Consider the following 57,002-nt stretch of genomic DNA (forward strand, 5'->3'; position numbering starts at 1 on the left):
AACCTGGTGGAAAACGCGATCCGCCGACCCGCCATGAATCGCCGCAATGCGCTCTTTGCGGGGCACGATGAAGGGGGCCGCAACTGGGCCCGGTTTGCCAGCCTGATCGGCACTTGTAAAATGAACAGCGTTGAACCCTACGCCTATCTGTGCGACCTCTTCACCCGCCTCGCAAACGGCCACCTCGCCAAAGACATCGATGCCCTGATGCCATGGGCCTTTGCCGCCCGCATCAAGGCCTCACAATGAGCTCGTCAGGTACTCTTCGGTGAGCTCATTTGACGGCCCGCAGATCAACCTCAGATCGCTGCAACTGAAAAATCGATGGGGCGTGGACGCCGCATACAATTATCCCCATATATACATCTAAGCAAAGTGAATGGATCTCGCGGGAACTCGCATTGAATGCCGTAAAACTCCGAACTGTATGTCGGCAATATGCGCATGGCATGGCTGATGACATCAATGGCATCCGCTTCAGACTGTATATGGGCCTTGTCAATGATAATTGCGATATCAACGTCATCGTCGTGATCAATCAGCTTATTTTCCCGAACTAACCCCAGCAGAGTGCCAAAACAAAAAAAGATTCATCTCCAATGTCCCTTAATTCAGCGATAACATTGGAAGCAAAAGTGAGCAGTCCGCTGATATCCGCGTTACTCCAGAATCGGAACGAATGATGTATTCCATGGGATGTAATCTCCAGTTTTTGCTTAGAAAGAACCTCATTATTGAGCATATTCTTCACAATTGCCGCGGGCTCATCGCCGAAATGTATTTTGAATTTTCGCTATTCTCCCCAGAAGTGCCTGATCTTGCTCGTATGCCGCAATTATGAGGTCAACCGCCTTCGCTAACATCTCGGGTGCCACAGAACGAGGCGCGGTCTGCAAGCAGAAATTGCGAAACTCTTTTGTACGCTGTCTGTGCGAGGTAAGCAGTTCCCAATCACCGCTGTCTTGAAACTCAATGCGCATGTGACCTGCCACTGAGAATTTCCTCCAGAATGGATTAGAGTCCGGCCCATTAAAGGACGGACGCATGAAGAAGCAGCGATTTACGGAAGAGCAGATTATTGCGGTGTTGAAGGAGCCGGAAGCTGGCGCGAAGGCGTCGGACCTTTGCCGCAAGCACGGAATTTCAGAAGCGACGTTTTACAACTGGAAAGCCAAATATGGCGGCATGGAGGTCTCCGAGGCGAAGCGGCTGAAGGCGCTTGAGGACGAGAACGCCAAGCTGAAGAAGCTGCTCGCCGAACAGATGCTCGATGCGGCCGCGCTCCGCGAGCTTCTTGCAAAAAAATGGTAGGGCCTGCCGCTAAGCGTGAAGCCGTCATGCATCTGAAGGCCGTCATGGGCCTGTCGGAGCGGCGGGCCTGCCTGATCATATCCGCCGACCGCAAGACGATCCGTTATCGGTCCAGTCGACCGCCAGAGCTAGAACTGCGGGCGAAGCTGCGTGACCTCGCCAATGAGCGACGGCGTTTCGGCTATCGGCGACTGTTCGTCTTGCTCCGGCGGGATGGAGAACCGTCCGGGGTCAATCGCATCTACCGGCTCTATCGGGCGGAAGGACTTTCCGTTCGGAAGCGGAAAGCCAGACGGCGTGCCGTCGGCACGCGTGCGCCGATCCTGGTCGAAGCGAAGGCCAATGCCCGGTGGTCGCTGGATTTCGTCCACGACCAGTTCGCCTGCGGAAGGAGGTTTCGCGTGCTCAACATCGTCGATGATGTGACCCGTGAATGCCTGGCAGCAATCGGACACCTCAATCTCCGGGCGTCGGGTCGCCCGCGAACTGACGACGCTTATCGAACGGCGCGGCAAGCCCGGCATGATCGTCTCCGACCACGGCACGGAGTTCACGTCGAACGCGATCCTCGCCTGGTCAAAGGAGCACAAGGTCGAATGGCACTACATCGCGCCGGGAAAGCCGATGCAGAACGGCTACGTCGAATCCTTCAACGGACGAATGCGTGACGAACTGCTCAACGAAAGCCTGTTTTTCGGCCTCGATCATGCCCGAACCGCCATCGCTGAATGGGCAGAGGATTATAATCATTTCCGGCCGCACTCATCCCTCGGTTATCAGACCCCGGCAGGCTACGCCGGGATTATCGCCGCAACCGGCTCCAACGCTGCGCAAGATGAAAGCTTCGCGTTTCCGCCGGTTGCTACCACCGCGCCAATTGGCGTATTCAAAACCGCCGAGGCTCTAATCGCCGTTGGATGAAAGTTCAGTGGCAGGTCACTATGCAACGACCGACGATAGCATCCTCTCTGTGATGCTTTGCGAAACCACGTCCTTGCACCTCATATTCCAGGACGAACCCTCTTCTACCGATTTCGTCCAGCAACACGCCATGATCTATGTAGCGGCGATAGTGATCCCCGAAGTCCTTGGTTACGTCAGCATCAGCCAGAGTTCGATATTCGAACGCGACGGCAGCTCCAGGCCCGAGAGCCGTTTAAACCCCGGAGGACGCCTTGTACTTGGAACATTTGCCACTTCTCGGCAGCAGATCCAAAACACCGCGTGGCTTTCATCGGTTTTGCCGGGTTTTATGACTCCCGAAGCTCTATATGTTCCCAATGAGAGCCCGAGAGTTGTGAGGGAACCAATCTGGGTTCGATATGATCTCAATGACCATCGATATTGGACGGAAGGGTGGCAAGCGATAGTAACAATGCGCTCGGCCACCAAAGGCGATGGCAAATTGCAAGTGTCTGCGTTTCCAGAGTTCCCTTTCGACGACTTTATTCGGCAGTACGACAATCCTTGGCTGATGCGGGCAATGATTTCCGTTCAGAGTCGCATGATGAGCGCTCGTCGGCTTGGCGAACTTGCAGACGAAGTCATTGTGCAGTCTAACCGTAATTCAGATATCGCCGCAGCATTCTGTGTTAAGGCGTATCTAATCTTAGGCCAGCACGGCCCTTGGCTGACCGTGAATGCCCTTATAGACTCTTTTGCACCCCGCATGGTTGTGGATTCCCAATCCACAGACGTAGACATTCGTTGGGCTGTTTCTCTCCTTTATGTGAAAGCTCTTTTGGAACAAAAATATGGGCATCGGGACAAGGCTCGCCGCACGTTTGAAGAGTGTGCGAGAAGTCCCTTTTTGCGGTTCGCTCCGATGCTGGCAACGAAAACTATCTCAGCATGCCAGCAAATAGCTCTCACCGCTCTCGCAGATGAAGACAGAGACGGAGCCGTTGAATGGTTTACGCGTGGGGTAGAGCAGTCACTCGCCGCGATACATGACTTACTTCGATTTGTTCCTCCGTTTCCGTTGTACGTGCTGCCAGAAATTTCGCAGGTGATCGGCCTAGGCGCCCAATGCAACGGTGCTTTGATTGCATTGCGCCAGAAGGGCATATCGCCGATGATTTGGGACCTGATGAAATGCGATATATCAAGCCAGGTGCAAGGTGAACGGTTGACATCATGGGCGCTGCGGCAACAGCTGCAATTGGTGGTGAAATCTAAGACTCAAGTAGCTGACGCCTAAAGACGCGTTCGACGAGCAGTCCTACAAAAAAGGGTTCCAATGCCCCAAGCGAGTACATATTGTTGGTCGACAAGTTTATCGCTGTACGTCTCATAAAAAGCTGTCCGCATCCACTCCACACATACCAAAAGAGGATTGTACGCGAGCGCGTTTGCAAGCGGGTCTGGTAGGTTCGATGCAACGAAAATGGTACCGGAAGATACGTAGAGTAAGATAATAATCAATGCATATGCGGTTACAATAATCGGCATGAACATAGATGCTACGCCTACCACCGTGCCGCAGCCGACCGCCAGGAGAATTGTTGCAAGGTAGCAGCATACTGCCCGCTCAAGATCGAAAGGAAACGGCTTCTCGCCCAAGGCCCATAAGATTCCGACTATTAAAAAAAGCATGATGCACGCTGCAACTATCTCGAGAAACGCGCGTCCTATCATGACGTCAAAAACTTGGACCTCGGGAAATGCCAGCATCGACCTGTTCATGATCAACGAGTATCCCATGAAGCGCGAAACATACATAAACGTCAGTGTCGGCACGAGCCCGGTCGCATAGAATACCGCGGTGCTTTCTCCGTAAGGCGGCAATCCATGCGACATTGTATGGATGAGAATCAGCACGCCCATATGCACGAGCGGCCAAAGCGGAACGACAGCGAATCCCAATCCATGATTAAAGAATCGCGTTCGCATATCCCTCAAGATGACGGCATTCATGACGTTCTTCTTCCGCGCTATGGCTTGGATAGTCGTATGCATCTTTTTTTCGGTAGTTACTGCCATGACGGGTTGCTTCCCCAATTAGATTCAAAAGCTTTTACGAGGAATCGTATTTTGCGCAATGCTGCAAAAAGAGCGGAAGTGTTGTTCCGGGCACATATTGACAAACGGTTTACTATCCATCCTGAGATTCTCTTAGTATTAGGGTAAACTATTTGGTAGAAAGAAACGTTCTAATAATACATTCTTGAGTAGAGCCAAGATTGTTAATAGATTTGTCAGCATCTTTTGCTTAAATCCGAATACAGCGCATTTGCGCCGAGCATGATGCTCCTGGTCTGTGATGTCCCTATCCCCGACAACTGCACGGCGAGCCCATGTCGTTTCTTCAGAACACCAAGATCCGCACCAAGATTCTCTCCGTCATCGTCCCAATCTGCGTTGTTGGGATTGCCGGCATCATCGCGATGTCGCAGAGTTACAAAACTGCAAACGATGCCTATTCCAGCCTTCTTGCACACGACGACACCGCTACAATCGAGATGGCGCGAGCAAGCCAGCGAGTAGCCGCGATCAGCTATAACGCATACCAGGTCCTTGCTTATAACGCCAAGGATGCGGAGATGCCGGGCTTTGTCAAAAACTACGGCGACAACAAGAAAGCCTTGTTCGACTGGTTTGACTCCATAAAGGATCTGGTCCCGGAACAGGCGGCATCGGTTGATGTCCTGGCGGATAAAGCCAGAGCGATTACCGCGATCACCGACAAAGCCGTCGAAGCCGGGTCGAAGGACGACGAAAGCGCCAAAGAATTGCTGAAAGAAGCAGATCCATTGATTGCGGACGAGATCTTGAGCGTCCGCCACTGGATCGAGAACTCCAACAAGAGCGTCAAGGCACGAACCGATTCTTTAACGAGCCAGACAAATCAGACGATCCTCTACACATTGACGACCCTGGGTATCGTCTTCGTCGCTGCAATCTTCGCCGGCCTCTTTATCGCGGCTAGGGGCATTACCACGCCGATCGAGAAACTGCGGGCGCGTATGGTGTCTCTTGCGGGTGGAGAAACCGAAACACCGGTGCTGGGACTAGGGCGCAAGGACGAGGTCGGCCAAATGGCCGCGGCCGTTGCCGTCTTCCGCGACAATGCAATCGAGCGTATCCGCCTAGAGCAGGACGCGGACGCCAATCGGAGCCTTTCTGATCGGGAGCGTATGGAGCGCGATGCGCAGAAGGCGAGGGAAGCGGCCGAAATAGAATTTGCGGTCAAGGCGCTCGCGGATGGTCTTGGCGCACTGTCGAATGGCAATCTCCGTTACCGCATCGAGAAGCCGTTCGTCGGCCATCTCGATCAGTTGCGCTGCGATTTCAACGGTTCGATGACGAAAATGGAGCAGGCGCTCCAAGCGGTGGGCGAGAATGCCCGCGGCATCGATGCCGGTGCCGGCGAGATCCGAACGGCCGCGGACGATCTGTCAAAGCGCACAGAGCAGCAGGCAGCCTCAGTCGAGGAAACTGCCGCAGCGCTCGAACAGATCACGACGACCGTCAGGGATTCCACCCGACGGGCTGAGGAAGCTGGTCATCTGGTGGCGCAGGCCCGCATCGGTGCTGAAAAGTCCGGTGTCGTCATGCGCGAGGCAGTCGCCGCCATGGAAGGCATCGAGAAGTCTTCCAGCGAGATCAGCAACATCATCGGCGTTATCGACGAGATCGCGTTCCAGACGAACCTTTTGGCTCTCAATGCCGGTGTCGAGGCGGCGCGTGCCGGCGAGGCGGGCAAGGGCTTTGCAGTCGTTGCCCAGGAAGTCCGGGAATTGGCTCAGCGCTCAGCGCAGGCGGCCAAGGAGATCAAGGCGCTGATCTCGACTTCAAGCAGCCAGGTGCGCAACGGCGTCGAACTCGTGGCGCGCACTGGTCAGTCCCTGAGCCAGATCGTCCAGGAAGTTGAGGAGATCGACACCAATGTGAAGGCGATCGTCGAAGCGGCACGAGAGCAGTCGACGGGGCTTGCCGAGATCAACACGGCAGTGAACGCAATCGACCAGGGGACGCAGCAGAATGCAGCGATGGTCGAGCAGTCGACGGCAGCAAGCCATAGTCTTGCCAAGGAAGTGGCATCGCTGAACAGCCTGCTCAGCCAATTCAATGTCGAGGAAAGCAATAAGCAGCCGCGCGTCGCGGTGGCAAGCGAACGTCATCAGCCGACGGCGTCACCCGCCCGCTCGCTGAGGGCAAAGATCGCGGGCGCCTTTGATGGAGGCGCCGCGACTGCGGCATCAAGGGGTAGCTGGGAAGAGTTTTGAAGACCATGAAGGCCGAGTAAGGGGCAGGGGATCAGCCCGAAGACCTTCAATTTTTGCTCTCAGGAAGCGCCCCCTTGGTCGTGTTGCCTTTCGGCAGGGAACGCCGGTTGTCCACAATGCGGAAAAGCAGGTTCCGTTTTCTGCCGCGCTGGTCAAGATCAATATCGCTGACAAGCTTTGCGCCGCCCTGGCGCCGCTCCAGTGTGATCTTGCGGCTATGGAAGACTTCAAGCTCGGCCCGATGCGCTACGCTTATGATGGTGACTTTCGGCAATTCCTGGATCACCATCTCCATCATCTTGTCCTGGCTTTTCTCATCGAGTGCCGACGTTGCTTCATCCAGCACGATGATATCGGGATTGTGCAGCAGGAGGCGCGCAAACGCGAGCCGCTGCTTTTCGCCGCCCGACAACGTCTGGTCCCACGGCGCGTCCTCCTCGATCTTCTCGTTCAGATAATCGAGCCCCACCTTGTCGAGGGCCGCCTTGATCTCATCCAATTTCCAGCTATCCGCAGCGCTCGGATAGGCGACTGCACGGCGAAGCGTCCCGGAAGGAATGTAAGGTCGCTGAGGTAACATGAACAGTCGTCTGTCGGCGTGGAAATTGACGCTGCCGCCACCCCACGGCCACAAACCTGCGATGGCCCTCACCAGTGTGCTCTTGCCTGAACCGGATTCTCCAGCCACCAGCACCCGCTCGCCCGGTTCGATCACGACCTGCGTTTCCTTGACCACGGCAGTGCCGTCATCCAGCGACACGGAGAGATCGTTTAGGCTCACCATCGCATCGCCTTCAGTTTCGCCGTGCTTGATGCGTCCCAAGGCGTTGCTCTGTTCCGCGCGCTCCAGCCCGTCAAGCGACACCATCAGCGAAGCAATGCGTCGAGCACAGGCGTTCCAATCGGCAAGACGTGGATAGTTGTCGACCAGCCATCCGAACGCGCTCTGAACGATAGCGAAAGCGGAGGCCGCCTGCATGACCTGTCCGAGCGTCATGCTGCCTTCGAGAAATTTTGGAGCGCAAAGCAAAATCGGCACGACCGGCGCAAATAGGCTCGACCCCTGCGATACCAGCGTGGTGCGCATGTGCTGGTGTGCAAGGAGCGCCCACTGCCTGAGCACATTGCTGAAGGTCTTGTCGAGGTCGTTACGCTCCTCCTCTTCGCCGCCGAGCAATGCGATACTCTCGCCGTTTTCCCTAACGTGCGTCAGCGTATAGCGAAATTCGGCTTCCACCTGATTTTTCACCTCGGAGACTTGGACGAAATGTCTGCCGATGATCGCCATCGAGCTCGACGTGATCGCAGCATAGAGGACTGCAGTGATGACGAGGAAGCCGGGAACGGTGACGGTCCAACCTGCGACCGTTAGAGTGAGTGCCCCACCGATCGTCCAGAGGACGACGATGAAAGTCGAAGCCGACAGAAATGCGGAAATGACACCAGCGATGAAATCGACCGGCGATTCGGTGGCAATCCGTAAATCCTCCGAGATGCGCGCTTCGGGGTTCTTGTGGTCGCCGCCGATGAGGTTCAACTGATAATAACGGCCATTTGCGAGCCAGCGCGCGATAACCGAAGTCGTCAGCCAGGAACGCCAGCGTCGCTGGATCATCATGCGAATGTAGACTTGGATGGTAACAAGGGTGACACTTCCGAGCACGAGCGGCAGGAATACGGCGCTCAGAAAATAGACGGTGCTGGCATTGCGTTGCTCTATGGCGTCAAAAATTGCGCGATTCCAGATATTGATCCCATACTGGAACCCGACATTGGTGCCGATCAGTATCAACAGCCCGATTGAGCAGGGCCAGGCGAACCCGTCGCCGCCGCGGCCCCAGTAACCGCGCGCGCTGATCCAAAAACGCCTTAGCAAATACCTCTTGCGCGCCTGCTCGGCCTCCTCAGGCGTCATCTTTGGATCGGGTTCGACGACATTTGGCGGCGACGCGACCTCGACAGTCGATGCCTTCTCTTGGCGCGACTTCTCGGCACCGTCCCGTTCGGTGCCATCGACCGATTTGCGATTCAATTTTGTGTCGGTCATAAGCACGACAACGGCTTAAAAATCGAAAGGTTTCATGATGCCGGTGTCGGACATGGTATTGGAGGGCCTGTCGAGAAAATGCCGCGGTCGCGGCCGGAACTCACAAGCGCTCTAAAAGCTGAATTGTCACGTGGTGAGAACTGCCTGCATGAGAACGGTGCAGGGCAATTCAGAACTTGAGTGCGGTAACCGCTAGGCAGCTCTTGGCAACAGAGATTTCAAGTTCGTGTCGGCTGCCAGAGCCTCAATTGGTGGCGCGATCCGTTTGGCGATCAGCATCTCGCTCAACTTGATGTCCCTGGCGATCCGGTTGCCGGGACCTACGCCGCTTGCTGCTACCAGCCTTTGAGAGAGATCGAGATGAAAGAGAATGAACGCGCCGTCGCTCAAGTCTCTGCGGATCACTGTGCGTCCTTCATCGACGAGACCGGTGATCTGCAGGGTATGATCAAACTGATCGGACCAGAAATAGGGAACGGCTTCGTAGCTACGAGCAGCGCCCGCTAAATTCGCCGCAGCAAGCATGCCCTGATCCTGCGCGTTGCGCCACGCTTCCAGACGAAGCCGGCGTCCGCCGTATAGTGGATGCGGAAAAGAGCAGCAGTCGCCGGCAGCGTAGATATCCGCTACTGAAGTCTCAAGGTGCTCATTGACCGCAATACCGTTGTCGATGGCAATACCAGCTTGCATGGCGAGTTCAGTGCGTGGCTGTGCACCAATGCCGACGACAAGCACGTCCGCTGTGATCTCGGTTCCGTCCGAGAGCGAAATACTGACACGCTGTTCGTTGGCATCGATGTCGCCCACCGCCACGCCGCATTTCACGACAACGTCGTTTCGCTGGTGCAGGGAGGTGATGACCGCGGCGATCGGTTCGGGCACGCCGCGCTTGAGTATGCGCTCCTGGCTTTCGATCACCGTCACCCTTGCACCGCGGCTGCGAGCCGATGCGGCGACCTCAAGGCCGATAAAACCGCCGCCAAGCACCGCCGCATGCATATCGGCGCTGATCCAGGGGCGAAGCGCAAGCGCATCGTTGATCGTCCTGAGATAGAGGATCCGCCGGCTCGCCGGAACATTCGGCAGCCGCCTCGGTTCAGCGCCGGTCGTCAAGAGCAATTTGTGGTAGGGCAACGTTCGGCCGTCCGACAATATCACCTGCTTGCGATCGGCATCGATGGCGTTTACCGGCGTGCCGCCGATATGCCGGATTGCCCGTTCGCTAAGCACCATCTCGCTGAGAACGGCGGGTGCCTGCGGCGGCGTGGCGGCGAGCAGCACCTGTTTGGAAAGAGGCGGCCGCTCATACGGGAGGTGAACCTCGTCGCCGATAAGGGTAATGGGATGCTGGTAGCCGTTTTCTCTCAAGCTTAGGGCCGCGCGTGCGCCGCATTCGCCTGCACCGACAATGACGATGCCCGCCTCGTCGCTCATGCTCCGATTCCGATCATGATGCGGTCGCCTTCCAGCTTGACCGGATAGGTTCGCAGGTTGATGCAGACAGGCGCACCGCGGGCCTCGCCTGTCTTATAGCTGAAGCGTCCGTTGTGCTTTGGACATTCGATGATGTCATCCATGACAAGGCCGTCGGCGAGGTGAATCTTCTCATGGGTACACAGCCCGTCCGTCGCGAAATATTCGTCGTCGGGGCTTCGGTAAATCGCAAACGTTTTCCCGGCGTGATCGAACCGGATCACGTCCTCCTGCTCGATATCGTCGGCTGCACACGCCTCGATCCATGTCGTCATTTCTTGCCTCCTCGCAATTGGTCGCCGGCAGTTTGCCACCGGCGCAAAGATGTGGGGGGAGGAGCGTCGCGCCAGCCCATGGGACATTTGGCGTTGATTGCACTCAGCTTTTCCTCCCTCAGCACCATCAACCATGCGCGAAATAGCGCTTCACATTCCACGTCGATTATGATCATTTTTGATCAAGGGAGGACCGGAATGAAAAAAACTCGCCTGGTCGACATTGCGGCCGCCGCAGGGGTCGGCATTGCGACGGTCGAGCGCGTTCTCAATGAGCGAGGAGGCGTCAAACCGCACACGGCGGAGAAGGTGGTGCTCGCCGCCAAGCGACTGGGATACAAGGGGGTGATTCCCAATCTCTATCGTGGAACGATACGCATCGAGGTTATCCTGGTAAGACCGGAGTCGCCGTTCTTCAGCAGACTCAATCGCGCATTTGAGCGAATTGCCGCCTCGCTGGACAGTTCCATCACCGTTCACCGAACCTTCGTCGAGGAGAACGATCCGGAGAAGTTTGCCGCGCATATATCCAACAGCGCTATTCGTCGTCACGCGCTGATTGTTGTGGCCCTTGACCATCCGAAAATCAGGGAGAGCCTGGATCAGGCCCGAAGTGCCGGTATCGAGGTCGTCCAGATCGTGTCCTATGCGGAGGGCAGGGACGATGTGTTCGTGGGCATCGACAACTATGCCGCCGGCCGAACCGCAGGCTTCTATATGTCGCGAATGCTTCGACCTTTGGCCGGAAGTATCGTCGCCGTCTGTCATAGCTGGGCCTATCAAATTCACAAGGAGCGCATTCGCGGCTTTTCCGATTATCTTGCCGCCTGCGGCAACCCCGCACATCGGTTTTCGGAGGTCGTCTTCGGCTTTGATGACGATGTGAGGTCCGCGGAAACGCTGACCCAGGCGCTACGCCGCGGAACGGATGTCGTCGGCGTCTATAATGCGGGCGGTGCCAATCTCGGGGTGGGATCGGTTCTTCAGCGTTATCGGCAGCAGGAGAAGAGAGATTTCGTCTGGATCGCGCATGAACTCAACGACGAAACGCGCCGCTTCATCGTTTCGGGTCTGATGACGCTTGTCCTCGATCAAGCGCCGGAAACTCAGGCGAGACGTGCGCTGGACACGGTCCTTTCGAGGATGGGTGTTATCGACGTGCCCGTCAGCCGCGATCCGGTTCCGTTCCTGACCTATACGGCCGAAAACATCGGGCATTTTTCGCCGCCAGGCTGAAGGATCAAGGCGGAGCCTGCGAAGGAGGGCTCGCAGGCTCCGGCATTTCCCACCTTCAGCAGGCCGCTGAGGCGGGGGGAGATAGTTGCACGACCGAGGTGATCCCGGATGCGCTCCGGCCTCGGGTCAGCCAGCGGTTCCGGAGCTGCGCGCCTGCTTTTCGGCGTATTTCTTTGCCCGCTCCATAAAACGCCTGTTCATGCGATCCTCGGCCTCTTTCGAGCCGTCATGGAAAGTGCCGAACCACTTGTCGAGCGGAATGACGCCATCGGCATAATTGCACTCGAAAAACTTGTGATGCAGGTAGTGATCATAGGCGTGGGTGTCGATCGCGGTATCATCTGCGATCACGATCTTGTCGAAGCCCGCATGGCCTGGAGCAGGGGCAAGGGCGGCATGGGTCAGATGGAAGAGAGCATGGATCGGACTGGAGGGGACGATCCAGTGAATGAGTACGCCGGAGAAATACAGCAGATGTTCGACCGGGTGCATTGCCAAGCCAGACCACGGGCCGGGGTTCACGTTGTTATGATGCAGCTTGTGAACCGCATGATAGAGCGGCGGCCAGTGGATCAGCCGATGGACCAGATAGAAATGCAGGTCGCGGAATGCCGGGACCAATAGCATGATCGCAGCGCAATAGACCGGATGTTCGGCAAAATCGACATAGGGAATGATGCCGTTCGCAAAGGCCCACAGGGTCAGCACTTCGAAGGCCGTCCAAAGCGGCACCGCGCTTGCGAATGTCCAGATCACATTGTCGATGGTCTGATTGCCGAAGAGGAATGCGGGATTGCCCTTTGACGGCCATTTGCCGTTATATTTGAAGCTCGTACCCTGCTTCTTCTGCATATAAAGCCGCAGATGAAACGCACCGAAAAACAGGAAGACAAGGGCGGCATTGCGCGCGAGGAGATAGGCGATCCAGCCAGGCTCGAAGGTCTTCATCGTCACCATCGAGGGTGTCGCATAGAACCACAGCAGCGTTGCGACGACTGCGTAGACGGCATTCCACGGCATGAGATAGCCCGGATATCCAAAGAACCATTTCAGGAAGGCGACCGGCTGTGCCGGCCAGATGAAGACCGGGGGATATTTGAGGAGCTTGTTGGGCTTCCAGTCTCCTCGCTTGTCGCGCGTGCCGTAGAGCGTGTCGTCCATGTGTGGTGTCCCAGTTAACGGAATTTATGCGATCAGTCTCACCGAGGCCGGCTTGAAACGACAGCACTGTTTTGATGAAAATTGCTCATCGCCAACCGCAAGGCATTCGCGCACGGAATGGCATGGGTGAAAAGGGAGGCCGCCGGCCTCCCAATGCGTCAAATCACGGCCGCCTTTGTTGCTGCTGACCCGGAGATCGCAGGGTTCGGCTCAGTTGAGGTGCTCGAACTGGCCCATGTTCTCGTTGGTCACCAGCTTGAACGGAATCCAAACTTCCCTGTCGATCTGGTCACCCTTGATCGCCTTCAGCGCGGTGTCGACAGCACCTCGACCCTGTGCCTTGGCATCCTGAAACACGGTTACCTTGAGGTCGCCAGCCTTCATCGCTTGAAGCGCGTCGGGCGTGGCGTCGATCCCGGCGACGAGCGTCTTGTCGGTCGAGCTGCCGGCGCTCTTGAGCGCGGCGATTGCGCCAAGCGCCATCTCGTCATTGTTGGCGATCACCGCATCGAATTTCAGGCCGCTGGTCAGCCAGTTCGAAACAAGGTCCGCGCCATCGACGCGGCTCCAGTTGCCCACCTGCTCGCGAAGGACCTTGATGCCGCTGCACTCGCCGGCGTTCAAGACGTCATGCACGTCCGCAGTTCTCTGCCGGGCCGCCTGACTTGTGAGATCGCCGACCATGATGACGACGTCGCCCTTGCCGCCTAGCATGCGACAGACCTCCTTGGTCTGCAGCGTTCCGGATTCCGTTTCGTTCGATCCTACGAAGGCCTGCTTTTTGCCGAGGCTCGATAGGTCGGTCGGCTGAATGTTGACATAGATCAGCGGAATGCCGGCCTCTTCGGCAATTTTACTCATTGCGGGCGTGCCGTCTGAATCCACCGGGTCGACGATGATCGCCGATACGCCGCCGGCTGCGAAGTTTCGCACCTGATCCAACTGCTTATTGACGTCGTTGGCGGCATCTTCCACCTGCAGATCGATGCCTTTGGTCTTGGCGTAATCCTGCATGCCGTTGGCGATCAGGGTTTGGAAATTGGTCGTCAGGAAGCCCATCGAAACGCCGATCCGATCGGCGGCATAGGCTTGCGATGACAGCACGAGGACGAGCGCAGTTGCGCTTAGAAATTTCAGCATGTTCTCCTCCCAGGAAACAACGACCCGTTCGGTCGCCCAAGAAGAGTTAGCGATAGCCTCAGTATGCGTCCGAGAGTATTTTGATGAAAAACCCTCAAGGGCGGCGGCGCGCCGCGCGCAAAGACATCCGCTTTGCAATGAAGTACCGCTATGATCAAAACCCATCACCGAGCCGTCTGGCAAAGACATGGAAGCCGTGATCTCAGTAGTCCACTGATGGGGAGGCACTATGCAGAGCATGCTCATATTCCAGTCGCTCTGGGCCATGGAGCGACGCAGTGCGAAATATCCGGAACTCACTCTTGAGGAGAACTTGGAAAAAATCGCCGCGGCTGGCTTCGATGGCATCAGTGCCCATTGGACCGACCGCGAGGCTGTCCGCCGTATTGGGGAGCTCTTGAAGCATCATGGTTTGCAGGCGGAAGGACAATGCTTTCCCAAGACCGTCGACGACCTGAAACCCGTGCTTGAGATCGCCGCCGAATACAATGTGCATCACATCTGCCTGCAGCCCGATGTGCGATTGCGACGTCTGGAGGATTGCCTTCCCCTGCTTGAGGGCTGGCAGCGGCTGGGCGAGGAGGCGGGCATCGATGTCTTCATAGAGACGCACCGCGACCGCATGACGACCGATCTTTTCTTCACCCTCGATCTGCTCGATCGTCTTCCGGACTTGCGGCTGCTGGCCGATCTCTCCCATTTCCTCGTCGGGCGCGAATTCGCCTGGCCGGTATCGGACGAAAATCACGCCCTCATCCATCGGATACTCGATAGTTCCTGGGCTTTTCACGGTCGGGTCGCCTCGCGCGAGCAGGTCCAGATCGAGATCTCCTTCCCGCATCACCGACCCTGGGTCGATCTCTTCCTCGGCTGGTGGGAATATGGATTCAGAAGCTGGCGAAAGCGCGCCGGCGGCGACGATGTTCTCGCCCTTACCTGCGAGCTGGGGCCAAAGCCCTATGCAATCACCGGGCGGGATGGCGAAGACTCCACGGATCGGTGGGAAGAAGCCCTGCTTCTCATGCAAGAGGCACGCGCCCTTTGGGCCAGAACGATCGGCTGACAATTCGTGAAATGCGGGAGACATTGTTGGAAAATTTTCATAAAGTCACGCGCTTGGGTAGATTGTGTGAACTCAACCTATGGATGTGGCAACTCGGACGCTCCATAAAAAGCGCAGGCCGTACAGTGGCTGCGACTAATCCTTTCGCTCGAATTACGCGCAATTTTCATTCTACTTAAGACGAAATTGTCGTGCGGAAGGTAAAACATTAGCGTGCTGCGCTAGGTCCGCGCCTCCACGTTCAATCCGTTGGCGATGCGCCGTGACCGATCACGCTTCTTTGAGGGGATGGAAGCGTGACTGCGGCTGCTGTCCAAGGACGTCAGCTCAAAATCGGGGGACGAAATGTTTGCGGATTTAGAGATTTTTCAGCAGGTGTTCGACGTGTGCGTCGTGGGTGCGGGGCCCGTCGGCATTGCCGCTGCGCTGGAATTGAGCAGGCGCGGCATGCGAACGCTGCTTCTCGAGGCCGGGCCGAAACAATCGAAACGGCCGCAAAGAAACGATACCGGGTTCGATATAGGAGACGATACCCATCATGCTGCGGACCAAGTCACTTCGGCGACCGGACTTGGAGGCACGTCCGAGCGGTGGGGCGGGCAATGCGTTGAACTGGATGACATAGATTTCGAAACGAGAGACTATGTTGCACACTCCGGTTGGCCCATTTCTCACGAAAAGATTTCGCCTTTCTATGAGCGCGCGCGGGCTTTTTTGAGCAGCAATGTCGGCGAGCGATCGGGGCCGGAACCGGAACCCGATAATGATTTTCCGATATCGCGCGAAAGCTGGACACGAATACGCAACACGGCAAGAGCCAACAGGGCCGAGCTCGCCTCTTCGAAGAACCTCTTCGTTGCCCTGGATACGAGGGTCAAATCCTTGGCTTTCGACCCGGTGGAAGGACGTCTTCATTCCATGTCGATTGCCTGCCGCGGTGGTTCGTACAGGGTGCGCGCCGACCACTATGTGCTGGCCTGTGGCGGCAGGGGCAATACCCGGCTGCTGCTGAATCTCCAGGTTGCGTTTCCGCAATTGTTCGGCGGCAGCAATGGGCCGCTCGGGCGCTTTTACATGGGGCACATCGCTGGTCAGATCGCCCAGATCGAATTCGCTACAGAAGAACATGCCGAGCGGTATCTTTTCAAGCGCACATCCAACGGAACCTTCGTGTGCAATCGGTTTCAGCCCGGCGCCAAGTTGCAACGGACATTCGAACTGCCGAATATCGCGTTTTGGCCGACGAACCGCAGGGCCGCTTTCGGCGAGACCGACCCGGCGCTCTCGCTGCTATATCTCTGGAACAGCCGGAAGGCCGTCGTCCATAAGGCCGCATTGAGCGAAGCCGATCGATCCCGCTATTCCAGCGTGCTGAATAATGTACTGCGCAATCCGGTTGGCGCGACCTATGCCGCGCTTGGCTTGTTTCGGCAAAAATATGGTTTGGCCGAACCATATCTTGTGCTGCGCAGACCCGATATGAGGTATGGCCTTCGTTATCACGGCGAGCAAATTCCAATCAGTTCAAACCGCGTCTTCCTCAAAGGCGAGCAAGACGCAGACGGCCAGTTCAAGCTCGAGGTCTCATTCCAGTATTTGCCTCAGGATATTCGCGGGACGCTCCAAGCGCATCTCGCGCTTGATCGCTGGCTGAAGGAGCGGAAAATCGGCAAGCTGATATTCGATGTAGCTTCCGAAAATCTCGAAGGACATATCGTCGCGCAAGCCAAGGACGGCTACCATCAGATCGGGTTGACTAAGATGGGCGTGGATCGCAACCACGCCGTCGTTGATCACAATTGCCGCGTCATTGACATTGCTAACCTCTATATTGCCGGCAGCTGTGTTTTCCCCACATCCGGGCAAGCTAATCCCACGCTTCCCGCGGTCGCCTTCGCCGTCAGGCTCGCAGAACATCTTGTCACCGAGATCCGCCGTCAGAGCACGCCGGCCACTTTGTCGATGAGCAGCCGCCTGGAGCCGAAAATTGTAGTTCCTCTGAGCGTCCCCCGAAGTATGTGCTGAGGAGAAGCGCCGAGGTGATGCAAAGCTGAAATTTCGACCTTGCCTGGTCGGAAGTCTTCTCGAGTTTCTCGATCAAAGCGCTCCGCATCTGTTCAGGGAAACCGCGTAAACGCTCGTGGTTGCCGTGATGAAGAGCTTGTGTCTGCCGCGTCCGCCGAAGCAAAGATTGGAAACCGTCTCTGGAACCAATAGCTTACCCATCAAATGTCCGTCGGGAGCGATGCAATGGACGCCGTCGCCCGCCGAGGACCAAAGGTTGCCGTCGCTGTCCAGCCGCATTCCGTCGGCGCAACCCGGCGAGATCTGATGAAAGACATCGCCGCCGGTCAGATGCCAGTTTTCCGCAACGTCGAAGACGCGGATATGGCGTGGATCATCACTGTGCATGCGGCCGGTGTCTGCAACATAAAACTTCTTTTCATCCGGGCTGAACGCCAGTCCGTTCGGACAATTAAAATCGGTAAGCACGGCTGAAATCGATCCTGAAGGATCGACGCGATAGACGTTACAAGGCAGTTCCTGCTCGCTTTTGTATCCTTCGTAGTCCGTGGCGATGCCGTAATGCGGGTCCGTGAACCAGATGGCGCCATCGGAAGCCACGATGACATCGTTCGGCGAATTCAGCCGCTTGCCTTGATAGCGGTCTGCAATGACGGTGATCGAACCGTCAAATTCCGTGCGGGTCACGCTCCGGCTGCCGTGTTCGCAGCTTACCAGACGACCCTGCCGATCACGGGTATGCCCATTCGCAAAGTTCGACGGTTCGCGAAAGACGCTGGTGCCGACACCTGGGATCCAGCGCATGATGCGATTGTTAGGGATGTCAGAAAAGAGAAGGCAATTGAGGTCGCCGAACCAGACAGGCCCCTCGACCCAATCAAATCCGCTGGCAATTGGTTTGACGGGAGCATTGCCGAGGACGAACTTACCGAAAGCCGGATCCATGATCTCGAAGAACGACATATTTTACCCTTCATCTTGCCCTTGTACGACGTCGCCCCTGAAGTCGTGCCTCAGGAGAAGACGATCTGCGCCTTCATGGCTCGGCTGCGATCAGAGGCGATGTCGAAAGCGCCGATCGCGTCGACAAGCGGCACGGAATGGGTGATTAGCGGCTTGACGTCGATCAGGCGCTTGCGCATCAGCTCCACGCCGACGGCAAATTCCTCATGGAAGCGGAATGAGCCGCGCAGATCCAGTTCCTTGGCGGTAATAGTCTGCATCGGCAATGTCATGTCGCCGCCGAGACCCAGTTGCACGATGATCCCGCGCGGTCTCAGCGCCGCAATGCCACTGGCAAGAGCAACGGCCGCCCCCGAGCATTCATAGAGGATGTCGAAAGTTCCCTTGTCTGCCGAATAGGCGGCAAGCGCTTCTGGTTCTTCCTTGGTGTTGATGACCCTGTCCGCGCCCGCTTGCTTGGCAACCGAGAGCGTGAAATCCGATAGATCGGTCGCGACGATTTCCGCAGCACCGGAACGTCGGGCGGCCAGGATAGACAAGACACCGATCGGTCCGCAGCCGGTGACGAGAACCCGTTTGCCCAGCATCTCGCCGGCGCGCTTCGTCGCGTGCAGGGTGACGGCCAGCGGTTCGGCCATAGCCGCTTCACCGGTCGTCAGCCCGTCGGCGGGGACGCATTGAATGGCATCGGCAACCAGCGTTTCGCGGAATGCGCCTTGAATATGCGGAAAAGGCATGGCGCTGCCATAGAAGCGCATGTTCAGGCACTGATTGTGCAGGCCTTGTTGGCAATAGCGGCAGGTCCGGCAGGGGCGCGACGGCGAGACGGCGACGAGCTGGCCGACTTCGAGCCCCTGAACGCCGGCGCCGAGGGTCGTAACCGTTGCACTGACCTCGTGTCCCAGGATCATCGGCTGCTTCAGGCGAACGGCGCCGAAGCCGCCGTGGTTGTAATAGTGCAGGTCGCTGCCGCAGATACCGCCCGTGGCGAGCCGCAGCTTGACCTCGCCCGCACCCGGCTCTTCGTCCGGATACTCCTCGATCCGCAGATCCTTGGCGGCGTGAGCGACGATGGCCTTCATGTCTTTCTCCTCAAAGAACGGGGGTGGGCAGCGGCTGGCCGGCAAAATGGGCGGTCAGATTATCGCGGACGAGCTGGCCCATGGCCTTGCGCGTCTCGATCGTGCCGGAAGCATGGTGGGGCTGCAGAAGCACATTGTCCAGCACCAGAAAACGCGGATTGAGCTTCGGTTCGCCTTCGAAGACATCGAGTGCCGCCGATCCAAGCTTGCGCGCTTCGAGCGCGTCCAGCAAGGCTTCCTCATCGATGTTCGATGCGCGCGATATGTTGATCAGCATGCCTTCCGGTCCGAGCGCCTCGATAACATCGCGTCCAACGATATGGCGCGTCACGGCCGAGGCCGCCAGCGTTACGAACAGAAAATCGGATTGCTCTGCAAGTCTGACCGGATCGCTCACGAACTCCATGTCGCTTGCATAAGGTTTTGCCTCGACATCGGAGTAGGCGATCTTCATGTCAAAGCCTTTCAGTCGTTTGGCGACTTCGAAGCCGATCCGGCCAAGGCCGAGAACGCCGGCCCGCCGTCCCCACACGCGCCGCTTCAACGGATAAAGGCCCTTGCTGCCCCAGCTTCCGTCTCGCACCCATGTCTCGGCGCCGAGCATGCCGCGCGATTGGCAGAGCATCATGGCAACTCCCAGATCGGCCACATCGTTGGTCAATACGTCGGGCGTATTGGTCACGCGAATGCCTCGTTCCCGGCAGGTGTTAAGATCGACCGCGTCGAAGCCGACGCCGTAGACTGAGATCAGTTCCAGGTTTGGGCAGGCTTGGATCATGGCGCTGTTAGCGCCGAGTTCGCCGCGCGTGGCGATTGCTCTTATGGATGGCCCGACCTCCGTTAGAAGCGCAGCTTTGTCCGCGGCTTCGAAATAGCGATGGACGCGAAATGCCGCATCGAGGGGCTCCTGATCCCATTGCGGATAGGGACCCACCTGCAGGATAGCCGGCTTTTCCATCTTTTCGTTTCCTCCCTTATACTGGCCTTGACATCGAATGTTATCGATAACATAAACAGGGATATCGGCATTTGTCGAGATGCAAAAGGAGGAAATCGTGTCTCTTGGCCTCTTCGATCTAAAAGGACGGCGCGCGCTTGTGACGGGTTCGTCGCAAGGCATCGGCTTGGCTCTTGCCCAAGGACTGGCGGCCGCGGGCGCCGAGTTGGTGCTCAATGGCCGCGATGTGGAAAAGCTAACGAAAGCTGCGGCTCAGTTTGACGGCATAGCTCGGATATTGCCGTTCGACGCGACGGACCATGAGGCTGCTCGTCACGCGATCGATGATTTCGAAGCCAAAACCGGTGCCATCGACATATTGGTCAACAATGCGGGCATGCAGTTCCGCACGCCCTTGGAAGATTTTCCTGCCGACGCATTCGAACGACTTCTTCGAACCAACATATCGAGCGTTTTCAACGTCGGTCAGGCCGTTGCTCGTCACATGATCAAGCGTGGCGCCGGCAAGATCATCAACATTGCCAGCGTCCAGACGGCACTGGCACGACCCTCGATCGCACCCTATACGGCAACCAAAGGCGCAGTCGGCAATCTCACCAAGGGTATGGCGACGGATTGGGCGAAATACGGACTGCAATGCAATGCCATTGCGCCAGGCTATTTCGACACGCCATTGAATGCGGCGCTGGTCGCCGATGCCGATTTCTCCGCATGGCTTGAGAAGCGCACGCCGGCCGGGCGCTGGGGTCGCGTCGAAGAGCTGGTCGGCGCCTGCATCTTTCTCGCCTCCGATGCATCCTCTTTTGTCAACGGACATGTGCTTTATGTTGATGGCGGCATCACAGCTTCACTCTAAAGCGATGCGGCCGCGCCGGTTCGTCATCATGGGCGTTTCCGGCTGCGGCAAATCATCAGTCGGCGCGGCGCTCGCCTATCATCTGTCGGGCATCTATATCGATGGCGACGACCTTCATCCGGCGGCGAACGTTGCCAAGATGAGTGCGGGCGTGCCGCTCACCGACGCGGACCGATGGCCCTGGCTGAACAGCGTCGGGGAATGCCTCGCGCAGGCAGAGGAACCGGTGCTGATCGGGTGTTCGGCGCTGAAGCAGATTTATCGTGACACGATCCGTGCCGCCGTCGATGGGCCGGTGCGCTTCATTCATCTTGCCGGCAAAAGAGAAGTGATTGCGGCTCGCCTGCAACTGCGGCAGGGACATTTCATGCCGGCCGCCTTGCTCGAGAGCCAGTTCGCTGCGCTTGAGCCGCCTGGGCCGGGTGAGCAGGCAGTCACCGTCGATATCGATCAACCGTTTGATACGGTCATAGCGGCTATTATCGCCGCGCTGGAGGAGGAAGAGCTATGAGCAGCAAAGTTGCGCTGATCGGCGCAGGCGCGATGGGCGGAGCCATCGGTGCGCGCCTTGTGGAGACGGGGAACCATCTGACGGTCTTCGATCTTGACACCGAAAAGGTGGCCGCGCTGACGGCAAAGGGCGCCTATGCTGCCGCAAGTGCCGCCCTTGCCGCCTCCGTGTCGGACTATGTCATTCTCAGCCTGAACTCGCCGCGCATCGTGCGTGCCGCGGTATTCGGCCCCGGCGGCGTCGCCGAAAGCGCCAGGCCCGGAACGCTGATCATCGACATGTCCTCCATTGATCCCGAGGCAACAAAGGAGCTGGCCGCGGATGCTCAGGAAAAAGGCCTGCGCTGGGTGGATAGCCCGCTGTCCGGTGGTGCGCCGAAGGCTCTGATCGGCCAATTGACGCTGATGGCCGGCGGCCTCGAAGAAGACGTCAAGGATGCGCATCAGGTGCTTCGTCACGTCGCCTCGAACTATACCCATATGGGCCCGCCCGGTGCGGGCCAGACCACGAAACTGATCAACCAGGTGCTCTGCGCGCTGAACTTTCTCGCCGTTGCGGAAGCGACCCAACTGGCGCTCGACGCCGGCGTCGATGCCGCCAAGATCCCGCAGGCATTGAAAGGGGGACGCGCCGATAGCGCCATTCTCCAGGAATACATGCCGCGTTACGTCGCCAAGGACTACCGCCGGACAGGCCGCATCGACAACATGGTCAAGGATCTGAACGGTGCGCAGGATCTCGCCCGACGCACCAACACTGCCATGCCGCTGACGGCTGTCTGCGCTGAAATACACCGCATGCTGACGGCAGCCGGCCTCGGCGGCGAGGACCAGGCGGCATTGATGGAATTTTTCAAGGGGCCGAACAAGGAGATCGCCGAATGATTACCCGATATGCACTATTCGAAGGCAAGGTTAAGGACGGCGAGGCCGACGCATTTCGCGACGCAGTCATCGAGACCATCCTGCCGAAATGGAAGCAATTTCCAGGTGCTCTGGATGTGCGCGTGTCTTTCGCGCAAGCCAGAGACGAAGGTGCACCGGAATATCCGATGATTCTTGCCGTCAATTATCCGGATATGGCTGCAGTCGAAGCCGCGCTTGCGAGCCCGGTTCGTGCCGAAGCCCGCGCGGCGACGGAGGCGGTGCTATCCCGGTTCTTTGAAGGGCGCATTCATCACCACGTCACGGTTGCCCACGAATTCGTGCTCTGACCTCATTTTGCCTTGACGATACTGGGTGCGGAGCCGGAAAGCTCCGCATTTTCATTTCAGGATGGCCAAGGGTGCCTCTTGCCATTTTGAGTGAAGGCATATTACTCTATGGTAACGATAACATAGGCCATAGATGAGCAACACTCGCAAACCGCCGACCATGGCAGACGTAGCCCGCGTCACGGGAGTTTCCCCGATGACGGTGTCGCGTGCCTTTAAGGCCGACAGCCTGATCAGCAAGGAGAGGAGAGAGGCCATCCTCCGGGCTGCCGAAGATCTCGGCTACGTTTTCGACAGTACGGCCTCAAACCTGCGCTCGCAGAAGTCCGGTTTCGTCGCGGTGACTATCCCTTCCATCAACAACGCCAATTTCGCCGATACCGTCGGTGGGCTTTCGGATACGCTGGCCACGCGCGACATGCAGATCCTGTTGGGCTACACCAATTACAACACGCAGGAGGAGGAGCGGCTTATCGAGCAGCTCTTGCGCCGCAAGCCGCAGGCGATCGTCGTGACCGGCGGCAAGCATACGGAACGCGGCCGTCGTTTGTTGGAGACGGTCAATATCCCGGTGATCGAGACCTGGGACATTCCCGCCGAGCCGATCGACCATTACGTCGGATTTTCCAACGCCAATGCGGTTCGCGACATGGTGGATCACTTCGTCCGCGCCGGCTACCGCCGCATCGCCTTCATCGGTGGCGATGTCGGGCGGGATACGCGCGGTAGCGAACGGCGGATTGGCTTTGCTGCGGCAATGCAAGTACACGGGCTGGATGCATCGCGCCTGATCGCCGCCGGACTGCCGCCCATCTCCATGCGGGAAGGGGCGAATGCGATGGCAAAGCTGATCGAGATCTATCCGGACACCGAAGCTATCGTCTGCGTGTCGGACCTTGCGGCCTACGGCGCTCTGACCGAGTGTCGTCGCTTGGGCGTACCCGTGCCGGAGCGTTTTGCGATCGGCGGCTTCGGCAATTACGAAATCGGCGAAGTCTGCGTGCCCACATTGACCACGATCAATGCCTTCGCGCGCGAAATCGGCGAAAAGACCGCGGCATTGATCCTCGATATCCTTGATGGAAAGCAGGGCATTGATGTCAGGATCTCGCCCGAACTCATTGTGCGCGACAGCAGCCGATAGAGATTGGCTGATCCCGTTCGGTCTGTGTTCACAGTCCATTTTACATGCTCGCAACCCTCGGCATGGCCAGTGTCGTTTGGACGACAGAGCCTTTATTCGTTCGCTCAATTTCCATACCTTCGAGGTCGAGATCGGCGACGAGTGTCCAGAGATGATAGAGGGAGCTGCCTGGTATCGAGGTCGCGATAAAATTGCCAGCGCCGTCGAAACAGTCTCTCCACATACCGTATGGAGGATGGCTTAGATATTCTGTCATAATCTGTGCCGCCAGTTCGCGCGCATTCGTCAAATTGATCGGATCATTTTGCGCGACGTATTCAGCGATATAAGCTTTGAGCAACTCAGTCTGCGGCCACAGGCGCCGCGAATTTTTAGAAATGCGCCCGTCATCGAAAACCTCGTCGAGAATAAACGGGACGGTCGATCCATTGCGACAACGCTGAGATGCCGCGAGGAGATCTGAGCAAAGCTGCGCATAGTTTCCCTTCGCTAGCTTTTCATATTTCCGAATTAGCCAAACCCACTCTGCCATGTGGCCGGGCTCAATTCGATCTGAGCCATATTCGTTTGAGATTTCCCATGCGGGGCCAAAAAACTCTCGGAGCAGCCCACATTTCGGATCGTAAAAATGTGTTTGAAATAGTGCGAAAATGTCGTGGGCGCGCGTGACATAACCGTGGGATCCGTCGGTCTCCCACAACGCAAGACATGCTTCGAAAAAGTGCATATGGGGATTCTGCCGGCGCGGCAAATCACCGCTTGCGGTCTCTGCCCAACCACCGAAATCTGCTGCGAGCGTTGTGTCGATCGCGGCCAGTGTCTCATCCGCAATCGATTTATAGAGGTTGTTTCCGGTCGCCTTGAACAGCCACGCAAGTGCGAGAAGAACGCAAGACTGATCATAAAGATCTATCTCCGGATCCACCACGCGAGAGGCTTTCCGATCGTATGAGCGGGCAAATCCTGGCCGTTCGCCAGGAATCCAACAGATACTTCTTAAGCTATCGAATGCAATTTGCGCTTTATCCAATGCCTCTCTGGGCGCAGCATTTTGACAGTAAGCATGTGCGAACACATAAATCTGACGCGCAGCGGTCCGAGTTCGCACCACCGTGCTGCCCGTCTGAGATCCATCGAGGACCAACGCTTCTACAAACTGGGCCGCGTCGCCATCGAAAGCTAATTTGAGCCAAACCGGGAGTATGGTGTCGATCAGATGTGTTTTAAGAGCACGCAACGGCATATTAAATTCTTTAAAATCAATCGGGCTGATCGTGTCTTTGCGTTGCTGACTTGTCGTGTGAGCCAGAGGGTGAGCACCGTTTGGCTTTAAGATTCATCAGATAAGGCGCCATTAAAATCAGCAAAGAACGGGACGACAAGTGCCTGTATCCGTTCAAATTGTCACAATCAATGCGTGAAGATTCAATTCACGGCGCCAGTAAAAGAGCATACCGCCGCTGTGCGCTTGTTTCGAACGTGTTGGAGTTGCCGCATAACGACTGCACAGGATCAGGTTTCTGACTGGGCACCGGCGTGAGCGCCCTTCTCGCAAAACGCAACCGACCAGCGCCACGACCGCCAACAAAAGTACTCGGCTCGCGAAACCAAACAACCATCATGGCTCATGACCTGATTGCGCGCCCCTCAGTTGCCGCGACAGGTGGCATGGAAAGCGCAGCGAATGCGCCCTATCTCCTTGATAGGGCTCGTGGTGGTTACAAGAGGCCACGACCGCCGCAATCGAGCAGCGCGAGCAAAAAGGGAAGGAACCGATGATCTTTTCCGAACTCCAACAGCAAATCCGCGATCTTGCCCGCGACTTTGCCCGCGAACGCTTGGCGCCAGGCGCAGCCAAGCGGGACCGAGAGCATCTCTTTCCGCGCGAAGAACTGAAGGAGATGGGCGAACTCGGTCTGCTCGGCATGCTGGTGCCGGAAGCCTATGGTGGGTCGGATGCTGGTGTTGTCGCCTATGCCATGGCACTTGAGGAAATTGCCGCAGGTGACGGATCGTGCTCAACGATCATGAGCGTGCATAGCTCGGTCGGCTGCGTGCCGATCCTGAAATTCGGCACTGAGGAGCAACGACAGCGCTTCCTGCAGAAACTTGCGAGCGGCGAATGGATTGGCGGCTTTGCGCTCACCGAGCCGCAGGCTGGCTCTGATGCCTCGAACCTGAAAACCCGTGCGCGGCGTGAGGGCGACCACTATGTGCTTGATGGCGCCAAGCAATTCATCACCTCGGGCAAGAACGGCCATGTTATCATCGTCTTTGCTGTGACCGATCCTGACGCCGGCAAGAAGGGCATCACTGCCTTCATCGTGCCGACGGATATGGCAGGCTATGAGGTAATCCGCGTTGAGAAAAAGCTCGGGCTGCATTCTTCGGATACCTGCCAGGTCGCCTTCAACGGCATGCGCATTCCGATCGAATTGAGGCTCGGTGCGGAGGGCGAGGGCTACCGTATCGCACTCGCCAATCTCGAGGGCGGCCGGATCGGCATCGCAGCGCAGGCCGTTGGCATGGCGCGGGCTGCCTTCGAGGCGGCGCGCGACTACGCTCGCGAGCGCACGGCCTTCGGAAAGCCGATCATCGAGCATCAGGCCGTTGCATTCCGCCTTGCCGACATGGCGGCGCAGATTGAGGCGGCCCGCCAGCTCGTGTTTCACGCCGCCACCTTGAGGGATGCCGGGTTGCCCTGCCTGTCGGAAGCCTCGATGGCGAAGCTCTTTGCCTCGGAAATGGCGGAGCGCGTCTGCTCCGACGCGATCCAGATACATGGCGGTTATGGCTACATGGCCGATTACCCGGTCGAGCGCATCTATCGCGATGTGCGTATCTGTCAAATCTATGAGGGAACGAGCGACGTGCAGCGCATGGTGATCGCCCGTAATTTGTGAGAACCACATGCGATCCTGCTCCTGGAGGAGAGGAGTAAGGCCGATAGAGGAGGAAAAAATAGACATGCTGGATTCTTCTCATTTAGCCCTACACGTCCCTGAACCCGCCGTCCGCCCAGGCGATGAGCCTGATTTTTCCAACGTCAACATCGCTAAAGCCGGTTCCGTGCCGCGGCCGGAGGTGGATGTCGCATCTGAGGAGATCCGCGATCTTGCCTATTCCATCATCCGCGTGCTGAACCGCGAGGGCGAGGCGGTCGGTCCCTGGGCTGGTACGCTCTCAGATGCGGAGTTGCTGACCGGCCTTCGCAACATGATGAAGCTGCGCGCATTCGACGCCCGCATGCTGATGGCTCAGCGGCAAGGCAAGACGTCCTTCTATATGCAGCATCTCGGCGAAGAAGCTGTCAGTTGTGCCTTTCGCAAGGCGCTCAGGAAGGGAGACATGAATTTCCCGACCTATCGTCAAGCGGGCCTTCTGATTGCGGACGATTATCCGGTGGTCGAGATGATGAATCAGATCTATTCGAACGAGAGTGATCCCCTGCATGGGCGGCAGCTACCGATCATGTATTCCTCCAAGGAGCACGGATTCTTCACCATTTCCGGCAACCTCGCAACTCAGTACGTGCAGGCAGTGGGCTGGGCCATGGCCTCGGCAATCAAGAATGACAGCCGCATTGCAGCGGGCTGGATCGGCGATGGCTCGACGGCGGAATCGGATTTCCATTCAGCGCTCGTCTTCGCCTCGACCTATAAGGCGCCTGTCATCCTCAACATCGTCAACAATCAGTGGGCGATCTCCACCTTCCAGGGAATTGCGCGCGGCGGCTCCGGCACATTCGCCGCCCGGGGCCTTGGCTTCGGCATTCCGGCGCTGCGAGTCGATGGAAACGACTATCTCGCCGTCCATGCTGTTGCCTGCTGGGCGGCCGAGCGCGCGCGGCGCAATCTCGGGCCGACACTGATCGAATACGTGACCTATCGCGCCGGGGCGCATTCGACCTCGGACGATCCGAATGCCTATCGTCCCAAGACGGAATCGGAGGCCTGGCCACTTGGTGATCCCGTGCTGAGACTGAAGAAACATCTGATCGTCAGGGGCACATGGTCTGAGGAGAGGCATGTTCAGGCGGAAGCTGAAATCATGGACGAAGTGATCGAGGCGCAGCGCCAGGCAGAGCAGCACGGCACGCTGCGTGCCGGCGGCAAACCTTCAGTGCGTGACATATTCGAGGGCGTCTATGCCGAGATGCCGCCGCACATCCGCCGCCAGCGGCAGAAGGCGGGGTATTGAGAATGGCCAGGATGACGATGATCGAGGCCGTGCGCAGCGCCATGGATGTCTCGATGGCGCAGGACGACAATGTCGTCGTTTTCGGCGAGGATGTGGGCTATTTCGGCGGTGTTTTCCGATGCACGCAGGGACTTCAGGCAAAATACGGCAAAACGCGCTGTTTCGACACGCCGATAAGCGAATCGGGAATCGTCGGCACGGCGATCGGCATGGCCGCCTATGGGCTGAAGCCCTGTGTCGAGATCCAGTTCGCCGATTACATGTATCCCGCCTATGACCAGTTGACACAGGAGGCGGCGCGCATCCGCTACCGTTCCAACGGTGATTTTACCTGTCCGATTGTCGTGCGCATGCCGACAGGTGGCGGTATCTTCGGCGGTCAGACGCACAGCCAGAGCCCGGAGGCGCTTTTCACCCATGTCTGCGGGCTGAAGGTGATCGTGCCATCCAACCCCTATGACGCAAAAGGCCTGCTGATTGCTGCGATCGAAGATCCAGATCCCGTGATGTTCCTGGAGCCGAAGCGGCTCTATAACGGTCCCTTCGACGGCCATCATGAGCGGCCGGTGACGCCCTGGTCTAAACATGATCTCGGAGAGGTGCCCGAAGGCCATTACACGATCCCGATCGGCAAGGCCGAGATCCGGCGCGAAGGCTCGGCAGTCACCGTCATCGCCTATGGCACGATGGTGCATGTGGCGCTCGCCGCGGCCGAAGATGCCGGCATCGATGCCGAAGTGATCGATCTCAGGAGCTTGCTGCCCCTTGATCTGGATACGATCATCAATTCGGTCCGGAAGACCGGACGCTGTGTCGTCGTGCATGAGGCAACGCTGACGTCAGGCTTCGGGGCTGAGGTCGTCGCGCTGGTGCAGGAATATTGCTTTTATCATCTGGAGGCGCCGGTCGTGCGCGTTGCCGGCTGGGATACGCCTTATCCGCATGCGCAGGAGTGGGATTACTTCCCGGGTCCTGGCCGCCTCGGGCAGGCGCTTACCGAAGTCATGGGGGCCTGAGATATGAGCGAATTTGTCATCGAGATGCCTGATGTGGGGGAGGGAGTGGCAGAGGCCGAGCTCGTGGAGTGGTACGTGAAAGTAGGAGATCCCGTTCGCGAGGACATGGTGATCGCCGCGGTCATGACAGACAAAGCCACCGTAGAAATCCCGTCTCCCGTCAACGGTATTGTCACTTGGCTTGCCGGCGAGGTCGGAAAGCGTATCGCGGTGAAGGCCCCGTTGGTACGGATCGAGACGAGTGGAGATCGCGGCGAAGATCGGTTCGGCGAGATCTCTGATGCGCCTGCCGAAGTGACGAAGGCGGAGATTTCCACGCTGACTCCAACAGCGTCGGTTTCTGTGACGCCGCAGTCCGAAAAGCCGCTTGCCGCTCCCCCGGTGCGGCTCTTCGCCAAGGAAAGCGGTGTCGATCTCGCACAAGTTCAAGGGACGGGACCAGGCGGCCGTATCCTGCGCGAGGATATCGAGCAATTTTTGAACCTCGGAGCCTCTCCCACGATATCAAGGGGCGGCTTTGCCAAGAAGGCCGCGAACGAACAGGTCAAATTGTCCGGTCTGCGTCGTCGGATCGCCGAGAAGATGGCGCTTTCCGCCTCGCGCATTCCTCACATCACCTATGTGGAGGAGGTGGACATGACCTCGCTCGAGGAGTTGCGCGCCATCATGAACGCTGACCGCAAGGCGGACCATCCGAAACTGACGGTTCTGCCTTTCCTGGTGCAGGCGGTTGTGAAGGCCATTTCCGACCAGCCCAATGTCAATGCCACCTTTGATGACGATGCAGGCATCATCACACGCTATGGCGCGGTCCATATGGGTATCGCAACACAGACGCCGGGCGGTTTGACCGTGCCTGTCGTGCGGCATGCCGAAGCGCGTGACATTTGGGATTGCGCGGCTGAGATGAACCGGCTGGCGGAGGCGGCGCGATCCGGCACTGCAACACGTGAAGAGCTCTCCGGCTCGACCATCACCATCAGTTCGCTTGGGGCGCTCGGCGGCATCGTCTCCACGCCCATTATCAATCATCCGGAGGTGGCGATTATCGGTGTCAACAAGATCGCCACGCGGCCGGCATGGGACGGCGCGCAGTTCGTACCGCGCAAGATGATGAACCTCTCGTCCAGCTTCGATCATCGCATCGTTGACGGGTGGGATGCGGCGACCTTCGTGCAACGCGTCCGCACACTACTTGAAACACCGGCACTCATTTTCATCGAAGGCTGAGATCGTCAAAGGATTGGAAACTCTGGTCCTATCAGAGCCGTTGTTTCGCTGCCGACGCCGTAGTTTGTCGACGGGCTGAGCGCGGCCCGAAGGCCGCGCCATTCTCGGGTTCAAGAAGAGATTATTTGCCCCAAATCTTCTTGTACTGGTCTTTGTAGCCGTTATCCGGATCAAACGTGTTCTTCGGGCCGCCATCGGACTGAATGTTGTCTGCCGTTACCACATGCAGCGGCGAGAGGTACCCGGACCATTTTTCGCCGGAAAAGGCGCGATTGAGTTCATCGACAAGTTGCCAACCCTGGAGGTTGAGCGGTTCTGCCACCGTGACCTTCTGGAATTGACCGGCGCGGATGCGCTCATAGGCCGATTGCGATCCGTCGCCGGCGGCGACATTGATCGGCGCATCGGTGCCGCTCTTGCCGGCGGAGGCGAGCGACGGGCCCATGAAGTCGAAATAGAGGTCGTTGATCGCGAGCGAATGGGTCCAGCTATCACCATATTTTTGCAGGAGCGAGGTGGTGAGCTGCGGCATACGCTGGGATGTCTCGGCGATCGGGGTATCGACATATTCGAGCACCTTGCCGCCAAGTCGTTCGATCTCCTGCTTCATCTTGTCCGCCTTGGCGATGGCGATCGCATAGGTAGAGTCCGTGAAGATGATGACGCCCGGCTTGCCCTTGGCATCGACAAAGGCCCAGTCGGCCGCCGCTTTCGAGACTTCCATCGCATCGGTGCTGACATTGGCGAAGAGGCCATTCTTGTCATCGGGACCGATGACCGGACCGGCATGCCAGGCGACCAACGGGATCTTGGCGGCCTTTGCCTGTTCCAAGGCAGGGGCCTGTTCGACGGCATCGAAGCCATCGATGATGATGCCGGCGGGCTGCAGCGCTATCGCCTGACCGAAGGCCGCCGTGCGTCCGCCGATGGAGCCTGCGCCATCGAGAACCTTAACCTGCCAGCCGATGGCCTTTGCCGCTTCTTCGACGCCGTTGCTGACGCCGAGAATGCCGCCATTCTTGAGGTCACCAGCCAATACGACGATGGTCTTGCCGGCCTGTGCCTTCGGGCCCGTGGTCGGGCCGTCCCATTTGGTGACCGGCGTTGCATATTTCTCGACGACGGCTTTCGCATCCGCCATCGGATCGGCATAGGCCTGGCCTGCACACAAGATCAATAGGCCAGTGGTTGCCTGCAGGAAAAATCTGCGTTTCATTTCGTCTCCTCCCTTTGAAAGTTAAGTCAAGATTATTTTCAGTTGTCGGTCGCCTTGGCCGATAACTGCGGTTTTTGTGCCGGAGCCATTCGTCCGGCATGGCTGCGGCGACGCTGCGCATAGCCGGCGATCCCGATGGCGACGAGCAGGGTCACACCGTTGAAAAGCGGCTCCACATAAAATGAGCCCCCGAACTGCTGGATACCGGCAATGCCGACGGCCAGAATGATGACGCCGATCATGGTGCCCCAGACATTGACGCGGCCGGGTTTGATGGTCGTGGACCCGAGGAAAGCGCCGACGAGTGCCGGCAAAAGATATTCCAATCCGACGCTGGCTTGGCCGATGCGCAGCTTGGAAGCGAGCAATACGCCGGCGATGGCAGCGAGCGTGCCCGACGTCACGAAGGCGCCGATCACGAAGCGGCGGACGGGGATACCGTTCAAGGCGGCCGCCTTCGGATTGGCGCCGATGGCATAGATGTACCGGCCGATCGGCAGATATTCGAGCACGATCCACATGACAAAGGCGAGGCCGAGCACATAGATTCCGGTGATCGGTAGCCCGAAGACCATCGTGCCGTTCAGTGCATAAAAGCCCTGCGGGAGCATGCCGACCACCTGTCGTCCGCCGGTGTGCCACAAAGCAATGGCGTAGAGCACCGTTCCTGTGCCGAGCGTCGCGATGAAGCTGTCGATCTTGGCGATTTCCACCAGCAGCCCATTGAGGAAGCCGGTCAAAGCGCCGAGCAGGATGACGATCAGGACAGCGACAGGCCAGGGCAGGCCGAACATTGTCTGCAAGCTGATTGCCAGAACGTGCCAGAGCACGATGCCGTAACCGATCGTCAGGTCGATGCGTCCTGCCGCCATCGGGATCATCGCAGCCAGCGACAGAATGGCGATGATCGTCTTGTCCGAGATGATCGAACGCAGGTTGAGCAGCGTCGGAAAGGTCTGCGGCAGCAGAATGGAAAACAGCAGGATCAGAAAGGCAGTGAGGATCACGAGGCCATAGACCGGCAGGAGGCGCTGGATTTTCTGGCCAAAGCTCATTCCCGCCAGCTCGGCGCTGGTGGGTTCGAGCGCATTGGATTCGATCGATTGCATGAGGTTCCTCCCTGATTCAGGCCGCTTCGGATGCGGATGCTGCGGCGATGACCGCCGGCGTTGTTAAGTCGGCGCCACTCAGTTCCCGCACGATTTGGCCGCGTGAGAACACCAGGGCGCGATGGCAAATATGAGCGATTTCTTCGAAGTCCGTGGAGACCACGAGCACAGCCAGCCCGTCTTCCACGGCTTCTGCGATCAGCTTGTAGATGTCCGCCTTGGCGCCGACATCCACGCCGGCTGTCGGGTCTTCGGCGATCAACAGCTTCCGGCCGGTCGCAAGCCACCGGCCGACGACCACTTTCTGTTGATTGCCGCCGGACAAGGCTTCGATCGCCAGGTTCTGATCGTTGGGCCTAAGGCCGACGCGGCTGCCGAGCGTGTAGGCCATTTCGGCCTCGCGCTGCGGCGGCAGGAAGGACATCATGCCTCTCCCGGATGCACCGGGATTGAGGAAGGTATTTTCCCTCAGGCTGAGGGACATGGCGACGGACTCTTCGGTTCGGTCCCTGGCGATCAGCCCGATACCCGAGGCCATGGCTGCGACCGGGCTGGAAAGATCGGGGCTCGCACCGTTCAGGAGGACCGTTCCGCTGGAGGGTTCACAGCCGAAGAGGGCGCGCCCGATCAATTCCTGACCGGCGCCTCTCAGTCCGACAAGACCAAGGAGCTCTCCTTGGCGAATATCGAAGGACACGGGGCCGGCGCCGCGGCAGCTAAGACCTTTTACAGAGACAATGGCAGGGCCGGCGGTCTGGTCGGCCTTGACGAAGAGCTGGTCTGCCTTGCGCCCGACAATCATTCGGATCAGCTCATCCGGCGACGTGTTGGAAACCGGCTTTTGCCCGACCAGTTGGCCGTCACGAAGCACGGCGACACGGTCGGCGATCCTGAAGATTTCATCCAGCCTGTGCGAGACATAGATCATCGCAACGCCGCGCTCCTTGAGCGGGCGGATGGCGGCAAACAGCTTCTCGACTTCATCGGCCGGCAAGCTCGCCGTCGGTTCGTCGAGAACGAGAACATCAGCCTCGACGGCCAAGGCGCGAGCAATCGCCACCAGGGACTTTTCGGTTCTGGTCAGCTCCTGGATGCGCGTCGACGGATCGAAATCGCATCCCACAAGCTTCAAGGCTTCCGCCGTGCGGCGATCAGTTGCGCGCCAGTCGATCAGCTTGCCCCGCAATGAATAGCCCTGCGCAAGACCGACATTTTCACCGACAGTCATCCATTCGATCAATCCGAGATCCTGATGGATGAAGGCGATCGGCTGGCGCTGATTTGGCCGCGGCGGACGATGATGGTATGGCTTGCCGCGGAACAGGATCTGTCCGCCATCCGGCTCGTAGATGCCCGCCAGCGTCTTGATGAGGGTCGACTTTCCCGCGCCGTTCTCACCGAGAAGTGCCAGAATTTCCCCTGGCTTCAGATCCAGCGAAACATTCGACAATGCGCGCGTCCCACCAAACTCTTTGGTGATGTCGCAAAATTCGAGCAGCTTTCCGTGATCCATCCTGCTCCTCCCAAAGTTCAGGTGAGAAGAGGCTATGTTATCGATAACATTCCGTCAAGAGGCTCGTCATAGCAAGTGCGGATTCTTGTGGGAGGATAGCCGCGGAACCGCATGCAGGCGATGCCGAACCGGCGCTCTTGCGGTCGGAAAAGGGAACTCTCATCCCTCCTGTTGGTATTCCATCTCAAAGGACGCCGTGCGACAGCCGATTGGCATAAAATCGATCCCGCCGGTTGGCCGCGCCAAGTTTGCTTCCCTGCATTTCCGCAACGAAAACATCCGCGTTTTCTGACAAATTTGCGGACGGAGGCGTGGCTTTGCTGCGGCCGACAAAGTCACCTTCAGGATAGTCAAGACATGCTCAGCGTAGCGGAACATACATGAGCGCTGCATTATTTAATACTTAAAATACATTCGCGAAGCCGCATTTTGACCGCTTCTATTAAATTTTTTCTATCTTTCATTATTCCAATATCCATGCCACGAAAGGGAGGTCACTTTGGTAGCAGATTTTTCAGCGCTGCAGGTGAGGCGCGAAGAGCCTGTGGATTCAATGATATATGCACGGGAACTGATTTTCTTGTGAAGCATGAAGGCGCGAGTGCCGGTGGGCGCATTGCTGATTGCAGGTAGTATATTGAACAGTGTCTCTGCCAAGGGTGCAGTCGCGCTTCGGTTTGTTCAGTATCAGCAGCCAGGGGAATAATAAGAACCGATCCATGGCGTGCTTCTCGGCGTGACGCTGAAAGCGCTCCCGAGGATCGGCTTTTGGGGGAGATTATGAGGTACGTCAGTCATTCCGTCTTCAAGATTGTGGACGCCGATGCCGACGAAATGACGGAGCACTACGCAAGGACATTGTCGCCTGCGAAGGTGGAGCCGCTTCAGAAAGGCTCGTTGATCTCCGTGGAAGACCGGCATTATGCCGTGGGGCGCTGCAGCGTCTGGAACGGCAGGTGCAATTCCGGAATGAAGGTCACGCTCTCCAGTGGCCCGGACGCATATGCCCTTTACCTTCCGTCATCGGGGATTATGGCGATCGACACGGGCCGCAAGCAGCTCGTGTCCGAGCCTTCGATAGGCCTTGTGGGCGACATGTCCCGCTTCGATAGGCTGGTTCTTCATGAAGACCGCAGTCACATCGGCATCGCATTTGAAAAGTCCGCCATGATCCGTGAATTGAGCGAATTGCTTGATGCGCCGGCCGCTGGCGACATCGATTTCGCCGACACCGTCGATCTGGCAACGGCGAACGGTTCCCGAATAACGGCACTCGCAAATCTCATTTGGAACTGTCTGGACGTCAGCGACGAACATCAGCCCTCCTCGACCTTCGTCGAGCACCTGTTGCAGGCGATGATGATCGCGCTGCTGGAGACCGTCCCGAATAACTATTCCACGCGGCTGGCAAAACCGACCTCTCCTGCAATACCGAAGCGCTTGAAGAGAGCTATCGAATATATGCATGCCAATATTTCGCTTCCGATAAGTATCGCCGACATAGCCGAGGCTGCCGGCACAAGTGTGCGGGCGCTGCAGACCGCTTTTCAGCAGTTCAAGGGCACCACACCTTTAAATTATTTACGGACAATTCGCCTGGAAGGCGTGCGCAAGACACTCTTGGATCCAGCCAACTCTGTCTCTGTTGCCGAAGTCGCGCGGAGCTGGGGATTCTCCCATATGGGACGTTTTGCAGCGCTCTATCAGCAATCCTACGGTGAGATGCCATCCAATGCAGCGAAACTGCGTCGGGGTGGCAAGTAAGTGCCATCGGCGATATTGCCGCCCCTGTTGTTTCGCCGGCCTCGTATGTTCGCATAACGCAAATATTATCCCGAATACGCAGGAAAACGGGATGCAAGATCATGGCATGGCGTAATCCCATTGAAGTTTGGTATCCGCCAAGGCAGTCATAGTCGTGGGACTTGCGATCATGACGACAGTAGGTCCCAGAGCAGCCCCCCGCCCATCGACTCCCCAGGTTCGATGGGCGGTCTTTTCGACCACCAACACTTTCGATTGAGCAAGCCTTCGCCGAAATGGAGTCAACATTTTCAACGTTGTAGGCAGTAAGTGGGAACTCAACAGCGCGGCGCAGCGATCAGTCTTTTTTCCATCAACATTGCTGTGTCGTTAAACGCGAGGCACTGTCTGCCAGAAAGGGAGAGCCGTGTATATGGGGCCGAATAAAAAGGATCCGAGCCCGATAGATATCGAGGTTGGCAGACGCATCCGAATGCGACGCCGCATATTGGGCATGAGTCAGACGACGCTCGCAGAAGGGCTGAATGTAACATTTCAGCAAGTCCAGAAATATGAAAAAGGTAAAAACCGGGTCGGCGCCAGCCGGCTGCAAAGCGTCGCAGACTGCCTCGACGTGCCGGTTTCGTTTTTCTTTGAGGGAGTCTCCGAGCCGCGCGAAAGCAATGGGGAGGAAATTTTCGGCGCCGGGAATGACCTGGCCGGTTTCCTCGCCACGGGGGAAGGCATCGAGCTGAACCGCGCATTTGCCAAGATCAAGGACCCGCGGACCAGGCTTAAGATCATAGGCTTGGTCAAGTCGCTGGTAGGTTCTTATAGCTGACGGCGGATAGCCAATCAGCCCTTGATGGCGTTTAGCATTTCCTCGCCGGTAATGATCCTTTCGACTTGGGCGATCGTCGTCTTTTTCGGATCTATGTCGTCTGCGACGACCCTTCCGCCGCGCATCACGATAATGCGGTCGACCACCTGAAACACATGGTGGATATTATGGGCGATGAAAATGCAGGAATGACCGGTATCGCGCGCTTCGCGAACGAAACGCAGAACCCCCTGCGTTTCGGCAACGCCGAGGTTGTTGGTAGGTTCGTCCAGGATAATCAGATCGCTATCAAACTGCATGGCGCGGGCGATTGCGACGGCTTGGCGCTCGCCTCCCGATAGCGCGGCGATCGCAGTCTCCGGCGGAATATCCTTGGTGATGCCGACCCGCTTCAACAGGTCTCGCGCAGACGCATTCATTGCGGATTGATCCAACCGGCCAAAAAAGCGGCTTCCCTTGATGGGCTCCCGCCCCAAAAAGAGATTTCGGGCGATCGACAACTGCGGGACAAGTGCGGAATCTTGAAAAATCGTTTCAATTCCATTCGCAATCGCCTCGGCGGTGTTTTTAAGCTCGACTTTTTTTCCTTTGATTATGATCTCCCCGCTCGTCAGCGGTACGGCGCCGGATAACACTTTGATCAAGGTCGATTTTCCAGCGCCGTTGTCGCCGAGCAGACCCACTACCTCTTGTGTTTTGACAGTTAGGCTGACGTCGCGAAGGGCATGGATGCGGCCGTAGAACTTGTTGATTTTCTCCATACGAACGAGTTCGTCTTCGGCCATCGCCTACACTCCCGTGCTATGGCGGCGTTCAAGCCATGAGTGAAGCGCCATCATCCCCAGGATGATTGCTCCAATGAAAATGTTGTAGGCAAGCCCGGGTACCCCCACCATCACGATACCGTTTCGCATGATGCGCAGAATGAAGATGCCAAGCACAGTTCCGATGATCGTCCCACGTCCGCCCGTCAGCACCGTTCCGCCAATGACGACCATCGCGATCACCTCAAGCTCGTAACCCGTTCCGCTATTCGGATTTGCCGCTGAGGTACGGATCGAGCTGATCACCCCGGCAAGCGAGGCCATGGCCGAAGACACCATGAACAAGTAAACCTTAGTTCGGCTGACATTGACGCCGCGAGCACGCGCCGCGTTAGGGTTGCCGCCGGAAGCCTGTATCCAATTGCCGAATTTCGTTTGAGTGAGAACAACGTGGGCGGCGAATGCCGCAAGTGCGAACCACAGCACCGACATGTACATTCGGAAACTGCCGATAAAGAAGCTGCCGGCCAAGACATTGGCAAACCAGTTGTTGCCGGCTGTCCAGGTGTGCTGCGGAAAGCCATCGGTGACGTAAAGGGCTGTGCCCCGCACCACCAGCAGCATTCCGAGCGTAACCAGAAAGGACGGGATGTTCAGCTTCGTGACGAACCACCCGTTAACGAAGCCAATGAACAGGCTGAGTGTCAGTGTGACGAGGAAGGCGGCACCGAGCGGCATCAGATTGCCGTTGAACACCGTCCACATCAAAACAGCGGAAAAGCCGAACACCGATCCCACGGACAAATCGAATTCGCCGGCAGTCATCAGCAGGGTCATCGCCAACGCGATCAGACCGAGTTCGACAGTAAACGAGAGGGTGTTGCTGATGTTTGGAAGTGAGAGAAAGTCCGAATTGAATGACCAAAAGATCACAAGCTCAAGGACCAGCAGCACGAGCGGACCGAATTCGGGTTTCGAAACGAAGCGTTGAACAAGGGAATGTTGCATTGATGCTCACCGATTGGGGTGGCCACCCGGTTTGAACCGGGTGGCGCAGCTAGTCACGACTTTCGACGACGTTATTTGCTCGAGAGAATTTTGTCGTAGATTTCGGCCTTGTCCTTTTCATAGAGAGCGCCGGTGATGATGTTAAAGCCAGGCGGGATTTTGCTGGCCGCCATGGCTGCCATCGATAGGGCCATATAGCTGGTTGCCTGGGGATCCTGCCATTGAGCGGCATTCACGTAGCCTGTCAGGACTTCCTGCGTCGTATCGGGCGAGTTGCCCCAGCCGACGACGGGAATTTCGCCCGGCTTTACGCCTACCTGATCAAACACCCGCTTGATGCTTCCGGTTACGAGGTCGCCAAGCCCGATGATTGCCTTGATCTTCGTGCGATTGGCGGTGAGGTAATCCGACATGCGGGTAATGATTTCAGCCTGGTCCAACGTGGAGTCCGTGATTTCCCAGGTGATGTTCAGCGGCTTGAAGACGCTGGATATTCCTTCTTCCTCCTGCACGCCGTAGGTCGCGCCGGGAACCTCGACGGGCATCCACACGAAGTCACCGGATTTCACGAGCTTCTTGTCAACCAGATACTGTGCCCAGTTGTGGCCGAAGGTCTTGTTGTCGCCGCCGACATAGGCGTTGAAGCCTGCCTGCGGATCGGGCGTGTTGAAGTTGATGATCGGGATCTTGGCAGCGTTGGCTTCCTTGACGACTTGAACCAGGCTGCCCGGGTCCGGGCTGGTGGTCACGATGCCGGCAGCCCCCGCCGAAATCGCAGCCCTCACGGCCTCCTGTTGCGCGGGAACATCACCGTTGTGGAACGATGTGTTGACCTTGTTACCCGTGTCTTCGGCCCAGAGCTTGGCTCCGGCCAGGAAATAGGTCCACACGGGATCCGCCGGAGAACCGTGCGATATCCAGTAATAGGTTTTGCCCTGCGCGTAGGCCGTCGAAATGAAGCCCGCCCCTGCGGCAATGAAGATCGCCGCGAATAAGGTAATAGCTTTCCTTAACATGCGAAAACTCCTCCCTTTGCCCGGCTGATTGGCCGGACGGTTGATTTGCTGACCTCCCCAGTCAACATCAAAATGCATCGCATCCTGCGCCATCTTGATGTTCGAAAGCGAGCCGGAGGTAAAAGGAGTTGTCAAGTAAATCCGCTGTGTAATCCGAGCTGGCGGCGCAGAATAGAGCATGGAGAATGGCGAGCTCGAAGCAGTACCGACCACGAATGACGATGTCATTACGTGCTTGTAAAGACGATGTCGTTACGCTAGGCTTTGCGAAAATAGGAATTTTCCATGCCTATGTCACGCACAAGTAAAAGTCGAGACGCCAGCGTGCCGCTCAATATCCGCATCAAGCCGGTGACCCGCAATTTGATCGACCGCGCGGCCGAGCTGCTTGGCAAGACGCGCACGGATTTCATGCTAGAGGCTTCGGAGCGCCGCGCCGAGGAGGTGCTGCTCGATCGCACCATTTTTACGGCAAGCGCCGAACTTTATGCCGAGTATCTTGCCCGGCTCGATGCGCCTGCGCAGCCCAACGAGCGTCTGAAACGTACCATGATCACTAAAGCGCCGTGGGATGAGGCGTGACCCTCAGTGCACCGGCGCCCCTCGCTGACCATCACGAGTTAGCAGAATTTAATTCCGGCCTCCCTCAACTGGATGACTGGCTGCGTCGCCGCGCCCGCGCCAATCAGGCAAGTGGCGCGTCGCGCACCTTCGTCGTATGCGAGGGTAACCGCGTTATCGCCTATTATGCGCTCGCGTCAGGCGCCGTAAAGCAGCCGGAAGCACCTGGCCGCTTCAGACGCAACATGCCTGACCCGATCCCGGTTGCCGTCCTCGGCCGACTTGCTATAGACCAAACCTACCAGAAGCGCGGGATAGGCAGGGCGCTGGTGCGCGACGACGCCCTGCGCCTGCTCCATGCCGCGGAAATCATCGGCATCCGCGGCCTGTTAGTGCATGCGATTTCCGATGACGCGCGAGCCTTTTATGAGGCAATTGGCTTCGTGCCTTCGCCGCTCGATCCCATGATTCTGATGGCCGGGCTGCATGATCTGAACAGTGCGCTGAATTCCTGACGTCGTTGCGGTTCGAAAGACCATATCGAGAGTGTCGCCGACATCTTAGAGGCCGAGCGGCTTTGAGTGAACGCTGAGCGCGGGACACCGTGCGGCGGGCGAGGGCGTCTACGCCTTCGTACCAGCCCCCTCATACCCAATCTTTGTTGCAGTCCACCAAGAAGGACAGTCTGCCCCATCCCCAGGTGTAGCTCGATCGCAGATAGCCTTCCACATAGAGTGCGCGACGTGGCTCGTGAGCGACACATCTTAATCACGCAACACAGGAGCGCATCATGTCGCAGGCAGAAACAAGACCTCGTACGATTGGTCAGCAAGAGACGAACATGAACCCAAACAACGCTTCACATTCCGGTAAAGCGGGGCCTGAAGAGCTGGTTCCGTCGCGCTACGCGGTGCGCGTGGGTGACATTGAGGTGCTGGTGGTCAGCGACGGCGTGCTGCCGCTGCCAACCACGATGTTGGCACACAACGCCGACCCAGCCGTGCGGGCGGCCTGGCTGGACGAGATGTTCCTGCCGCCGGACGCTTTCGACTGGGCGCTGAACGTGGTCTTGGTGCGCAGTGGCGCACAGACCATACTCATCGACGCTGGGCTGGGATTGGACCCGAACTTGAACTTGCCGCGCGCCGGGCAGTTGGTCAAACGACTGGAGGCCGCAGGCATCGATCTTGCATCCGTGACCGACGTGGTGCTGACCCACATGCACATGGACCACATTGGCGCGCTGCTCGTCGATGGAGTGAAGGATCGGCTGCGTCCGGATCTGAAGATCCACGTGGCGGCGGCCGAGGTCAAATTCTGGGAGTCGCCCGATTTCTCCCGCGTCTTCATGCCGGCGGGTTTCCCGGACGCGCTCAGGGCGGCCGCCAAGCGGTTCACGGAAGAGTACCGCAGCCTGCTGCGGCTGTTCGACGACGAGCATGAGGTCGCGCCTGGCGTGGTTGTCCGTCGCACCGGCGGCCACACCCCCGGCCACAGCGTGATCCGCCTGGCGTCCGGCGGCGATCGGCTGACCTTCGCTGGCGACGCCGTGTTCGCGGTCGGCTTCGATCATCCCGACTGGCATAACGGCTTCGAACATGACCCTGAAGAGGCGGCCCGCGTTCGGGTCCGTCTTTTGACGGAGCTGGCGAAAACCGGCGAACAACTCGTCGCCACCCACCTGCCGTTCCCGTCGGTCGGACGGGTGGCGGTCGACGGCGATCACTTTCGCTGGGTACCGGCGTTCTGGGATTATTGAGAGCTTGGCAGGTTAGGGACGAACCAGACGACCCTACGGGTTTGAACAACTGGTCGATTGCTGCCTTGCACCCTATCGCCCCTCGTCGGCAGAGGCTGCCGTTGCTCTATCGAGCGGATCGCTCATCTCGGCCACGTGTGGGGCACCGCTCGGGAAAGCGTCATGAGCGGTACGTAGAGTGCAAAGCTATTCCATCAGGCCCGGCACAGGGCCGGGCCCGATGGAAGACGATCAGCGGCAGACGCGCTCTCTCGTTACGACTCTGTGGCCGTGGTGCCATCCCTTTTCCACCCTGGTAAAGCAGCGGCGGTTATGATGGCGATAGTACCCGTCGTAGCGGTCTTGGTAGTGATGGCGATGATGATAATAGGGACCGCCGCCCGTCGTAATTTCTACCGATGCAGCCTGGGATGGGAGACTGGTGGCTGCAAAGGAAGCAAGGGCGATTGCAGACGCGATCAAGAACTTACGCATGAGTTTCCTCCGGTTACTTTTACTATCGTACAACGTTGCTTAGCCACGTTGGTTCAAAGATAACTCCATGGAAATGAACGATACCTGACGGTAGCGTTAATCGGAGCTTCATCGACGCTGTCCGATGCACCGTCCGCCGATTCTCACGATCTACTCATGTCCCAAGGCTGATCTCGCCTCGTCCGTTCAAGGGCGTGGCTGTCCAAACAGCCGCCGCAATCACCCACCCTTGACGGCGCCGGCGGTCAGGCCGGCAACGATCTGCTTCTGCGCAAATATCGTCAGAACCAGCACTGGCAGCGTCACGATCAGTGCCGCCGCGGCAAGCGGCCCCCAGCTCACCTGCTCGAATGACAGCATGTTGTAGACGGCAACTGGCAGGGTGCGTGTCTCGCGGCTGGCGAGCACGATGCCGAAGACGAAGTTATTCCACGAGAAGATGACCGAGAGGATGAAAGCGACGACGATTCCCGGCTTGGCAATCGGTAGGGCCACCAGCCGAAAGATCTGCCATGGCGTTGCGCCGTCGATGGCGGCCGCTTCCTCGAGCTCCATCGGCGTCGTCTCGAAATAACCGATCATGATCCAGACCACGATTGGGACCGTCACGACCAAATGAATGATGATCTGCGGCCAAAGCGTTCCCAAGAGGTTCAGCCACTGGAAGAGCAGAAACAGCGGAATGAGGAAGGAAAGGCCGGGCGTCATTCGTGCAATCATGATGACGACCGCCGACTTCTCCGCCTTGAGTCGCGCAATGCCGTAGCCAGCGGGAACGCCGATCAGCAGCGCAAGCAATGTCGCGGATCCGGTCACCAGAATGGAGTTCCAGAAATAGAGGAAGAAGTTGTTCTCCTCGAAAACCTTGACGTAGTTCGACCAGGCAAAGCGCTCTGGAATGAAGATCGGCGGATAGGCGCCGTTGTCGATCTCGTATTTCAACGAGAGCGAGATCATCCAGAGGAAGAACAGGACGACTGGCGAAACCATCACCAGCGCCACAAAGAGGAGACCGATCCGGTCGAGCGTTTTGCGTTTCATCGAAGTGTCTACCGATCCGACCAGTTCGCGCGCTGTCTCGCCATCAGGAGGACGAAGGAGAGCACGACGATGAGTATGAAGAAGATGACCGCCATGGCCGAGCCGTAGCCGATGTCGTAATAGGAAAAGGCGGTATTGTAGAGATAGATATTGATCGTCTCGGAGGCAGTGCCCGGTCCTCCCTGCGTCATCGCATAGATGATGTCGAAGCTCTTGACCGCATCGATGCTGCGAATGATGACGGCGATCATCAGGAAGGGCGCGATCATCGGCAGGGTAAGATAGCGAAACTTTTGCCATGCATTGGCGCCGTCGATTTCAGCGCTTTCGTAAGGCTCGCGCGGCACCGCCGCGAGGCCGCCGAGCACGATCAACATGACAAGCGGCGTCCACTGCCAGGTCTCAACCAGAACCAGCGACGGAATGACGCTGAATTGATTGTAGATCCATTCCTGCGGACCTATGCCCAGGAAGGACAAAAGGTAGTTGAGCACCCCAAGCTGCGGATGGAACATCATCGTCCAGACGAGCGCGATGGCGACAGGCGTCGCCATCATCGGCATGACGAAAATGCCGCGCAGAAAGCCGCGGAAGGGGAATTGCGCATCGAATATCAGGGCGGCGAGCGTGCCTAGGAAAACCGGCGCGATAACGGAGAGGCCCGTATAGAGAACCGTATGCCACAGCGCCTCCCAGAAGCGGGCGTCGATTGCCAGGCGGACGTAGTTGGCAAAGCCCGCAAAGGTTTGGGATTGCCCTAGCGTCCAGCTATTGATGCTCATCCATAAAGTGAAGACCCATGGAAAAACGATGACCGCCGCAATGACCACCAGGGCCGGGATGACGAAGGGCCAATAGTTGGGAGCAAGCCGATTTTTCGGCTTGCTCTTGTTCTTGGCAGCGGTCGCCGCGGTATCTTCGATGTGCACGGACGCCATCACCCCTCGCTTCGCGCCAGCACCGGTTCGAATTGCGCTGTTGCGTTCTTCAGCTCGCTTGCGGGATCCGCACCGCCGATCATGTTGGTGAGCGCCACCCCGTAAATATCGCGGAACTCGGTGACCGGGATGATGACCGGCAGGCCGAGTGCGGAGACCTTACCGGAGCCGACCACGGCGTCGAGCCAGGCCCCAGGCATCTTGACGCCTTCACGGACCTTCTGATCCTCGAGGACGGACTGGCGGAACGGCACGCCGGCGCCAGCCTGTAGCAGCCGCGCGCCCATGTCATGCGAGATCACCCATTGGCAGAAGAGATAGGCGGCTTCTTTCTTCTGGCTCGCCGCCGTCACGCCGATACCGTCGCCGAAGGTGGCGGCCGCTTGTGCAGAGGGGCCCTTCGGAATGACGCTGTAGCCGACCTGGCCAACGACGCGGGATTTTTCCGGATTTTCGATTGGCGGCGCAAAGCCGACGCCATCGAACCACATGCCGATCTTGCCCTGCAGGAAGGCGGATTGCGACTCGGCCCAGTTGAAGCCGGAGACGCCGGGAGGTGCGGCTTTGGTCATCAGACGCTGATAGAGCTTGGCGGCCTCAATCGCTTCCGGCGAGGTAGTGCGCAACTTGCCGTCCGGCGAAAGCGGCGTCGTGCCGTAACCGAGCATGAAGGCTGTCCAGACCGGTGTATTGGCATTCTTGAGGCCGCGGGCGACGAAACCATAGGTGTTGGTGGATTTGTCCGTGAGCGCTTCCGCTGCATTTGCCATCTCTTCGAAGGTCTGCGGATAGGCGAGCCCCTTCTTTTCGAAGAGGGCCTTGTTCCAATAGACGATCCAATAGTCGACCGAGAAGGGCAGGGATCGCAGGACGCCATTGGAATCCTTGGCGAACTTCAAGCCTGCCTCGGCAAAATCGCTTTCGACCAGCGATGGGTCCGTCAAGGATGGGTCCTTCAGGAAGCCGCTGATGTCGGCGAGCCAGCCGCCCTTTTCGAACTGTCGCTTCTGCACGTGGTAGCTCAGATGCACGACGTCGAAGCTCGGCTTTCCGGAGCTGAGCTCGATCGTCGTCTTCTGGCGTTGCTGCTGTTCGGGCGTCGCCTCGGCATTCACCTTGATACCGGTCAGCGCCTCGAACTCGCTGAGATATTTGAGAATGGTTTCGCTGCGTGGGCTTTTGACGAGGTTGACTTCCAGCGTGGTTCCCGAAAACCGCTTCCAGTCCACCGCTGCCGATGCCGTGCGGATGCCAAGCATGCTTGCCGCGCCCAAGGCGGCCGTGCCCGCCATGAAACGGCGGCGCGTGGGATTGATGAATGACGATGACATGCTGTTCCTCCTCCTTTGGCCGAAATCTCCTCATTGCGGCCTGTTTCATTCAAATCTTCAATGCACGATCCCTTGCTCCGTTGATATGCGAAACGAGAGCTGCGACGGCATCCTCCGCGGATCGTCTTTCGATCGCCTCCAGCACTCGCAGGTGCTCGTTCATTACCGGCCCGACGTGACCATTGATCCGGAAGCGGTCCTGGCTGATCAGCCGCATCTTGATCGAATTGACGCGATAGGCGTTCGAGATAATCGTGTTGCCGAGCGCGTCGATGAAGGCATCGTGCATGCCCCAGTCCACCGATTGCGCATGGACCTCAAGCTCCTGCGAACCATCGCCTGCTTGGATGGCCGCGGCGATATCGCGATGCTGTTTCAAGAGCTTAGCGATCGTTTCGTCCGAGGCCGTATGTGTGAAGAGTGCAACGGCTTCCTTTTCCAGAAAGATGCGTAGCTGAAACGCCTCACGGATCAGATTGAGATCGATATGGGCAATCTGGAGACCGCGCTGCGGCACGGTCTTGATCAGGCCTTCGGCTTCCAGCCGCGGGATCAGTTCACGGATGGCGCCGAGAGGCAGGCCGGTGAGCTCCACAAGCCTGCGCTGTGAGACGAACTCGCCTGGCCGTACATCGCGAGCAAGCAGATGATGGGTAAAGCTTGCATAGGCTTTTTCCCGTAACGTCGGCTGCTCGTTCACACCGTCCATCCGTACCTCTCCGGTTCGCTTAAGCCGCCTTGGATCTGAAAAGCGCATTAAAGGCGCCGGCAAGATGAGTCTGCCCCTCGCCGGATATTGAGACGAGCGGCGGGCGAACCGCAAGCCAGATTTCATCCCCGGAGACGTGTGCCACCATGACTTTGACGGCCGCAGTCACCGGGAACTTCAACAGCTCCGGCACAAAATCCACGACGCGCGGGTCATCCTTTCCCTCTTCCGCCATCAGCCGCACCTCTTGGGGCACGAAGTTCGCCATGCCGGAAATTGCTCCCTGGCCGCCCAAGCGGACGCCCCTGGCGAGATGGCGTTCGTCGCCGATCAGGATGATGAGATCGCCGTGCGCCTTCAATAGTGCCTCCGTATATGGCCAATCGCCGGAGGAGTCCTTGACGCCGGTGACAATGCCGGGAAAGGCGGCGCGCAGCCTGCCGATGAGCGCTACGGAGAGCGGCACCATGGTAATGGAAGGAATATTGTAGACGATGATATCACGCGCCTTGTCGCCCAACCGCGCGAATACGGCAGAGAACCAGGCAAACAATCCCTTGTCGCTGATATTCTTGAAATAGAAAGGTGGTGCAAGCAGGATATTGCGCACGCCTCTCGTCAGCGCAGATCCCGCTTGTGCGGCAGCATCTTCGACCGAATTCGCCATCACACCGACGATGATGTGGTTCGGTATTATCCCTGCTTCCAGGAAGGCGTTGAGCACCTGTTCGCGCTCCTGCGCTCCAATTGAGGAGCCCTCGCCAGTAGTGCCGAAAAGCGTGACGCTCGAGCATCCCGATGCAAGGCTCAGTTCGGCTTGTTTGATCATTGGGCCAATCGCGATATCGCCATTGGTATCGAAGGGCGTCGTGAGCGCGACTGACAAGCCGAATTTGCGAGACAAATTTCATTCCTCCAGATGAGTAGTCAGCTTATACAGGCTAACATGTTAGCTGTACAGCCAGAATCGTACACCTGGTATTGGCTCCGTCCGATCGGAGAGATTGCTACACTGGCACATCGCCTATAGGGCGTTTCCAGAGGATGAGATGGCTTCGTCTTCGAGGATGAGGCTGGCGGCGCCGATCAGGCCTGCATGACGTCCGAGCTGAGCGGGGACGATCGGTACGTCGCGATAGGCTGGCATGGCGCGCTCGCGAACCGTCGCCACAATGGTATCGTGTAAAAGATAGAAACCGTGCGATATGCCGCCGCCCATCACCAGAATGTCCGGGGAGTAGAGGTGGAGCAGATTGGTGAAGCCGATACCCAGCCAGCGAGCCTCCGCACTCAGCAGTTCCAGCGCCAGGGCGTCGCCATTGCGCGCGGCGTCGACAACGTGGCGTCCAGTCACTTCGCCATCGGCGGATAGCTTGCGTAGCATCGAGCCGTCGGATTGGCGGGTCCGCGCCGTTGCCCGTCTGCCAAGGGCGGTTCCGGAGGCAACGGCTTCGAAACAACCGATAGCACCGCAAAAGCATCGCTCGCCTTCGCTCGTGATCGTCATATGACCGATTTCCGCTGCCAGGCCGCGTCTGCCGTGCAAGGTTCGCCCGTCGACGATCACGCCGCCGCCGATGCCAGTCGAGACGGTGACGAAGACCATCGATCGCGCGCCGCGGCCAGCGCCGTATCGCCATTCGCCAAGTGCTGCCGCGTTTGCGTCGTTTTCGAGCCGCACCGGCAGTTGGAACCGGCTGGAAAGAATGTCGGCAAGCGGAACCTCGTACCAGCCCGCCAGGGTCGGTGGGGCGATCACGATGCCGGCTTCCGGATCGAGCGGGCCGGGGGCGCCGATCCCGATCCCGACAGGAACGAGATCGGGCATTTCCGCTAGCGCAGAGGCTGCCAGCAATTCGATCTGCTGTATCACCGCAGCCGGTCCTCCCGCCGCGTGGGTCGGCACGGCGGAGAATGACAACAGGCTCCCCTCACTATCCACCAGCGCAGCGCGGAGTTCCGTTCCACCGAGATCAAATGCGAGGGCAACCTTTTTCACGAAACGCGGCTCTCCAACCCATGCAGCCAAGCCATCCGCTCGCCCAGATTTTGGTCGCCGAAGGCCAGGGATCCGAGGACGACCGTCTGTGCTCCCGCAGCGCGTAGGAGCGGCACGGTCTGTTCGCGAATGCCGCCATCGGCCGCCAAGATCACCTGATTCTCCCGGCCGGACTGTTCCAACAGTGTGCGTGCTTCGATCAGGCGGTCGCAGGCCTTCTCGGAAAGGCTTTGCCCCTTGACGCCGATCGATGTGCCAAGCAGGGTCACGAAGGCGACATGGTCGATGAATGGCCGGATCGCTGAGACGGGGGTCTCCAGCCGCAGGACGATGCCGGCTTCGGCGCCAAGCTCCTGTGCCAGCGCAACGGCCCGTAACCCCGCCTCGCCGTTTTCGGCGTGAACGCTGATAAGATCCGCCCCCGCTTCGATGAACTGACGCGTTTGCTCCCCGACGATTTCGGCCTCGACCATCAGATGAACATGGATCGGTCTGGCGGTTGCTTTTGCGATGCGGGCGACGAAATCCGGAAAGAACAGGAAGCCCGGGGTAAAGCGTGCATCGGCGACGTCGATGTGATGCAGGTCGGCATAGGGTTCGATGCGCTTAAGATCGGCCTCCATATTGGCAAGATCGGCAGACCACAGTGAGAATTCGCCCAGCAGCCGGTTGCGGGGGAGCGCTGCAATGGCCGCCGGGCCTGAGAGAGTCTTGAGTGTCATGATGGGAAAAGGCTCCGGATGGTCTTGGATGCGAGGAAGGTAGCGATAGCGTCTTGAACTTCGGCGAAATGCTGCGCCTTGTCGGCTGCCTTGGGGGTGATTTCGACAAAGCGGGTATCGGCGATGGTATCGGCTAGGGTTCGTGCGCAGGCGAGGGGATGGATCACGTCCTGTTCGTTGCCGATGATGAGGGTGGGGACGGTGAGGGCAGCGGCCTCCGCTTGTGTAATTCCCGTTCCGTCAGCCGCGATATCGGCCAGCACGGATGCGAAAGCGCCCGCATTCGGCCGGTCGAAATAGCCGAGCAGGGAGGCAAAATTGTCGGGCGCGTTCGCGCATATCCGCATGCCGATCTCGCAAGCGGCGAAGTGCTCCTTGGCTTCCGCGATCGAATACGAGCGGAGCAAGGCCGCGACAAGGCGGACCGGCTCCAGATTGGCCGGCGCGGCGGCAAAGGTCCAGGCGGGACGGACGAGAATGAGGGCTGCGACGCGGTCGGGGTAATGGTGCGCGAGGTATAGGGCAATCGCCGCGCCCATGGAAATTCCGCCGACAATAAAGCGGTCGAAACCGCGATCTGTCGCCGCCGCCAGCACATCCTCGGCGAACATCCGAAATGAAAAGGGCCTGATGTCGCCAAGCGACGACGCACCATGTCCGCGGCACTCGACCGTGATACGCCGCGCCTTTCCCATTGGAAAGGTTTGCGCAACCTGCGCCTCATCGCCGCCCAAGCCGTGTTGAAAGAGCACCGGCAGCCCTTGACCGCTGTCGAAAACGGCGAGGGTGGCATCGTCACGCATGAAAGCCGCGGTTGCGCCCATCACACCAATTCCTTGAGAAAGGCCGCAACATGGGGCGCCTCCGCCGCTGAAAGTCCATGCGTGACGAGGGGGCCATCGAACCCGACGGCTTTGAGCCGTGCGACAAAATCGGGAAAATCCACGATGCCATGACCGGCCGTAGCAAAGCGTCCATCGACATAACGGTCCTTGGCATGTGCCATGACGATGTGCCCGGCCGCGGTCTCGACCGCGCGCTCGACAATGGCGCGCGCTTCCGGTGGCGTGGCGATTTCGAAAAGATTGGCCGGGTCAAGCACGATGCGCAGCCTTTTCGATCCCATTTCTGTAATCAGCCGCTGGGCATCCGCAGCCGATCTCACGATATTCGCCTGCTCCGGCTCGATGCCGAGATCGACGCCATGGTCTTCGGCCAGTGCCAGCGCCTTAGACATCTCCGCCGCCATATCGGTCCAGGCCGAGGGGTCGGTGTTTTCCGCATGGTGTGCCCATTGATCGCTGGGATGGCGCGTGCCGGTGCAGAGCGTGACGAGCGGAATGGAAAGTGCCGCCGCCGTCTCGATGACGACGGCGAGCTGGCGAAGGCCTGTTTGCCGGATCGACACGTCAGGGTGCGCCATGTTGTAGGTTCCGGACAAGGCGGCAAGTGAGACGCCCGTTGCCTGCGCCGCTGCGCGGATCGCCGCCACGGCGGCTTCGGGCACTGCGTCCGGCACCGAGGGCAGGCCGCAGCAGGCAAGATTGAATTGCGTGCCGGCATAGCCGCTGTCGCGCACTGCCGAGAGGACGTTCAGGGGATCAGTCCCGGGAAAGGTCTTGGCGAAGATCCCGATCTGCATCAGACGACCCCCGTCACCGACGCGAGTTCGACACGCTCGCCGGTCTCCACCGACCGCGCGATCGCCACCATCGCGCGGATGGAGGCGATACCGTCCTCGACATCGGCGCCGCGTATGAGCGCGCCGTTCAGCACGGTATCGGCGAGGCCTTCGAGCTGCCGGCGGAAAAAATGCCCATCCGCACCGAGCGGTTTCCTGCTCGTCGCGTCTTTCTCATGAAAGATCTCGACTTCGCTGGAGCGGAAGTACCAGGGATTAAAGGTCTTTGCGAGAACGGAGCCGTTTTCGCCGTAGAGCTGGAAACCCTCGTGCCAATCCATGCGGACGGCAACCGTCAGGTCGAGATGGCCGAGGGCGCCATTGGCGAATTCGGTTTCAACGAACCAGCAAAAGGCGCCGGCTCGCTCCAGCAGGCGGGCGCGCACGGCGACGATATCGCCGCAGAAGAAGCGGGCGGTGTCGACCAGATGCGAACCATGCGCCAGCATGAAATATTGCCTGAGATCGGCTTTCGGATTGCCGGCCGGCTTGCGCGCAAGTTTGCTGGTAACCGGCAGCGGCTGCACCGCATCGGTGTTGGTGTAGCGGTGGGTGGAATCGCAATACCATGCCTTCAGCGCGAAAATCTGGCCGATATCGTTTTGAACGAAATCACGCGCAGCCTGAAGCGCGGGATCGAAACGCTTCATGTGCCCAACCTGCAGGATCTTGCCTGAGCGCTTCACGGCGTCGGCAAGCTGCTGGCCTTCCTCGACCGAAACGCCAATCGGCTTTTCGCACAACACATGCTTGCCGGCCTCGAGTGCCTTGATGGACATCGGCACGTGATAGGCGTCTGACGTGGCGACGATAACCGCTTCCAGATCGGGGTCGGCCAGCATGGCGTCGTAGTCGCTGAAGATTTTCTGCGGCTCATAGGTCGCACCCATACGTGCCAGCAGATCGGGTGCGGCGTCGCAGATAGCGTAGAGATCGGCATTCCTGGCCTTCACGCAGGATTCCAGATGCGCAAACTGCGCAATCGGGCCACAGCCGAGGACCCCAACGCGAAGACGACGATTTTCCTTCTCGATCATTATCTTTTCCTTAGGCGCCGTAGCTGCGCATCGTTTCGCGGTTGGCCTTTATGGCTGCGGCAGGATCAGCCGCGGCCGTCTCGGATTCCTCTTCCAGCACCAGCCATCCGTTGAAGCGCGGCGCCTGTGAAATGAGGTCGATCACCGCCGGCGTATCGAGAACGCCTTTGCCGAGCATCGCCCATCGGTTATGCGCATCGACATCCTTCAGATGCAGATAGCGAATTCGATCCCGGTAGGTGCGCATCGTATCGAGGATGTCCTCGTGCCCACGCAGGATATGGCCGGTGTCGGGAACCCAGCCGACCAGTGTGGGATCGAGCAATGCGAAGATCTGATCGTAGTCGGCTCGGTTGAACAGCAAGGTGTTGTGATGCGAACTCGGATGAACGGCGACCTCGACGCCGGATGCCTTGCCGAGCGCGGCGGCGCAATTGTAGTACTCGGCGGCGATGGCAAACTTATCGTCGCGCACGCCTTCCGAGACGACGGTCGCCGAGCCGATAGAGACGAGCGCACCCGGAAATTGTGCGGCATAATCGATCCAGCGTTGCGCCGTGGCTAAGTCCTTTTCCATCGCGTCGGCAACCGTGAAACCGCTTTTGGAACCGAAGGCGAAGGAGACGAGCTGCAATCCCTTATCGCCTAGAGCCTTCGCGAACTCGCCGGGCTTTGTACCGTAATAGCCGATCATCGTGTCGGTAATTTCGATGCCCGAGTAACCGCCGGCCGAAATCGCCGAGAGCAGGTCGTTCGGGGTTTCGGCCCAAGCGTCGCCGAGCATTTCCCACGTGAATGTCTGGCAGCCGATCTTCAGATCCCTGGTCATGTCGTCATTCCTTGATTCCGCCCTGCGTCAGGCCTTCGATAATGTGTCGTTGGAAGAAGAGGACCAAAACAATCAGCGGCACGGTGACGACCGCTGACGCAGCGGCGATGTCTCCCCAGGGCACGTAGTATTGGTTGGTGAAATTGGCGATGCCCACCGGAATGGTCTGGCTGTCGCTGTCCGAAGTGAAGGCGAGCGCAAACAGAAACTCGTTCCAGGCGGTGATGAAGGCGAGCAGGCCAGTGGTCACGAGGCTTGGAAGGGACATCGGCAGGATGATATGCCAAAGCAGGCCGATCACCCCCACGCCGTCCATGCGCGCCGCTTCGTCGATCTCCCGCGGCAGCGTCTCGAAATAGCCGAAGAGAACCCAGGTCACGAGCGGCAGCCCAAGCGCCAGATAGGTGATGATCAGTGCCCTATAGGTGTCCAGAAGTCCAAGATCGGACGCGATCAGATAAAGCGGTCCGACGAGCGCGATCTGCGGAAACATCGAGACCGACAGGATGACCATGAGGATTCCAAATCGCCCCTTCACGTCGAGACGGGACAGTGCAAAAGCGGCAAGTGAGCCGACGATCAGGCAGAGAGCTGTCGTTGCGAGCGATACGATGAGCGAGTTCAAGACGTAGTGGTGCAGGCCCTTTTCCACGAAGGCATTGTAATAATGCTCCAGCGTGAATGGGTGCGGGATGAGCGACGGCGTGCCTTCCGTCAGTGCCTTGTCGAGTTGGAACGAGGTGGAGAACTGCCAAAGGAATGGCCCCGCGGACCACACGAGAATGAGAAGTGCGCCAACATAGATCGTGATGCTCTGGAAGACGGAGCGGCTGCCGTTCATGTGGTCTTCCTTAGCTGCCTGACGAGGAAGAGACAGAAGACCAGGGCGATGACGCCTTCGGTGATGAACATTGCTGTCGAGATGGCCGAACCGTAACCGAACTGCAGTGTCGAGAAGAGCACCTTATAGGACAGCGTCGAAAGCGTTTCGGTGGAATCCGCCGGACCGCCACCGGTCAGCACATAGACCAGATCGAAAACGCGAAATGCATCCAGCGCCCTAAAAAGACCGGCAATGAGCAGGGTCGGCAGCAGCAGCGGCAGGCGGATATTCCAAAAGATCGTCCAGGCCCCGGCGCCGTCCATGCGGGCCGCCTCGATCAACGATTTCGGAACGGTCTGAAGACCGGTCAGCAGGAGCAGCGCCATGAACGGCGTCGTTTTCCAGACATCGGCAAGGATGATCGTCGTCAGCGCGGTTTCGGGTGCACCGTACCAGTTCACATTCTGATCGATCAAACCAAGGTGGAGCAGAATGAAATTGATGATGCCGTGCTGGCCATCGAACAGCCATCCGAACATCTTCGACGTGACGACCGTTGGCATTGCCCAGGGAACGAGCATTGCAGCGCGGATGATACCGCGGCCACTGAAATGCTCGCAAAGGATCAGCGCCATGGCGAGGCCGATCAGCGTCTCAAGCCCCGTCGATGCGGCGGTGAACCAGATCGTATGCCACCAGGCATTCCAGAACGGCGGGTCCGCCAGCAATTGCAGATAGTTGGCAAAGCCGACGAAATCATTGTCCTGCGTAATCAGGGAACGGTTGGTGACAGAAAGATAGACGCCATTGATGATCGGATAGAAGGAAACCGATCCCAGCGACATGAAGGCCGGCAACAGCAGGAGCCAGGGCCAGAGGGCGCTCGGAAGCGCCCCCATTGACCTTCGCATCCTGCTGTCGGCGGGGGCCGTCAATGCAGTGGCCATATCAGGCAACGATTTTGTTGATCTGATCGGCGGCAGCCTTGAGCTCAGCCTGGACGTTGCCGCTGACCAGAGCCTTGGAAATGCTGGACTGCAACGCCAGCGTCACCTTGGCATATTGCGGGGTGATCGGCCGGGGCGTGGCTCCGATGAAGACGTTTTGAAGGCTTGCCATGAACGGCTGCTCGGCCTTTAGCTTCGCATTTTCGAAGATTGCCGGGCGTGAGGGTGCGAGGCCGAAATTCAGGGCGAGACGGGTCTGGGTTTCCGGAGATGACATCCAGCTCAGGAACTCGATCGCCGCTTCCCGCTTCTTGGAGTTGGCGTTGACGCCAAGCTGATAGCCGCCGAGGCATGCTGCACTTTTGCCGCCGGCAAAATGCGGCAGCGGCGCAACCGCGACCTTATCCACCACATGCGAGGCTTTCGGGTCCTGGGCGATCGGATAGACGTAGGACCAGTTGCGCATGAACATCGCTTCGCCCGAGGTGAAGGGCTGACGGGAAGGCTCTTCGTCCCAGGAGAGCACGTTCTGCGGGCTGATCTTCGTCTTGTTGATCGTGTCGTAAAGGAACTGGATCGCCTCCACCGCGGCTTTCTCGCCGATCACGGACGATTTGGCGTCGGCTGCCAGGATGGAGCCGCCATTCGAGGTGATAACCTCGACAGCATCGCAGATGAGGACTTCGGCCTGCTTGCCCTGCCAGAGATAACCGAACTTGGCATCGCCGGCTTTCTGAGCGGCGGCGGCCATGGTCGCCATATCGTCCCAGGTCTCGGGTACCTTGCCGCCATGCTTTTCCACGAGATCCTTGCGATAGTAGAACATGCCGGAATCGACGAACCACGGAAGCGCGGTCAGCTTTTCATTGTAAGTGCAGGCTGCGACCGTTCCGGGAAAATAATCGCTGCGTTTTTCCTTCGGGAAATATTGGTCCAGCGGCAATGCCCAGCCGGCCGCCGCAAAGCCGGCGATCCAGATCACGTCCTGGCTGAAGACGTCAGGCGTTCCGTTACGGCGGGCCAACTGCTGGATCAGGCCCTGGTAGACCTCGGTCGACGAACTCGGCGGCGGGAGCTCGATGAATTTGACCATGATGCGGTCCTGCGACTCGTTATAGGCCTTGACGAGATCGCCGATACCTTCCTTGCCGAAGAAACTTGCGCTGGCAAAGCTGATCTCCGTGCGATCGGCAGCGCGTGCCGTGCGCATGCCAAGACCGGATGCGATACCGAGGGTCGCCGCGCCCGCGGCTCCGAGCAGGAAGTGACGACGGTCAAGCATTGCGGAATCTGCAACTACATTCGAAGCAATCGGCGCTTTCTTGAAATCGCTCATGTTTCCCTCCCAGGAAAAACTGGCGTCCTCCGAAATTCTCCGCGCCAGCATTGGCATATGTTTGATAAAAAATTGTCGCGCGTCAAGAAATAAGATGTTTTAAATCACTTTAGGATGCATTTGGGTCGGTTCACGCGTTCGCGACATATGGGCCGTCAGGTACTGGGAGGATTTTAAAAATGAGCGGAAAAACGACGGAAAAACTTGGTATTGGCATCATCGGCTGCGGCAATATATCAATGACCTATCTGCGCAACGCCGCGCTGTTTGCCGGCATCGAGTTGCGGGCCTGCACCGATATTTCGGCTGACGCTGCGGCCCTTCGCGCACGGGAATTCGGCATTCGCTGCGTAAACGTCGATCAGTTACTTGCGGATCCCGAGGTCGATCTCGTCCTCAACCTGACTGTGCCGGCAGTGCATTTCGACGTCACCATGTCGGCCTTGTCCGCCGGCAAGCACGTCTTCACGGAAAAGCCGCTGGCAACATCGGCGGCCGATGGGCGGATTTTGGTAGCGGAGGCGAAAAGCCGAGGTTTGCTGCTCGGCTCCGCGCCCGATACCTTCCTTGGTGCGGCGAGCCGGCGTGCGCGTCGCTTAATGGAAGAAGGCGCGATAGGCCGCCCCGTTAGCGGCACCGCCTTCATGATGGGACGCGGCATGGAGCACTGGCACCCCAATCCGCAGTTCTACTATCAGCCCGGCGGCGGCCCGGTTTTCGATATGGGACCCTATTACCTGACCATGATGGTGAATTTGCTCGGTCCGGTGGTGCGCGTCATGGCGATGGCAACGAGAGGTCAGGATGAACGTCTTATCACGGCGGAAGGCCCCTTCAAGAATACGACCTTCAAGGTCGGCACGCCGACCAACGTTCTGTCGCTGCTCGAATTTCAATCCGGTGCGACCGTCAACTTCGGCGCATCCTGGGATGTCTTCCGCCATTCCAATCATCCGATTGAGTTGCACGGCACCGAAGGCTCGCTGCGTCTGCCGGATCCGGATACATTCGGCGGTACGGTCTCTCTGTCCGAACGGGGTGCCGAGTGGCGCAATTTCGAAAGTGATGGCGAGCTTTACGGCGAGCGGAACTGGCCGTTTGCCGCGCCGGACAGAGCAAACTATCGTATGCTCGGCGTTGCCGACCTAGCACGCGCGCTTTCCGAAAACAGGCCGCCTCGCGCATCGGGGGAGCTGGCTCTTCATGTGCTCGAAATCATGGAGGCTATTCTCGCCTCCGGCGAGAGCGGTCAGTCGGTCAGTGTCGGTGGTGGCCTGGCGCGGCCGCCGCTTCTTGGGGAGGCCGAAGCGCGCAGTTTTTTGGCCTGATCGCTGCACGGGAGGATGACGTGACGGGATATCTCGATGAAGAGGCGCAATGGGTTCTCGATATCAGCAGGGCGGCGAAGGCCCGGCCGTTTGAATCCGGCAGCCCCCTAGAAGCCCGTATCGCCTACAATGCTGGCAGCCCGGC

Annotated in this window: 53 protein-coding genes and 3 pseudogenes (1 of these 56 running past the window's edge); 25 read left to right on the forward strand and 31 right to left on the reverse strand. The window is 58.4% G+C overall.

The window, feature by feature from the left end; translation table 11 throughout:
* The 3 genes and pseudogenes from K290_RS34795 to K290_RS0123295 form a co-directional block, all read left to right on the forward strand.
* Positions 1 to 249 (forward strand): transposase domain-containing protein (locus tag K290_RS34795; RefSeq protein WP_037136084.1); only part of this gene is annotated, 249 nt, incomplete at its 5' end.
* Positions 250 to 1,044: 795 nt separating this feature from the next.
* Positions 1,045 to 2,232 (forward strand): annotated as a pseudogene (locus K290_RS34800) (IS3 family transposase).
* A gap of 7 nt (positions 2,233 to 2,239) precedes the next feature.
* Positions 2,240 to 3,511, forward strand: a complete 1,272-nt coding sequence (locus K290_RS0123295) for a hypothetical protein (protein ID WP_028754083.1) — start codon at positions 2,240 to 2,242, stop codon at positions 3,509 to 3,511.
* Here K290_RS0123295 and K290_RS34805 read toward each other — a convergent pair.
* Positions 3,508 to 4,293, reverse strand: a complete 786-nt coding sequence (locus tag K290_RS34805) for an ABC transporter permease (RefSeq protein WP_245276634.1) — start codon at positions 4,291 to 4,293, stop codon at positions 3,508 to 3,510. The genes K290_RS0123295 and K290_RS34805 overlap by 4 nt on opposite strands.
* Positions 4,294 to 4,607: 314 nt before the next feature.
* Between K290_RS34805 and K290_RS0123305 the strand changes: the two genes are divergently transcribed.
* Positions 4,608 to 6,539 carry a methyl-accepting chemotaxis protein gene (locus tag K290_RS0123305; RefSeq protein WP_028754084.1) on the forward strand — a complete coding sequence of 644 codons (1,932 nt, stop codon included), beginning with the start codon at positions 4,608 to 4,610 and terminating at the stop codon, positions 6,537 to 6,539.
* A gap of 46 nt (positions 6,540 to 6,585) precedes the next feature.
* Here the strand turns inward: K290_RS0123305 and K290_RS0123310 are convergent, their stop codons facing one another.
* The 3 genes from K290_RS0123310 to K290_RS0123320 form a co-directional block, all read right to left on the reverse strand.
* Positions 6,586 to 8,586: an ABC transporter ATP-binding protein/permease gene (locus K290_RS0123310; RefSeq protein WP_028754085.1), complete on the reverse strand. Its 2,001-nt coding sequence runs from the start codon at positions 8,584 to 8,586 to the stop codon at positions 6,586 to 6,588.
* Positions 8,587 to 8,778: 192 nt separating this feature from the next.
* Positions 8,779 to 10,020 (reverse strand): NAD(P)/FAD-dependent oxidoreductase, encoded by a 1,242-nt coding sequence (locus K290_RS0123315; protein WP_028754086.1) that lies wholly within the window; start codon positions 10,018 to 10,020, stop codon positions 8,779 to 8,781.
* The gene (locus K290_RS0123320; protein ID WP_028754087.1) at positions 10,017 to 10,334 is read right to left on the reverse strand and encodes a MocE family 2Fe-2S type ferredoxin; all 318 of its coding nucleotides are present in this window, start codon (positions 10,332 to 10,334) and stop codon (positions 10,017 to 10,019) included. The genes K290_RS0123315 and K290_RS0123320 overlap by 4 nt, the downstream gene beginning before the upstream one ends.
* Before the next feature lie 198 nt (positions 10,335 to 10,532).
* Between K290_RS0123320 and K290_RS0123325 the strand changes: the two genes are divergently transcribed.
* A complete protein-coding gene (locus K290_RS0123325; RefSeq protein ID WP_028754088.1) occupies positions 10,533 to 11,570 on the forward strand; it encodes a LacI family DNA-binding transcriptional regulator in 1,038 nt (345 codons plus the stop codon).
* 126 nt (positions 11,571 to 11,696) lie between these two features.
* Here the strand turns inward: K290_RS0123325 and K290_RS0123330 are convergent, their stop codons facing one another.
* Complete coding sequence (locus K290_RS0123330) at positions 11,697 to 12,731, reverse strand: sterol desaturase family protein (protein ID WP_028754089.1); 1,035 nt, start codon at positions 12,729 to 12,731, stop codon at positions 11,697 to 11,699.
* Between the two features lie 210 nt (positions 12,732 to 12,941).
* Positions 12,942 to 13,871, reverse strand: coding sequence for a sugar ABC transporter substrate-binding protein (locus K290_RS0123335; protein WP_028754090.1), 930 nt, complete (start codon positions 13,869 to 13,871; stop codon positions 12,942 to 12,944).
* Positions 13,872 to 14,100: 229 nt separating this feature from the next.
* On the opposite strand from K290_RS0123335, the gene K290_RS0123340 reads away from it, so the two are divergent.
* The 3 genes and pseudogenes from K290_RS0123340 (at position 14,101) to K290_RS0123345 (ending at position 16,959) form a co-directional block, all read left to right on the forward strand.
* Positions 14,101 to 14,934 carry a sugar phosphate isomerase/epimerase family protein gene (locus tag K290_RS0123340; RefSeq protein ID WP_028754091.1) on the forward strand — a complete coding sequence of 278 codons (834 nt, stop codon included), beginning with the start codon at positions 14,101 to 14,103 and terminating at the stop codon, positions 14,932 to 14,934.
* A gap of 345 nt (positions 14,935 to 15,279) precedes the next feature.
* Positions 15,280 to 15,375: pseudogene (locus K290_RS38980) on the forward strand (hypothetical protein); the annotation flags it as partial.
* Between the two features lie 477 nt (positions 15,376 to 15,852).
* On the forward strand, positions 15,853 to 16,959 hold the full coding sequence (locus K290_RS0123345) for a GMC family oxidoreductase (RefSeq protein WP_245276637.1): 1,107 nt from the start codon (positions 15,853 to 15,855) through the stop codon (positions 16,957 to 16,959).
* A 72-nt stretch (positions 16,960 to 17,031) separates the two neighbouring features.
* Here the strand turns inward: K290_RS0123345 and K290_RS0123350 are convergent, their stop codons facing one another.
* From K290_RS0123350 to K290_RS0123360, 3 genes are read right to left on the reverse strand one after another with little or no spacing between them, the layout of a single operon-like run.
* Positions 17,032 to 17,922 carry an SMP-30/gluconolactonase/LRE family protein gene (locus tag K290_RS0123350; protein WP_028754093.1) on the reverse strand — a complete coding sequence of 297 codons (891 nt, stop codon included), beginning with the start codon at positions 17,920 to 17,922 and terminating at the stop codon, positions 17,032 to 17,034.
* Between the two features lie 50 nt (positions 17,923 to 17,972).
* Positions 17,973 to 19,004, reverse strand: a complete 1,032-nt coding sequence (locus tag K290_RS0123355; RefSeq protein ID WP_028754094.1) for an L-idonate 5-dehydrogenase — start codon at positions 19,002 to 19,004, stop codon at positions 17,973 to 17,975.
* A 10-nt stretch (positions 19,005 to 19,014) separates the two neighbouring features.
* Positions 19,015 to 19,962: a 2-hydroxyacid dehydrogenase gene (locus K290_RS0123360; RefSeq protein WP_028754095.1), complete on the reverse strand. Its 948-nt coding sequence runs from the start codon at positions 19,960 to 19,962 to the stop codon at positions 19,015 to 19,017.
* Between the two features lie 97 nt (positions 19,963 to 20,059).
* On the opposite strand from K290_RS0123360, the gene K290_RS0123365 reads away from it, so the two are divergent.
* The 5 genes from K290_RS0123365 (at position 20,060) to K290_RS0123385 (ending at position 23,686) form a co-directional block, all read left to right on the forward strand.
* Positions 20,060 to 20,818: an SDR family oxidoreductase gene (locus K290_RS0123365; RefSeq protein ID WP_028754096.1), complete on the forward strand. Its 759-nt coding sequence runs from the start codon at positions 20,060 to 20,062 to the stop codon at positions 20,816 to 20,818.
* Entirely contained in the window at positions 20,793 to 21,329 is a 537-nt protein-coding gene (locus tag K290_RS0123370; protein WP_081670423.1) for a gluconokinase, read from the forward strand. The genes K290_RS0123365 and K290_RS0123370 overlap by 26 nt, the downstream gene beginning before the upstream one ends.
* The gene (locus K290_RS0123375; RefSeq protein ID WP_028754098.1) at positions 21,326 to 22,213 is read left to right on the forward strand and encodes an NAD(P)-dependent oxidoreductase; all 888 of its coding nucleotides are present in this window, start codon (positions 21,326 to 21,328) and stop codon (positions 22,211 to 22,213) included. The genes K290_RS0123370 and K290_RS0123375 overlap by 4 nt, the downstream gene beginning before the upstream one ends.
* Positions 22,210 to 22,542 (forward strand): hypothetical protein, encoded by a 333-nt coding sequence (locus K290_RS0123380; protein WP_028754099.1) that lies wholly within the window; start codon positions 22,210 to 22,212, stop codon positions 22,540 to 22,542. Before K290_RS0123375 ends, K290_RS0123380 begins: the two co-directional genes overlap by 4 nt.
* A 133-nt stretch (positions 22,543 to 22,675) precedes the next feature.
* A complete protein-coding gene (locus tag K290_RS0123385; protein WP_028754100.1) occupies positions 22,676 to 23,686 on the forward strand; it encodes a LacI family DNA-binding transcriptional regulator in 1,011 nt (336 codons plus the stop codon).
* A 40-nt stretch (positions 23,687 to 23,726) separates the two neighbouring features.
* On the opposite strand, the gene K290_RS34810 is transcribed toward K290_RS0123385, so the two are convergent.
* Positions 23,727 to 24,929, reverse strand: coding sequence for an AGE family epimerase/isomerase (locus tag K290_RS34810; protein ID WP_081670413.1), 1,203 nt, complete (start codon positions 24,927 to 24,929; stop codon positions 23,727 to 23,729).
* Between the two features lie 344 nt (positions 24,930 to 25,273).
* Here K290_RS34810 and K290_RS38455 point away from each other — a divergent pair.
* From K290_RS38455 to K290_RS0123410, 5 genes and pseudogenes are all read left to right on the forward strand, one after another.
* Positions 25,274 to 25,411, forward strand: a pseudogene (locus K290_RS38455) (acetyl-CoA C-acetyltransferase); the annotation flags it as partial.
* Positions 25,412 to 25,461: 50 nt separating this feature from the next.
* Positions 25,462 to 26,589 (forward strand): acyl-CoA dehydrogenase family protein, encoded by a 1,128-nt coding sequence (locus K290_RS0123395; RefSeq protein ID WP_028754101.1) that lies wholly within the window; start codon positions 25,462 to 25,464, stop codon positions 26,587 to 26,589.
* Positions 26,590 to 26,653: 64 nt separating this feature from the next.
* Positions 26,654 to 27,886, forward strand: coding sequence for a thiamine pyrophosphate-dependent enzyme (locus tag K290_RS0123400; RefSeq protein WP_028754102.1), 1,233 nt, complete (start codon positions 26,654 to 26,656; stop codon positions 27,884 to 27,886).
* 2 nt (positions 27,887 to 27,888) lie between these two features.
* Positions 27,889 to 28,902, forward strand: coding sequence for an alpha-ketoacid dehydrogenase subunit beta (locus K290_RS0123405; protein WP_028754103.1), 1,014 nt, complete (start codon positions 27,889 to 27,891; stop codon positions 28,900 to 28,902).
* A 3-nt stretch (positions 28,903 to 28,905) separates the two neighbouring features.
* Complete coding sequence (locus tag K290_RS0123410) at positions 28,906 to 30,132, forward strand: dihydrolipoamide acetyltransferase family protein (protein ID WP_028754104.1); 1,227 nt, start codon at positions 28,906 to 28,908, stop codon at positions 30,130 to 30,132.
* Positions 30,133 to 30,253: 121 nt separating this feature from the next.
* Here K290_RS0123410 and K290_RS0123415 read toward each other — a convergent pair whose 3' ends face one another.
* From K290_RS0123415 to K290_RS0123425, 3 genes are read right to left on the reverse strand one after another with little or no spacing between them, the layout of a single operon-like run.
* Positions 30,254 to 31,348, reverse strand: coding sequence for an ABC transporter substrate-binding protein (locus K290_RS0123415; protein ID WP_028754105.1), 1,095 nt, complete (start codon positions 31,346 to 31,348; stop codon positions 30,254 to 30,256).
* 38 nt (positions 31,349 to 31,386) lie between these two features.
* Positions 31,387 to 32,457 (reverse strand): ABC transporter permease, encoded by a 1,071-nt coding sequence (locus tag K290_RS0123420; protein ID WP_028754106.1) that lies wholly within the window; start codon positions 32,455 to 32,457, stop codon positions 31,387 to 31,389.
* Between the two features lie 16 nt (positions 32,458 to 32,473).
* The gene (locus K290_RS0123425) at positions 32,474 to 33,970 is read right to left on the reverse strand and encodes a sugar ABC transporter ATP-binding protein (RefSeq protein WP_028754107.1); all 1,497 of its coding nucleotides are present in this window, start codon (positions 33,968 to 33,970) and stop codon (positions 32,474 to 32,476) included.
* Between the two features lie 780 nt (positions 33,971 to 34,750).
* Here K290_RS0123425 and K290_RS0123430 point away from each other — a divergent pair.
* A complete protein-coding gene (locus K290_RS0123430) occupies positions 34,751 to 35,734 on the forward strand; it encodes an AraC family transcriptional regulator (protein ID WP_028754108.1) in 984 nt (327 codons plus the stop codon).
* A gap of 412 nt (positions 35,735 to 36,146) precedes the next feature.
* Entirely contained in the window at positions 36,147 to 36,554 is a 408-nt protein-coding gene (locus tag K290_RS0123435) for a helix-turn-helix domain-containing protein (RefSeq protein WP_028754109.1), read from the forward strand.
* Between the two features lie 14 nt (positions 36,555 to 36,568).
* Here K290_RS0123435 and K290_RS0123440 read toward each other — a convergent pair whose 3' ends face one another.
* The 3 genes from K290_RS0123440 to K290_RS0123450 all read right to left on the reverse strand — a co-directional run bounded on the left by K290_RS0123440 (position 36,569) and on the right by K290_RS0123450 (position 39,342).
* A complete protein-coding gene (locus K290_RS0123440) occupies positions 36,569 to 37,339 on the reverse strand; it encodes an ATP-binding cassette domain-containing protein (RefSeq protein WP_028754110.1) in 771 nt (256 codons plus the stop codon).
* Positions 37,340 to 37,342: 3 nt separating this feature from the next.
* The gene (locus K290_RS0123445) at positions 37,343 to 38,326 is read right to left on the reverse strand and encodes an ABC transporter permease (protein WP_028754111.1); all 984 of its coding nucleotides are present in this window, start codon (positions 38,324 to 38,326) and stop codon (positions 37,343 to 37,345) included.
* 71 nt (positions 38,327 to 38,397) lie between these two features.
* The gene (locus K290_RS0123450) at positions 38,398 to 39,342 is read right to left on the reverse strand and encodes a substrate-binding domain-containing protein (protein WP_028754112.1); all 945 of its coding nucleotides are present in this window, start codon (positions 39,340 to 39,342) and stop codon (positions 38,398 to 38,400) included.
* 285 nt (positions 39,343 to 39,627) lie between these two features.
* Between K290_RS0123450 and K290_RS0123455 the strand changes: the two genes are divergently transcribed.
* The 3 genes from K290_RS0123455 (at position 39,628) to K290_RS0123465 (ending at position 41,662) form a co-directional block, all read left to right on the forward strand.
* On the forward strand, positions 39,628 to 39,924 hold the full coding sequence (locus tag K290_RS0123455) for a type II toxin-antitoxin system TacA family antitoxin (protein WP_028754113.1): 297 nt from the start codon (positions 39,628 to 39,630) through the stop codon (positions 39,922 to 39,924).
* The gene (locus K290_RS0123460; protein ID WP_028754114.1) at positions 39,921 to 40,418 is read left to right on the forward strand and encodes a GNAT family N-acetyltransferase; all 498 of its coding nucleotides are present in this window, start codon (positions 39,921 to 39,923) and stop codon (positions 40,416 to 40,418) included. The genes K290_RS0123455 and K290_RS0123460 overlap by 4 nt, the downstream gene beginning before the upstream one ends.
* A gap of 326 nt (positions 40,419 to 40,744) precedes the next feature.
* Positions 40,745 to 41,662 (forward strand): MBL fold metallo-hydrolase, encoded by a 918-nt coding sequence (locus K290_RS0123465; RefSeq protein ID WP_037136100.1) that lies wholly within the window; start codon positions 40,745 to 40,747, stop codon positions 41,660 to 41,662.
* 231 nt (positions 41,663 to 41,893) lie between these two features.
* On the opposite strand, the gene K290_RS36465 is transcribed toward K290_RS0123465, so the two are convergent.
* From K290_RS36465 to K290_RS0123535, 15 genes are all read right to left on the reverse strand, one after another.
* Complete coding sequence (locus K290_RS36465; RefSeq protein WP_081670416.1) at positions 41,894 to 42,136, reverse strand: hypothetical protein; 243 nt, start codon at positions 42,134 to 42,136, stop codon at positions 41,894 to 41,896.
* A 219-nt stretch (positions 42,137 to 42,355) separates the two neighbouring features.
* Positions 42,356 to 43,177, reverse strand: coding sequence for a carbohydrate ABC transporter permease (locus K290_RS0123470; RefSeq protein ID WP_028754116.1), 822 nt, complete (start codon positions 43,175 to 43,177; stop codon positions 42,356 to 42,358).
* An 8-nt stretch (positions 43,178 to 43,185) separates the two neighbouring features.
* Positions 43,186 to 44,115 carry a carbohydrate ABC transporter permease gene (locus K290_RS0123475; RefSeq protein ID WP_028754117.1) on the reverse strand — a complete coding sequence of 310 codons (930 nt, stop codon included), beginning with the start codon at positions 44,113 to 44,115 and terminating at the stop codon, positions 43,186 to 43,188.
* Positions 44,115 to 45,446: an ABC transporter substrate-binding protein gene (locus tag K290_RS0123480; protein ID WP_028754118.1), complete on the reverse strand. Its 1,332-nt coding sequence runs from the start codon at positions 45,444 to 45,446 to the stop codon at positions 44,115 to 44,117. The genes K290_RS0123475 and K290_RS0123480 overlap by 1 nt, the downstream gene beginning before the upstream one ends.
* A 49-nt stretch (positions 45,447 to 45,495) precedes the next feature.
* On the reverse strand, positions 45,496 to 46,155 hold the full coding sequence (locus tag K290_RS0123485; RefSeq protein WP_028754119.1) for a GntR family transcriptional regulator: 660 nt from the start codon (positions 46,153 to 46,155) through the stop codon (positions 45,496 to 45,498).
* 19 nt (positions 46,156 to 46,174) lie between these two features.
* Positions 46,175 to 47,059 (reverse strand): dihydrodipicolinate synthase family protein, encoded by an 885-nt coding sequence (locus tag K290_RS0123490; protein WP_028754120.1) that lies wholly within the window; start codon positions 47,057 to 47,059, stop codon positions 46,175 to 46,177.
* 120 nt (positions 47,060 to 47,179) lie between these two features.
* Positions 47,180 to 48,154, reverse strand: a complete 975-nt coding sequence (locus K290_RS0123495; protein ID WP_028754121.1) for an ROK family protein — start codon at positions 48,152 to 48,154, stop codon at positions 47,180 to 47,182.
* A complete protein-coding gene (locus K290_RS0123500) occupies positions 48,151 to 48,876 on the reverse strand; it encodes a ribulose-phosphate 3-epimerase (RefSeq protein ID WP_028754122.1) in 726 nt (241 codons plus the stop codon). Before K290_RS0123500 ends, K290_RS0123495 begins: the two co-directional genes overlap by 4 nt.
* The gene (locus K290_RS0123505) at positions 48,873 to 49,700 is read right to left on the reverse strand and encodes an alpha/beta fold hydrolase (protein WP_028754123.1); all 828 of its coding nucleotides are present in this window, start codon (positions 49,698 to 49,700) and stop codon (positions 48,873 to 48,875) included. The genes K290_RS0123500 and K290_RS0123505 overlap by 4 nt, the downstream gene beginning before the upstream one ends.
* On the reverse strand, positions 49,700 to 50,518 hold the full coding sequence (locus K290_RS0123510) for a sugar phosphate isomerase/epimerase family protein (RefSeq protein WP_028754124.1): 819 nt from the start codon (positions 50,516 to 50,518) through the stop codon (positions 49,700 to 49,702). Before K290_RS0123510 ends, K290_RS0123505 begins: the two co-directional genes overlap by 1 nt.
* Positions 50,518 to 51,594, reverse strand: coding sequence for a Gfo/Idh/MocA family protein (locus tag K290_RS0123515; RefSeq protein WP_028754125.1), 1,077 nt, complete (start codon positions 51,592 to 51,594; stop codon positions 50,518 to 50,520). The genes K290_RS0123510 and K290_RS0123515 overlap by 1 nt, the downstream gene beginning before the upstream one ends.
* A gap of 10 nt (positions 51,595 to 51,604) precedes the next feature.
* Positions 51,605 to 52,423, reverse strand: coding sequence for a sugar phosphate isomerase/epimerase family protein (locus tag K290_RS0123520; RefSeq protein ID WP_028754126.1), 819 nt, complete (start codon positions 52,421 to 52,423; stop codon positions 51,605 to 51,607).
* A 4-nt stretch (positions 52,424 to 52,427) separates the two neighbouring features.
* Entirely contained in the window at positions 52,428 to 53,264 is an 837-nt protein-coding gene (locus K290_RS0123525; protein ID WP_028754127.1) for a carbohydrate ABC transporter permease, read from the reverse strand.
* Complete coding sequence (locus K290_RS0123530) at positions 53,261 to 54,091, reverse strand: carbohydrate ABC transporter permease (RefSeq protein ID WP_425337603.1); 831 nt, start codon at positions 54,089 to 54,091, stop codon at positions 53,261 to 53,263. The genes K290_RS0123525 and K290_RS0123530 overlap by 4 nt, the downstream gene beginning before the upstream one ends.
* Before the next feature lie 103 nt (positions 54,092 to 54,194).
* Complete coding sequence (locus K290_RS0123535) at positions 54,195 to 55,529, reverse strand: ABC transporter substrate-binding protein (RefSeq protein ID WP_028754129.1); 1,335 nt, start codon at positions 55,527 to 55,529, stop codon at positions 54,195 to 54,197.
* A gap of 179 nt (positions 55,530 to 55,708) precedes the next feature.
* Between K290_RS0123535 and K290_RS0123540 the strand changes: the two genes are divergently transcribed.
* Both K290_RS0123540 and K290_RS0123545 read left to right on the forward strand, forming a co-directional pair.
* Positions 55,709 to 56,857: a Gfo/Idh/MocA family protein gene (locus K290_RS0123540; protein WP_028754130.1), complete on the forward strand. Its 1,149-nt coding sequence runs from the start codon at positions 55,709 to 55,711 to the stop codon at positions 56,855 to 56,857.
* 20 nt (positions 56,858 to 56,877) lie between these two features.
* A protein-coding gene (locus K290_RS0123545; RefSeq protein WP_028754131.1) for an alpha/beta hydrolase crosses the window boundary here: on the forward strand, positions 56,878 to 57,002 show its 5' portion. 829 nt of this gene lie beyond the right edge of the window; the window shows 125 of its 954 coding nt (coding positions 1–125); the start codon lies at positions 56,878 to 56,880; its stop codon lies off the right edge, out of view.

The sequence above is a fragment of the Rhizobium leucaenae USDA 9039 genome (genome assembly GCF_000426285.1).
Lineage (GTDB): Bacteria > Pseudomonadota > Alphaproteobacteria > Rhizobiales > Rhizobiaceae > Rhizobium > Rhizobium leucaenae.

Coding starts and splice junctions, on each gene's coding strand:
- K290_RS34805 (WP_245276634.1), bottom strand. CDS start 4,293: ATGGCAGTAACTACCGAAAAAAAGATGCATACGACTATCCAAGCCATA.
- K290_RS0123305 (WP_028754084.1), top strand. CDS start 4,608: ATGTCGTTTCTTCAGAACACCAAGATCCGCACCAAGATTCTCTCCGTC.
- K290_RS0123310 (WP_028754085.1), bottom strand. CDS start 8,586: ATGACCGACACAAAATTGAATCGCAAATCGGTCGATGGCACCGAACGG.
- K290_RS0123315 (WP_028754086.1), bottom strand. CDS start 10,020: ATGAGCGACGAGGCGGGCATCGTCATTGTCGGTGCAGGCGAATGCGGC.
- K290_RS0123320 (WP_028754087.1), bottom strand. CDS start 10,334: ATGACGACATGGATCGAGGCGTGTGCAGCCGACGATATCGAGCAGGAG.
- K290_RS0123325 (WP_028754088.1), top strand. CDS start 10,533: ATGAAAAAAACTCGCCTGGTCGACATTGCGGCCGCCGCAGGGGTCGGC.
- K290_RS0123330 (WP_028754089.1), bottom strand. CDS start 12,731: ATGGACGACACGCTCTACGGCACGCGCGACAAGCGAGGAGACTGGAAG.
- K290_RS0123335 (WP_028754090.1), bottom strand. CDS start 13,871: ATGCTGAAATTTCTAAGCGCAACTGCGCTCGTCCTCGTGCTGTCATCG.
- K290_RS0123340 (WP_028754091.1), top strand. CDS start 14,101: ATGCAGAGCATGCTCATATTCCAGTCGCTCTGGGCCATGGAGCGACGC.
- K290_RS0123345 (WP_245276637.1), top strand. CDS start 15,853: ATGTCGATTGCCTGCCGCGGTGGTTCGTACAGGGTGCGCGCCGACCAC.
- K290_RS0123350 (WP_028754093.1), bottom strand. CDS start 17,922: ATGTCGTTCTTCGAGATCATGGATCCGGCTTTCGGTAAGTTCGTCCTC.
- K290_RS0123355 (WP_028754094.1), bottom strand. CDS start 19,004: ATGAAGGCCATCGTCGCTCACGCCGCCAAGGATCTGCGGATCGAGGAG.
- K290_RS0123360 (WP_028754095.1), bottom strand. CDS start 19,962: ATGGAAAAGCCGGCTATCCTGCAGGTGGGTCCCTATCCGCAATGGGAT.
- K290_RS0123370 (WP_081670423.1), top strand. CDS start 20,793: ATGGCGGCATCACAGCTTCACTCTAAAGCGATGCGGCCGCGCCGGTTC.
- K290_RS0123375 (WP_028754098.1), top strand. CDS start 21,326: ATGAGCAGCAAAGTTGCGCTGATCGGCGCAGGCGCGATGGGCGGAGCC.
- K290_RS0123380 (WP_028754099.1), top strand. CDS start 22,210: ATGATTACCCGATATGCACTATTCGAAGGCAAGGTTAAGGACGGCGAG.
- K290_RS0123385 (WP_028754100.1), top strand. CDS start 22,676: ATGAGCAACACTCGCAAACCGCCGACCATGGCAGACGTAGCCCGCGTC.
- K290_RS34810 (WP_081670413.1), bottom strand. CDS start 24,929: ATGCCGTTGCGTGCTCTTAAAACACATCTGATCGACACCATACTCCCG.
- K290_RS0123395 (WP_028754101.1), top strand. CDS start 25,462: ATGATCTTTTCCGAACTCCAACAGCAAATCCGCGATCTTGCCCGCGAC.
- K290_RS0123400 (WP_028754102.1), top strand. CDS start 26,654: ATGCTGGATTCTTCTCATTTAGCCCTACACGTCCCTGAACCCGCCGTC.
- K290_RS0123405 (WP_028754103.1), top strand. CDS start 27,889: ATGGCCAGGATGACGATGATCGAGGCCGTGCGCAGCGCCATGGATGTC.
- K290_RS0123410 (WP_028754104.1), top strand. CDS start 28,906: ATGAGCGAATTTGTCATCGAGATGCCTGATGTGGGGGAGGGAGTGGCA.
- K290_RS0123415 (WP_028754105.1), bottom strand. CDS start 31,348: ATGAAACGCAGATTTTTCCTGCAGGCAACCACTGGCCTATTGATCTTG.
- K290_RS0123420 (WP_028754106.1), bottom strand. CDS start 32,457: ATGCAATCGATCGAATCCAATGCGCTCGAACCCACCAGCGCCGAGCTG.
- K290_RS0123425 (WP_028754107.1), bottom strand. CDS start 33,970: ATGGATCACGGAAAGCTGCTCGAATTTTGCGACATCACCAAAGAGTTT.
- K290_RS0123430 (WP_028754108.1), top strand. CDS start 34,751: ATGAGGTACGTCAGTCATTCCGTCTTCAAGATTGTGGACGCCGATGCC.
- K290_RS0123435 (WP_028754109.1), top strand. CDS start 36,147: ATGGGGCCGAATAAAAAGGATCCGAGCCCGATAGATATCGAGGTTGGC.
- K290_RS0123440 (WP_028754110.1), bottom strand. CDS start 37,339: ATGGCCGAAGACGAACTCGTTCGTATGGAGAAAATCAACAAGTTCTAC.
- K290_RS0123445 (WP_028754111.1), bottom strand. CDS start 38,326: ATGCAACATTCCCTTGTTCAACGCTTCGTTTCGAAACCCGAATTCGGT.
- K290_RS0123450 (WP_028754112.1), bottom strand. CDS start 39,342: ATGTTAAGGAAAGCTATTACCTTATTCGCGGCGATCTTCATTGCCGCA.
- K290_RS0123455 (WP_028754113.1), top strand. CDS start 39,628: ATGCCTATGTCACGCACAAGTAAAAGTCGAGACGCCAGCGTGCCGCTC.
- K290_RS0123465 (WP_037136100.1), top strand. CDS start 40,745: ATGAACCCAAACAACGCTTCACATTCCGGTAAAGCGGGGCCTGAAGAG.
- K290_RS36465 (WP_081670416.1), bottom strand. CDS start 42,136: ATGCGTAAGTTCTTGATCGCGTCTGCAATCGCCCTTGCTTCCTTTGCA.
- K290_RS0123470 (WP_028754116.1), bottom strand. CDS start 43,177: ATGAAACGCAAAACGCTCGACCGGATCGGTCTCCTCTTTGTGGCGCTG.
- K290_RS0123475 (WP_028754117.1), bottom strand. CDS start 44,115: ATGGCGTCCGTGCACATCGAAGATACCGCGGCGACCGCTGCCAAGAAC.
- K290_RS0123480 (WP_028754118.1), bottom strand. CDS start 45,446: ATGTCATCGTCATTCATCAATCCCACGCGCCGCCGTTTCATGGCGGGC.
- K290_RS0123485 (WP_028754119.1), bottom strand. CDS start 46,155: ATGGACGGTGTGAACGAGCAGCCGACGTTACGGGAAAAAGCCTATGCA.
- K290_RS0123500 (WP_028754122.1), bottom strand. CDS start 48,876: ATGACACTCAAGACTCTCTCAGGCCCGGCGGCCATTGCAGCGCTCCCC.
- K290_RS0123505 (WP_028754123.1), bottom strand. CDS start 49,700: ATGGGCGCAACCGCGGCTTTCATGCGTGACGATGCCACCCTCGCCGTT.
- K290_RS0123510 (WP_028754124.1), bottom strand. CDS start 50,518: ATGCAGATCGGGATCTTCGCCAAGACCTTTCCCGGGACTGATCCCCTG.
- K290_RS0123515 (WP_028754125.1), bottom strand. CDS start 51,594: ATGATCGAGAAGGAAAATCGTCGTCTTCGCGTTGGGGTCCTCGGCTGT.
- K290_RS0123520 (WP_028754126.1), bottom strand. CDS start 52,423: ATGACCAGGGATCTGAAGATCGGCTGCCAGACATTCACGTGGGAAATG.
- K290_RS0123525 (WP_028754127.1), bottom strand. CDS start 53,264: ATGAACGGCAGCCGCTCCGTCTTCCAGAGCATCACGATCTATGTTGGC.
- K290_RS0123530 (WP_425337603.1), bottom strand. CDS start 54,091: ATGTCGCTGGGATCGGTTTCCTTCTATCCGATCATCAATGGCGTCTAT.
- K290_RS0123535 (WP_028754129.1), bottom strand. CDS start 55,529: ATGAGCGATTTCAAGAAAGCGCCGATTGCTTCGAATGTAGTTGCAGAT.
- K290_RS0123540 (WP_028754130.1), top strand. CDS start 55,709: ATGAGCGGAAAAACGACGGAAAAACTTGGTATTGGCATCATCGGCTGC.